Source organism: Nonomuraea angiospora (assembly GCF_014873145.1).
Classification (GTDB): Bacteria; Actinomycetota; Actinomycetes; order Streptosporangiales; family Streptosporangiaceae; genus Nonomuraea; species Nonomuraea angiospora.
The window spans coordinates 7,885,508-7,941,946 of sequence record NZ_JADBEK010000001.1; the positions used below are offsets into that span (position 1 = coordinate 7,885,508).

Here is a 56,439-nt window from a genome sequence, read left to right on the forward strand (position 1 = left end):
GCGGGTGACTGACCGTTTCGAGTGGTGGACGGTTTCGCAGCTGAGATCGGCGGCCGAGCTTGTCGTACCGATGGGCTTGGCCGCGCTGATGGAGCTCCTGCTGCCGGGGGATCTTCCAGGTCAGCCCGTCACGCTGCCGTGGCATTTGCCGGCTGCGGGTGCGGCGGCAACGCCTGGATGACGGCTGACCCCTGCATTACGCAAGATCATTAGTATTGGGGACCGCGGGTTTCGCGGTGGTGAGGCGTTGCCGTTCCTCCCTGACGATCCGGTCGGCCAGCTTTTCGTCGGAGATGTCGACGGCGTCGGGGGTTGACTCGGCGAGGTGGCTGCGTCTGGCGTAGGCGTCGAACAACTTGGCCTTACCGTGCATGATCTCTATCAGGCGTTCGTCCATGCTGTCGGGTGTGAGCAGGCGGTGTACCTGCACGCGCCGTACTTGCCCCATGCGGTGCGCGCGGGCCACGGCTTGGCTTTCCAAAGTCGGCTTGACCTGGGGCTCACAGATGATCACGACGGATGCCGCCTGGAGGTTGAGCCCTACCCCGCCCGTCTGGATCTGCGCGAGCAGCACCGCGTGACCTTGAGCCGCCGTGAACGCGTCGACCACCTCCTGGCGGCGTCCCGGTTCCAGGTCGCCGCTGAGTGGCCCATGAACCGGAGAATCGATGGCGTGGCCGACGGCGGCGAGCACGTCGCGGAAGTAGGAGAACACGACGACCTTGAGCTCGGCGTGAGCCGCCTTGTCGACCAGCTCGCGCAGCCGTTCCAGCTTGGCGGACTCCTCGGGTACCGCGTAGGCCGCGCGGCGCATCGCCATGAACTTGCCCGACTTCACCGCGTCCCGGTAAGCGGCGGCGTCGGCCGAGCTGAATTCCTCCCACTCGTCCATATGGACCAGATCGGGCAGCTCCGTGACCACGTCCTTCTGGTTGCGTCGCAGGTAGACGGGCGCGACGGCGCGGCGGAACTCCTGTGCCCGATCGGTCGTCTCACCCAGCTCGACCTGGCCGAACAACCCGGGCTGGAGGTGGTCCACGAGGGCGCGGAACTCCTCTAGGCGGTTTTCCATCGGTGTGCCGGTCATGAACAGCACCGTGCCGACCTCCTGGCACCATCTGGCGACGGCCTTGGAGCGGCGGGTCTGCGGGTTCTTCACGTAGTGCGCCTCGTCGACGACGAGCATCCCCACCTGTGGCACGGTGTTCAACGTGTGAAGCGCGTCGAACGTGGTGACCGCGACTCCGCCGCGTTCGAGCCACGCGACGTGGGCCAAGGGGCGCTCGTCGCCATGGAGCCGATAGGCCTTGAGGGAACTGCGGGTTTCGATCTCGCGCAGCCAGTTGATCAGCACGCTGGCCGGGCAGACCACCAGAGAATGCGTCGTGCCCCGCGCATGCAAGTGTGCCAGAGCGGCGATCGCCTGGATCGTCTTGCCCAGGCCCATGTCGTCACCGAGGATCACCCGGCGCTGGGCGAGCGCGAACCGGGCGCCGAACGCCTGGTAGCCGCGCAGCGAGACCCGCCGCAGGGTGTCGTCGAGCTCTTGCCCTCTGACCCGCTCAGCCAGATCGTCGGGCAGGAAGCCCTCGGCGGCGGCCCGATCCGACGGCGCCAGGGCCGAGAGCTCCGCCAGCAGGTTGTAGTAGTCGGCCGCGCGGATTTCGAAATCGATCCACGCCAGCGTCCCATCCGGCGACGGGCGCAGCAGGTCCGTGGTGGCCTGGGTGATGAGCAGCCTTGTCTCGGTCTCATCGGCGAGCAGGCCGGCGATCTGCTCCGCGGCCTGCGCCGCGCGGGTGCGGCGGCGGCTTCCGGACAGGATCCTGCGTAACCAGCCGCTGATGGGGCGGGCCTGGGGGATCAACTCGTTCAGCCGCCGTACGACCGCCCCGGCCGTGCGGCGGGCGCGCGGCAGTTCGGGCCCGACGGCGACCAGCCGGTACAGCGCGACGAGCAGCCGGGTGGTTTCGGCATCCCGGTTGTCGACGTCGATGTGGGCAGTGCAGGACTGCCTCGTGGCTCGCGCAATGCTCTCGGCTGCTCGTTGCGCCTGCCATCGGGTCTGCTGCCCGACCCCGGGCAGTTTCTGCAGCTCGTACGGCGTCGCCTCCAGCACGCTGAGCACAGTGGTGTAGCCGGCCTCCTGCAGCGCTCCGATCCGCAGCCGGCCACCAGCGACGTCCTTCAGCCGAGACACCGGCATGGCGCCGAGTTCCGCCCTGGCTTGCCGCCCGCGGAGCGGTTCAAGGGCGGCACGGACGTCTGCGACCGCTCGTTCGTGTTCGGCGACCAGGTCTCGCGCGTCGCTCAGCAGCCGCCGTGCGCGCCCTAACAGGCCCCGGACATCCCTGGCAGACGGTGATCCCATAGGCCCGAAAGTATCTCCCAAGCCTGGCCATGCTCTTCAGGGAAGGTACGCAGTGTCGTGCAGGCGCCGTAGACCTCGTCGCCGGCGACGAAATCCAAGCACACGCCGTCGGACCAGGCGTCGGCGGGCAGATCGCTGGCCGGCTCGCCCTTGGTGGCGAACCTTGGCTCCAAGGGCAGGCCGGTGGTTGATCGCCTTAACAGGGCGCTGATCTGCTCGGCGGGAATCCATTGCCGCGAGCCGATCAGCATGCGCCCCGCGCCGGCGCGGATGTAGCCCAGGTGGACGAGGTTGATGCCGTTGTCGATGCTGCCCACGCAGTCCATGTGCTGACGCTTGATGCCGGCCGTGGCTGTGCCCCTATTCTCCTGACCGGGCTCATCCAACGATCCCACGCTCAGACTGGTCGGCTGAGCAGCGGGTCCAGGTGGGAGACGGCGGAGCGGCGGATGGCGCTCATCGCTCCCACGGTGTCCCAGCCGGCGCTGGGTGGCATCAGGGCTGGACTGGCCCACCTGGTCAGCGATCGTCCAGCCGTTGCGTTTGGGCAGGCCGGCCATCACCGCGCGGACGTACTTGGTGGCCAGTGCATTCGCCGCCTGGAATGCTCTCTGTCCCAGCCCGCACGACTCCCTCTGGACAACTCACACATCCACCTGATCGACTTCGTCAATCTGATCGCAGCGAGCCGAGAAATGACCTGACGAGCCCATGACCCTCATTACCCTGCGGCAAGCCGCCGTCCGTTTCGAGCTCTCCCACGACGCTCTACGGAGAATCGCGGCGGCTGGTCTGCTCCCTGAGGCCGGTCAACACGGCGACAAGCTCGTCATCTCTACGGACGTGGCGCAACGAATACGAGCTCGTTCCGCTGTAGCGCTACATCACCTCCTGCCAACGACAACGGGCACCGCCACGATGGCAGTATTGCGCGTCGACGCGGCGAAGCCCGTCCCGAATGAAGATCGGCCCTTCATCGGCTTTCACGCCGAACTGACACCTGAAGACCTGCTAGAGGCGCTGCGCGGATGGTGGGTGGGCAGGCCGGAAAAGATCGCCCAGGCTGGCATTCTCCCGGTGACGCTCGGCGGCTTCGTCGTCGCCGTACTGACGGGGCTTAGCAGCTGGGACACGAAACTGACCGACAATGGCCGGATCCGCCATCGTTTCGACGCGAGACTCGCCGGCTACATCAGCGACCTCAGCACGCCTATCAACATGATCACGATCGGCACAGCCGACGACCTGCGGATCGCCGAGCTCCTTCTCGGCAAGCGACTCACATCCACGGCCGGCGGCCCGATCGCCTACGTGACCGTAGCCGCTCATCAACCAGCATCCGGGATGAGCGGCCACTGATCCCATGGCAGCCTGACGCGCCGGTGCAGCCAGCCTGCGTCAAGGCTCTCAAGGAGCTCTCACAGCGCTACGGCTTCCCGATCGGCAGGAGCGGAGCGAGCGTGCAGGGAACGGTTGAGGCTGTAGCTGTACTTTCAGCTGTACAAGATCGAAAAGGCCATTTCCCGGTCATGGGAAGTGGCCTTTGACCCAGAGTGGAGCAGCAGTCCGCGAGTGACCGTGAGTACTCCCTGTTGCCCACCCTTAATGGCCCGCTAATGGCCCGGCGATCACGCGTTGCACTGCCACCAAGAGCGGTGCGACCCTGACGGGCATGTACGACACTCCTCCGAAGCGAGCGCTTTTCACTGTGGGATCGCTCAGGGGGGACATCGCCCGGCGCAGGATCGAACTCGCCCTGGCCGAAGACGAGCCTGAAGGCGGCGGTGGACGATGACCGGGGACAGCGCGGGATGGTCGTTCGCCTCCGCGAGGGGACCGGCCCGATTCGCCGCCGCTGAACATCGCCGCTCCCCCGAAGCGGAGCATGCGATGGGAGCCCACGCCACGCTATGCGGCATCCCAGCAAAACAGATCGTGGCCTACCGGCACCACTTCAGGATCAGCGGTGCCCGAGCTTGCCCGCGCTGCAGCGAACGGGCTGCGGCCGCGCCCACCGTTACCTGCGGGCAAGAGCGCCTGCATGACAAGGTCCTGACCGCCGTACCCAGCCCGTTGCGGACCCGGCTCCTCAACGCACTGCGGAACGGCGCCCCGATCGCCATCTGGATCAACGGGCCGGCGGACGGAGTCGCCGTTTATGCACACCTCGACCACATCACCGACGGCGCCGAAGCCGTGAAGGACCTGCTCGCCACCCATGACCCCATCGGCGTCGCACGAGTCGCCCAGCCCTCCGGCGAATTCATCGTCCTGCTGCCGCAGCACACGGACCCGGTCATCGCCTGGGCCAACCGGCCTGTCACATGGTGGCGCACCTTGGTGCGTGGAGTGACATCTGTTGCCAGCGCGATTGTCGGGAAGACCGCAGCGGGCACCAAACAGTGATCAATGGGTCTTCCTCCGGGGCATGGACGCGGCGGGCTTGCCCCGCCATGGGCTCGCTTGTGCACGGTCCACGTAGGCCAGCCGACTGACCACCGACTGCCCGGAGCAGGTCGCGCGGCTGATGGCGGACTACCTGGCTTCAGGGCCCGAATCTCCATGATCCCCGGCACACCGGGAACACCCTCGCGGCTCGATCCAGCTCGAGCCCTGGCGGACCTCAAGGCCCGTACGGGGGCATGACGGCAACCGAGCACCACTGGCCCGGATCGAGAGCATGATTCGTCATGACCGCGTTCGGCCTTGGTCCTCCACCAGGGCGGCGAAACCGTCGAGATGGCGGGCGAGCCCGTATTCAAACAGACCGTTCAGGTCCGACGCCGTTTCCTCCGGAATCGCGGCCAGCAGAGGAAATCGTCCGCTGTCGAGGAGTTCGTCAGTTCGCTTGCGCTGTGCCACCCACCATCGGTCGAGCGTCACACCGGTCTCCTGCTCCGCTTCGACCTCATCCGCCATGGACAGAGCAACGGTGAGGACCAGTGCGTGCAGCGTGAGCGCCTCTTGGATCCGGATCTCCATAGGCAGCCCGAGCCCGTCGAGTGCGCGCAGGGTCCACTCGGTGTGCTCCATCATGTTGGGCACGAGCGACGGGCGAGTGAACGAGATGGCCCTGGGCAGCCAGAGGTGTCGCCGGCACAGCTCCCATTGCCTGCGGGAGATCAGTTCGAGCTTGGCACGCCACCCCTCCGGCCCAGGGATGGGCAGATCCGTCTCGCTGAAGGTCTCGTCGACCATCTGCGTCACCAGTTCGTCTTTGTTCGCCACATGCCGGTACAGGGACATCGGACCGACGTCGAGCTCGGCCGCCAGGCGTCGCATGGAGACGGCGTCGAGTCCCTCGGCGTCGGCGATGGCGATGGCGGTACGGAGAACCTGCTTCCGGTTCAGCTTGGTGATTCCGCCCTGTCGCGGCTTCAGTGGCGTGCTCGGGCCGGTCGGCTGCGGCCGGCTCGCGCGTGCGCTGACCACGGTGCCGGAACCGACCTTCGCCTCGACGAGCCCCTCGTCGCGGAGCGTCGCCATCACCTTGGTCGCGGTGGCGACCGCGACGCCCCATCGCTGGGCGATCTGCCGGATGGACGGCATCCGCTCGCCGGACCGCAGGTCGCCGGTCAGGATCCGGGCACGGATCTCCGCGACGATCCGCCGGTATGGCGGATCCGGTCGCTGAGGTGATGACGCCATGGGAGCCCCCGATTCGTCGGTGAGGTCGCTACTTACGAGATGGTGTACTAGTTCACTCACTACAGTACTAGTTCACTTTATCAGCCTTAATAGCACGATAATCCGGCTTTTATCTGGCGGCTCGCTACTCTGTACGCATGACACTTGATACACCGTACGCATCGATGTGGCAGGCAGGTGCCGCATGAGCCGGTCGGGGGACCCGATGTCCATCTCCTTCGCCGAAGTGCGGTCGTGGCACCGACCGTTGATGATCATGGTGGCGGCGATGTCCGCGCTCGTGGTCGTCGCGATCTTCGGCCTCCTCGCAGACGGTCGCGAGCTCATGCAGCAGTCGATCTGGGTGAAGCCGTTGAAGTTCGGGGTGTCGTTCGTCATCCATGGCGCGACGCTCGCCTGGTTGTTGCCGAAGCTTCGCAAGGCAAGGCGCACGATGTGGACTCTCGGGACACTCCTGGCCGTCGCCGGGCTGGTCGACGTCGGTTTCATCGCGGTGCAGGCCGCTCGCGGCACCTACAGCCACTTCAACACCGGCACGGACGCGTTCAACGAGATCGGGCAGGTGGTCTTCTCCGCGGGCGTGGTCGCGTTGTTCGCGGCGAACCTGCTCATCGCCGTCATGCTGCTGTTCCAGCGGATGGGTGAAACGGCACTCACCTGGGTACTGCGTGCCGGGATCGGGCTGGCCGTCATGGGCATGGGGTTGGCGTCCTTCATGGTCGGAACGGCCATGAGGAAGCCCCGGATGGTCGAGGATGCCTATGGCAACCCGGTCCCGCTGGTAGGGGGACACGGGGTGGGAGTGCCCGACGGCGACGGCATGCCGATCACGAACTGGAGCATCGTGGGTGGCGACCTGCGCGTTCCGCACTTCATCAGCCTGCACTCCATCCAGGTGTTCGTGCTCGCGGTGGTGGTTCTCACCGCCCTCGCGGCCCGGATCAGCTGGCTGCGCAGCGAACGCGTGCGCGCCCAGCTGACCGGCGTCGTCATCCTGGGCTACGCCGCGCTGTTCATCATCACGGCGTGGCAGGCGCTGCGAGGTCAGTCGCTGATCCACCCCGACACGGCCACGTGGATCGCGCTCGCGGCGTCGGTTGTCGTGACCGCGCTGCTGGCAGTTCTGGCCATCTCGGCGGCCCGCCGTAGCGAGATGGCGCCCGCCGGGCCACGGGCCCGCGCCCAACGCGACCGGCGTGCACCAGCTGTCCGGTAGCCCTCACCCAACCCAACAGGCCGAAAGACGTGGGTGGTGCCCGGCGAGATGACTTTCGGGGAGTTTTGCCGAAGCGGAAGGCTTTCGCCCCTCGGAATCAAACATCGCCAGCCGGCCGCCTGCCTCCTCGGCCAGGCGCTGGACCGGGATGGCCGTCCACAGGCTGTGCAGGACCGTCGCGCCGACGAACCCGCCGCCGCTTCAGCGCCGCCCAACCCGTCCTTGACTGCTTCGCGGACGGCCGGCAGGTCACCGCTGGCAGTACGCCGTCGTGGGCCGCCTGATCAGCACCTGGCCGAGGCCACCCCACCGCAGTGGGCCGGCGTGCCCTGGCCGGGCCGGACGCGCTTACACCGCAGCCCTTAGCGCCATGAAAGGGCGAAGCAGGGGCGCGAGAGTCGCCCGGATGTGTCCCATCCCCAAATCGCCCTGATTCGCGCGAAAATGTTCTGGAGCTATAGAAGGCCACTTCCCGATCACGGGTAGTGGCCTTCGACCTGTAGCGGACCTTTCCGACCCGAAGACAGCTGACCGGCTGGCCGCCAAACTCGGCAAGCATCCCGGGGCTTGGTCGATCGCGGCGTACGGCGCCCCGGCCACGCCAACGGTTTCATCCACGGATTAAGGGCTATTTCTCAGGACCTTCCGGCCCGGGCACCGAAACCGACCTTGCTGAAGCTCACGACGCGGATGGTCTCGGGACCAATTGGAGCGTATGGACGTGCCCCGCAGTGAGGACGTCCTCGCCCAGGTGCATCCCAGCAGCGTCGTGGTGAGCGCGCGCGGTGGTGGAGTCGATGCTGACCAGGGACAGGTCCACCTCACCCCGCTTCGCCGCTTCCGCGATCAGGCCCTCCAGCAGGGCCTCGAAGAGGCCCGTGTCACGCCACTGCCGGAAGCGGTTGTGGACGGTCGACCAGGCACCGAACTCCTGCGGCAGCTCCCGCCACTGTCCGCCGGTCTTGAACCGCCAGATCACACCCTCGAACTGCTGCCGTAACCGCTCGGGATGCGGGCCGTACTTGCCGATCGGCAGCGAATCCCACAGATTGATCAGGACTCGGTAGGCACCCCACTCGGTCGGCTCCTGCGTCACCGAGAATTGATCAAGGGTCCGGACCTCGCAGTGCCTGATCCGTCCGGTCTCCGGCGCTGGTTGCCCTCGTGGGCACCGGTGGAGCTTGCCTACTGTGTCCGTGTGAGTGACGTGACGAGCGGGCGTACGGGACGGGTGGTCGTGCTGGTGCTGCCCGAGGTGAACCTGTTGGATCTCGGCGGCCCGGTCCAGGTCTTCTGTGCGGCAGCCCACTTGGGCGGCTGCTACCGGCTGGAGTACGTCGCCGAGACCGGTGGGGTGCGCTCGGCGCAGGGGCTGGAGCTCGCTGGGCTCCAGGCGCTCGCGGCGACGCAGGCGGGACCGGGTGATCTGGTGCTGGTACCGGGGCCACGACTGACCGGATCCGACCGACTGGTGTCGAGCGCCGCAGTGCGATGGCTGCGGGATGCCTATGACGCGGGGGCGCGGGTGGCATCGGTGTGCAGCGGCGCCGCGGCCCTGGGAGAGGCGGGGCTGCTGGATGGCCGGGCGTGCACGACGCACTGGTCGCTGACCGGAGCGATGCGCGAGCGGTATCCGGCAGCCCGGGTCCGCGAGGCGGCCCTGTACGTCCACGACGGGCGCATCAGTACCAGCGCCGGCATCTCCTCCGGGATCGACCTTGCACTGTCCCTCGTCGAACGCGACCACGGCCCGGAACTGGCCGCCGCCGTCGCCCGTGAGCTGGTGCTCTATCTACGGCGGGACGGCGATGCTGCCCAGATCAGCCCATTCCTGCGCTACCGCGACCATGTGCAGCCCGCCGTGCACCGGGTGCAGGACCACCTGGCTCAGAACCTGGATGCCCCGCACTCCCTCGACGAGCTCGCCGCCGTTGCCCATCTGTCGCCGCGTGGTCTGACGCGGGCCTTCACCACGGCCACCGGGATCACTCCGCTGGCCTACCAGCGCCGGCTGCGCCTGGAACGGGCCCGTGCGCTGCTGACGGACACCGACCTGACGGTGGAGACGGTCGCTGCCCGTTGCGGCTTCCGTGACGCACGGCAGTTGCGCCGCCTGGTCACCGAGAGCTTCGGCATTCCGCCGTCCCGACTCCGCACGCAGTTGCGCCCCGCCGGCTGAAACGCCCGCCGGGAACGGCTCCTGACGCCTTCCCTCGGCCACTTCCCTTTCTTGTTCTCCCCATGGGGGCGGTTGCGTGTGCCGCACCGCCATCGATCGACCGTTTTATGGAGGTATGTCGTGTCAAGATTGAAGAGGGGGCGGGGGGTGGTCCGCCGTACGGGCTGGGTGCTCATGGGCACGGCGCTGTCGGTGGCGTCGTTCGCCGGGATCGCCTTCGCGGGGGTGAGCACGTCGATGGCGGACAGTTTCGCCCCCGCACCGACCGCATCGGACGCGCGTGCGTGGCCGACCGCGCGGGCCGTGCCGACCGGCCGGATCACGGTGGCCGTGGTGGTCAGCAACGAGGGGGCTGTGGCCACCGACGTGATGGCGCCGTACCGGGTGTTCGCCGAGTCGGAGAAGTTCTTCGTCTACACCGTGGCAGCCGAGCGCCGCGTCTCCCCGCTGTCCGGCGGAGCCCATCTCCTGCCCGACCACACGTTGGCCGAGGTGGGCAGGGGAGTGATCCCTGAGCCCGATGTGGTGGTCGTGCCCGCGGTGACCGAACCGGCCGACGCCAAGGAGGCGCGACTGCGGGACTGGATCGTGGAGCGGCACCGCAAGGGCGCGCGTGTTCTGGGAGTATGCGCGGGCTCGGAGCTGCTGGCGGCCTCCGGCCTGCTGGACGGCCGGGACGCGACCTCCTTCTGGTCCAACATCGGCTCCCTGAAGCGCAATTACCCCCGGGTGCACTGGAAGGGCGGCCAGCGGTATGTGGAGGACGGCCGGGTCACCACCACCGCCGGCGTCACCTCCGGTACGGTCGGAGCCCTACGGGTCGTGGAGGAACTGGCAGGCAACGGCGAAGCCGCCCGAATCGGGAAGGGCCTGTCGTATCCGGGCTGGACTCTGGACGGGCCGACCACGATCCCGGCCAACCACCTCACACTCGGCGACCTGCCGTACGCGCTGAACGCCGCGTTCCCCTGGCTGCGCTCCACGGTGGGGATCGGCCTGGTCGACGGCGTCGATGAGATCGACGCCGCAGCCGCCTTCGAAGCGTACGGCGGGGTGTCCTTCAGCGCACGTACGGTGGTCCTCGGCAGCCGTGGCACAGTCACCACTCGTCACGGCCTCGTCCTGATCGCCCAGCCGACAGGTTCCAGCTCCCACGGAGTGGACCGCTTCGTGGTGCCGGGCGTCGCGGATGTGTCGGCCGTCGACACGTCGCTGCGCACCTGGGTGCACCGCAACAAGCTGGCCGTCGAACTGCCCGGCGGGGGACGGCATGCCGGTGAGTTCGGCTTTGATCCGGTCCTGCGTGACCTCGCCCGCCACAGCGACCGCTCCACGGCCCTGGTCACGGCGAAGTTCTCGGAGTACCCCTCCGCCCACCTGACGCTCACCGGGGCGGCCTGGCCCTGGCGGTCGACCCTGCTGGCCGTCGCGGCGGCCGCGGTCAGCGTCGGTGCGGGGTTCCTTCCGACGGCGATCCGGCGGGCTGTGCGGCGCCTGCGGGCGGCATGACAGCGCGTCGCACCCCGCGGGGTGCTCTCCCAGCCCACAGCCCCTTACCGGCCCGAACCCGACACCATTGATCACAACTCCGGACAGGCCCTAGTTAGTTCGGTTACCCCGCCGCGAAGCATCAGACGGTCGGCGCTGCAAGGCTAAGTAGCCTGCTGGTGTGAATCTTGTGCAGCGTGCCGTTGGCGCGGTCGTCGGCTCGGCTGTGGGTGACGCGCTGGGTGCTCCCTTCGAGTTCGGCCCGGCGGGCGCCTTCTCCTCCCGCTTTCCGGTACCGGGTGCCGGTGGCGAGATGAGCGGAGGCGGCGGCTGGGACGCCGGCGAGGCCACCGACGATACGCAGATGGCCGTCCATGTAGCCGAGTCGTTGCTGGAACGTGGCGGTTTGGACCCGCCGGATATCTTCGCCCGCTTCCAGCGATGGGCGGCCGATCAGCCGAAAGACATCGGACTGCAGACCGAAGACGTACTGACCCGCGGTCTGCCTTGGGATCAGGCCGCCGCCGCCCACTACCGGAGCAGCCACCGAGCCGCGGGTAACGGCGCGCTAATGCGCGCCACTGCGTCGGCGGTGTACTTCGCCCGCGAGGGACGGCAGGCCACCATGGACGCCGCTCGGCACATCGCCGCCCTCACCCACGGTGACTCGGCGGCATGGGAAGGCACCGCGATCTTTCACGACCTGATACGTGTCGCCCTGGACGGCGCGGACCCCTTGGACCAGCTCTCCCAGACTCTCACCGCTGTTCACCCCGACCATCGTCAACGCTACGCCACCGTCCTCGCCCGCAGCTGGTATCCCGGCCAGGCCACCGAATTCAACGGCGCCGTCTGGCCCTGTCTCGGCTCAGCCGTATGGGCACTGCGCACCACCCGCAGCTATGAGGGCGCCATCCGCGCCGCGATCGACCTGGGCGGCGACACCGACACCGTCGCCGCGGTCACCGGCGGACTGGCCGGAGCCGTGTACGGACCGGAAGCGATTCCAACCAATTGGACCGAGGCCTTACACGTTCCGCTACCCGGAAGCGGCGGCCGAACCCTGCGTCTGCCCCAGCTGATCGACCTCGCTCGTGATCTCGTAGAGCGTCCGACTCCAGACTGACGCCGGATCCCGGCTGACAGAGCGCAATGACCGTGCGCTTCTCAGGTGCAGCAATCACCCTGCTGCCCAGCTGCTACCGGGGGCGCCAGTCGATCGTTCGTGGTGCCCTCCGGAGTACGTGATGACGATCATCATGCGGTCTCGCGAGGCTGAGAGCCGGAGCGCTTCCTCGAAACACTGGTGTGCCTCGCCGTGCGAGCTGCGTGAGAGCCCATCAAGAAGACGATCGAGGCTTCTCGGAATCCCCGAACTCCAACGGACGAGGCAGGCGTGCGGAGAGTCCACGTCCACGCCATCCGCAAGACTCGCGCCCTTGCTCGTCGCCCTCGACGTCCACCCGCGGGTGGCCATGCAGATCCTTCGCCACTCACAGATCGCGGCGACCACGAACATCTACAGCGAAGTCTCCTCAGAGGAGACACGCAAGGCGCTTAAACGCTTGGGCGGCACCTCGGTTTCTAGCCTTGGTGGCCAGCCAGTCCGGCCGGGGGAAATCCGGTCGACAGGCAAGCCACAGTGCACTGTGATGGTCCAGCCCCCGCCGCACGGAGCGGACCGATCGCAGGAGGTGCTCTTGGCAACCGTGAGAACCGCGGACACCCGCCCCACGATCAATGCCTCACTGGTCAGGAGGCTGGTCGATACGCAGTTCCCACAGTGGGCCGCGTTGCCCCTGGAGTTGCTCGATCCGGCCGGGTCGGACCATGTGATCTACCGGCTGGGCGAACAGCTGTCCGTCCGGCTGCCCCGCCACGACGGCGCCATCGGACAGGCCGAGAAGGAACTTGAGTGGCTGCCCCGGCTCGCCCCGCGACTGCCCCTGGCCATCCCGGTACCGGTGGGAGTGGGTGAGCCCGACTTCGGCTATCCGTGGCGGTGGGCGGTGTCCCGCTGGTTGGAGGGCGAGGTGGCGACCGTCGAGGCGCTGGCCGACTCGTCCGCGGCCGCCGTCCAACTGGCGGAGTTCCTGGCCGCCCTGCAGCAGTTCAAGTCCGAGGACGTTCAAACGATGAAGGCCCGCGAGGACCTCGCTGACCAGCCGTTGGCGGGCCGGGACCGCGCGACGCGGGCCGCCATCGCAAAGGTCGGCGACGTGTTCGACACCACTGCCATGACCGAACTGTGGAACGCGGTCCTGAGCGCCCCCGGATGGGATCGTCCTCCGGTCTGGTTCCACGGCGACTTCCACACCGGCAATCTGCTGACCGTCGGTGGCCGTCTCAGCGCGGTCATCGACTTCGGCGGGCTCGGCATCGGCGATCCGGCCTGTGATCTGATCATCGCCTACACGCTGATGTCGGCCGACAGCCGGGCCGCCTTCCGCGCCGCGCTCGATGTGGACGACGCCACCTGGACCCGGGGTCGCGGCTGGGCCCTTGCCACCGGTCTGAACGCCTACACCACCTATGCCGCCGTCAACCCGAGGGTCGCCGCGCAGACCACCCGTCAGATCACCGAGGCCCTCATCGGCTAGATCAGACTTCGGTGGAAGGCGGAGCCCTAGCATGTACTCTGCAGCCGTACAAGATCGAAAAGGCCGCTTCCCGATCACGGGGAGTGGCCTTTGACCTGGGGTGGAGCCTAGGAGATTCGAACTCCTGACTTCCTGCTTGCAAACGGGAGCCAGTCACCACGCCGAGCGGTCTTTCTCCTGGTCAAATGGCAGATGCCGACTGGTGGTGGGTGCTCGTGTAAGACATCGTTGCTGTACTCCGCTGCTGTACAGCACTTCAATCGTTACGCAGGAGGCGGCACGTACTGGCTGCCCTGTCCGCCGACTGTGTAGATGGCAGGAGTGCCATCAGCTGGCGAATCCTTGGCGTCGTAGGTGCTCGATCGCATCGGGCTGAGTTCGCGTCCACTGCGTACAGACCGCCCAATGTACCGGGGTTCCGTCCTTCTCTTCGAGCAGCACGTCATGGTTACCAACTCCCCCGCATGCTCCCGCTTCCCCGTGCGCGCTGCACCGGCCAACGGCCCCGTCCGTGTCGTTGGGGAATCGGTTCGGGTCGTGGTCCCGAAAGATCTTGACGATGGTGGACTCCATCTATCTACGGTCCGCCGGGTGATGCTGTCCGTCAACGGGCTGAGTGATCACGACCGTCCCGCCTTCAGACGGGCCGATCATCCCGCTCGGCTGATCGAGACCGTGGTTAGGAACGCGTGAATGGCAGCCGGGGTACGTCCGTGTGCGGGGACGTTGCTGTCAACGCTGCGGTCACCTCGTCGCCCCGTAAGCTGTGCACGAAGCCAAGCACCTTTCTGGGCCGGTTAGTCCGGCTCGATAACCCACACATCGATCGTTGCCCCTGGGAACTCGCCCGCCTCTGGAAGGCGCTTGACAGCCTCGATGCGGTCGACTCTGTCATCGGCGGGCTGTGGTGTCCCACGCCATGCCCGTGCGCCGAAGATGCCCTCCATCGCATCGAGCGTGGGCTTGATGAGGTTATCCAGATCCCAGACCTCGTTCGCATTGCGGGCCGCGGCAAGCCGGAACTCCAAACGAACGGCGAAACGCGCGGCTTGAGGCTCCACTCCGCTCGCAGCGATGGCCAATCGAACAGCATCTTTCCAAGGCTTTTCGTGGGCGGTGGCGAAGGTAGCAGGCCGACCGGTCACCTGAATCGTCACCACATGGCGATCCGTCATGCGCTCTAGGATCGCACGCCGCCTGCGCGGGCGGAGATGACTCGAACCACCTGCTAATCCGTAGCCAGTTCGAGATCGTCCACGGAGATCTACCGCTGTCGGAAGTGCCTGCTAAGCGCCTTCTCCGCCTTGATCATCTTCCAGGGCCGTACGCCGGTGTCCGGAGGCGTTGTTAGCGTCGTCGTTAGCAAGATCCGCTGCTGGTGGCTTCCCCGTGGTGGTGGCATGACACCGACCAAGAGCCGATGACCTGTCCGAAGAGACTCGTCAGTCGTCGAAGCTGGCGATCCATTCATTGATGAACTTCGACGCCTCCTCGGCGGTGACGACATCTCTCCTGGGGGCGGCCCCGAGGCTATCGGCGAGCAGTTCTGGCGATACGGGTTCCCCAGTGACGACCAGGTAGCACGATAGGCCCTCACTCATTTGACGTGACATCGAGGAGACGAACGCGTCGCGGCGGTACCTGTTGCAGAGCAGCAGCAGGTTCTGCTGTTCCAGCTCTGTTCTCAGCTGTCGCAGGGCGTCTTCGAAGTCGATCGACGAGTGAACTCTGATCGGCGAAGCGCTGGCGCGAGTCAGTCGGAGCTCGTACGTCTCGCCATCGGTCTGCGTTGTCACCTGGCAGGGCAGAAGGGATTCGTCCGCCAAGTTGACCAATTCGAGGTCGTGCATGCTCACCTCGGCACGTAGTGGGGGTTCGGAATCCAGACGTCGTCAGCGCTTCCGTACTTGCCTGGTTTCCAGGCTCCTCTGATCTGCGATGGATCGATCCGCTTGAACACGACCTCCTGCTCGCCTCTGAGGTGCTTGAAGCCGGGGCCGTACTTTACTTCCATGCCGTTTCCGCGGTCATCGATCTCAAAGATGTATCCCTTGTGTCCGACAGCGAACCCCCTGGCAACGTTCTTGCTCTTCGAGGCGGCGATCAGGCCGTTCTCGCCGGAGAGGTGCTGTTCGATGCTCATGTCCGGGTCGCGAGCGGTCATACCGTTCTCGAAGATTCCCTCCAGTGTCCGACCGTCCCCCCGGAACAGCGGTGGCACCTCCTTCCCCTTAAGTTCGAAGCGCTCCCCGAAGCGTGACAGCGTGGCCGTCGGCTTGGGCTTGATCACGCTCTTGGCCGCCTTGCCCAGGGCCCCGATGGCCTTGGCGGTGCCTGAGGCAGCGCCGCTGGAGCCGGCCGTTGTGACGGCTGCCACGATGTCCGGGAGGAGACGGCCGAATGCCCGCTCGGGGTTGGAAGCCCAGGTATCCCAGTCCAGCGCCGACTTGGCGAACTCGGCCGGGTTCTGAATGCCGTAGAGCAGGCTTTGGCCCAGGTCGTTGACGCTGCGTTGCCAGCCCATGAAGTCGACGACCGCCCGGGCGGGAGAGTAGTCGACCACCATCTTGCCCAAGCCGGTCACGCTCTCCACCGCGCCCTTGACCGTTTCCGTCATCGGGTTGCCGGAGGTCAGGTTCGGGTCGAAGGCGTCCTGGATCTGCTGGCCGATGCGGTCCCAGAAGCCGCCTGTCGTGGGCAGGACCGCTCCCGGAGCGAACATCGAGTCGTCGACCGAGATCGGCGGCTTGCCAGCGCCGAACAGCTCCGGCTTGTCCAGCTCCATGCGTTCCAGAAGCAGCAACCGCTTATTGATCTCCGGGCCCTGGGTTCCAGCCCACGCCGCTACCTGACGCACCGTGTCGGCCGAGGCGGTCGACAGCCAGGCTCCGCGCAGTAAGTTCCATAACTCCTCGCCGATGGAGTCCAGCGACGATTCAGCCTGGCGCAGTGCGTCCTTCAGGCTGCGGACTCCCTCGGGGACCATGCCCTCCAACTGGCCCATGGGCCTAGCCGGGAGTGTCGGCCGGCGTACGGGCCAACAACGCCCGCAGTTCGTCTACCACACCGGCGCACGCCCCGATCAAAGCTTGGCGCTGAGAGGTCAGCTCGCCAGCGAAGCGCTGAGCGGCCCGGCCGGTCCAGACGTTCAGCGCCATGAGCTGAATCGCGCGGTCGAGACCGGGGCTGGCTTGATCGGTGAGTTGCTCGGCTCGGCGTAAGGCCTGTTCCACTTGCTCCCGGGTCATACGCAACTCCTTCGGATGCACGATCAAGCTCCGGACCGGGGGTGTAAGGCTATTGGACAGCGCTTCACTTAACGCAGCAACCGAATCGCCGGGATTGGTCTGAAGTGCCAGATATGCGAAGCCCTGCTTTACGAGAGTGGTAGGAACTTAGCCTGATCGAATGGCCTGAGCTGGTCACTTAATCTTCGCAGCGCGTAATCCGCACAGGATCACCCCGTGCGCATCCCCAATCCGATCGTGAGAGCAACCCTGTCATCCGATGGCAACACAGGTTGAATGTGTAGTGTCTTCAAGTCGTGACGGATAGCGCTCGGTGCGATACCACCGTGGTGTGCGGTACGGGTAGAGGGGCGGGTACACGCCCGCAGAGCAGGAGCGGCGCGGGCGTCTACGGCTGCAGGCGGCCGAGTGGTTCGAGGCCGGAGAATCGATCAAGACGGTCGCCACACGGTTACGGGTCCACGAGCGGTCGGTAACCCGCTGGCGCAAGTCCTGGCACGAGGGCGGGACGCAAGCACTGCTGTCCAAGGGGCCGGTGTCGAAGGAGAAGCTGTCGGCCCAGCAGTGGGAGCGGCTGGAGACCGGGCTGCGGCGCGGCCCCCCGGCCTGGGGGATACGACGAGAACCAGTGCTGGACCCTGGCACGGGTCAAGACGCTGATCGGCCGGCTGTTCCACATCGGCTACACCATCGAGGGAGTGGGCAAGCTGCTGCATCGCCACGGCTGGTCGGTCCAGGTCCCGGCGCGGCGGGCCTTGGAGCAGGATAAGGAGGCCATCGCCGCCTGGAAGGAGCAGGTGTGGCCGGTGGTGAAAGCACCGCGGCGGGCCTGGGCGCCTACGTGTGTTTCGAGGACGAGGCCGGACAAGGGCTGAGGCCGCCGAAGGGACGCACCTGGGCGCCGGTCGGGGACAGGCCGGTGGTGACGGTACGCGGCAAGGGCTCCGGCCGGGTCAACATGGCCGGTGTTGTGGCCTACCGGGACGGTGAGCGGCCGCACCTGTTCTACCGGCTGCATGTCTACTGCGGCCGCAAGGGCGAGCCCAAGTCGTTCTCTTGGATGGACTACTGGGACCTGATCGTGGCCGTCCACCAGCACCTGGACGCGCCACTGGTCTGGTGCTGGGACAACCTGAATGTGCACCTGGTCGGCCAGCTTGTCGAGTTCGCCGCTCAGCCCGCCGATGGGCTGCGCATCGTCCAGTTACGGCTTACGCGCCCGAGTTGAACCCGGTCGAGGGCGTCTGGGCTCTACTTCGCAGGGCCCTGGCCAACTTCGCCGTCGCCGACCTGCCTGGACTCGTCCGGATCGTCAAACGCAAGCTGAAGAAGATCCAGTACCGGCCTCATCTGCTCACCGGCTGCCTGGCCCAGACGGGGCTCTTCATCGACACCCCGGCAAACCTATGACCGACTCTACGAATTCAACCTGTGAAGCGAACCATGGCCGCAGGTCCTTCAAGCCGAGGACTGGAAGCCGCGCGGCGGCTTGTTCGATGTTGTCGGAGTCACGTTCGCCTCATCTGTGCCGCCTTGTCGTCATCGTCATAACTTCAGTACCAATGGGTGGTTGTGTTTATATTTTGGCCTGGCCGAAATGGTCCATCTAGAGTACTTAATCAAGATGCCTTGCATTTGGTACGCAGTGCATACACAACACTTCGTTGTGTAATGTTGGTACACGTCAAGACCTATTGCGCTTCATTGGTAGATCTAGAGGGAAACATGGGATAGTCTGCAGGGCTCTGTTGATCAGAATTCAGGCGTACAGGTAGGGCGCAGGATGAGCACGTACATCGAGGAACTGGCGCAGCGGTCGCCGAACTTCGGGTTCTTGCTGCCGCATGAGCCGATGCTTGTTCTGGACGGCGTGTCTGCGGAGTCGCATGTCTACACCGACCCTGACGCCGCGATGTATAAGGCTCGGCGCTTCACGGAGATTCTCGCTAAGTTACTGGTCCGGCTCACCAACACTACGGTTCAGCATGACGACCAGAAGGGGCGCATCTACGCGCTGAGCAGGGTAGGGGTTCTGGTTCCGCAGATCCGTCAGGCTTTCGACCAGGTACGAAGCTCCGGAAACCGGGCCGTTCATACCCACTACGGGGACGTCCGCGCCGCGCTTAATTGCGTCAAGGTCTGCTTCGAACTGGGAGTTTGGTTCCATCGGGCGCTGAGTCCTAACGACGGGCGCACGTTCGCATTCGTCCCCCCGGCCGATCCAGACACGGCCCAGGCGGCGAGCGCGGCCGAGCAGGCCCAGCTCGACCAACTCCGCGCCGAACTGGCCGCACATCGCGAGCGGCTCGCGGAAGCACTGGTCACACGGGATGAGAAGGCCACCCTGTTGGAGGCCGAAGCACGGGCGCGTGCCGAGGCTCAGCGCGCTCTAGAGCAGGCAACCGCGGACCGTGACCGGCTGCAGGCTCTCGTCGAGCAGTTGGACACGCGCCTGGCCGAGATGGAGTCGGCGTTCACCGGGAGCCTCAAGAAGATCAAGAAGCCGTCTGCGGTCGAGCGGGACAACCTCATCGCAAGGGCGGTCCATGCTGCCCGGCTGCCTCGAACCGAGAAGGAAGTACGCGAGGAAGTCGATCAAATGCTCGCCACATCCGGCTGGCTGGTGCAAGACGCGGACAAGGTGAACCTGTACGTTGGCCAGGGCGTGGCCCTGCGCGAGGCTCACACCGCCAGTGGCCCGGCGGACTACCTGCTCTATGTCGACCGAAAGCTGGTCGGCGTGGTGGAGGCTAAGCGAGAAGGTACAGCGCTGCGCACGGTCGAGAAGCAGTCGGCCCGCTATGCCGAAGGGCTGACCGCGACCCAGCAAATGCAGGCATGGCGTATGCCGCTGCCGTTCCGTTACGAGACCACCGCAACCGAGACCCACTTCACCAACACCCTCGACCCCAACCCGCGTTCTCGCGAGGTCTTCTCCTTCCATCGGCCCGAGGCACTGGCCCGATGGATGCGTGCAGCCGAGGACGACGAAGCGGCGCCTACCCTCCGTGCCAAGCTTCACTGCGGCCTGCCAGAACTGGCCGAAAAGGGACTGCGCCCAGCACAAGTGCGCGCCGTACGGGGCCTGGAGGCGTCGCTACGGCGGAGTGAGCCACGATCACTCATCCAGATGGCGACCGGGGCGGGTAAGACCTACACCGCGGTTACCGCTTCCTACCGGCTGCTCCAGCACGCTGGAGCGTTCCGAATCCTGTTCCTGGTAGACCGGAACACCCTGGGCAAACAGGCACACAGCGAGTTCACCAACTACGTCACACCCGACGACGGCCGCAAGTTCAGTGACCTGTTCAACGTACAGCGGCTGGCCGGCGCAGACATGCTCGATTCGTCCAAGATCGTGATCTCCACGGTCCAGCGGCTATATGCCATGCTCAGGGGCAAGGACGTTCCGCCCGCCGACACCGAGGACGAAGCACTCGACTCCTACGACATCGACGAGGTGGTAGGAGTTGAGTACAACCCGAAAGTTCCGCCGGAGGCCTTCGACCTCATCATCGTGGACGAGTGCCACCGCTCCATCTACGGCCAGTGGCGCGCGGTCCTGGAGTATTTCGACGCTTTTATCGTCGGCCTGACCGCGACCCCGGTCGCACAGACCTTCGGGTTCTTCCACCAGAACTTGGTTAGCGAGTACACCTACACCGAGGCGGTGGCCGACCGCGTCAACGTCGACTTCAACGTCTACCGAATCCGTACTGAGATCGGGGAGAACGGCGCGGTAATCCCGGAGGGGATCGTGGTGCCCAAACTCGACCGCAAGACCCGGGCACAACGATACGAAGAACTGGATGATGACTACCCCTACACCGGGCGCCAGCTCGGCCGGAAGGTCGTGAGCAGGGGCCAGCTCAAGCTTGTCCTGGAGACTTTCCGTGACAGGCTGTTTACCGAGATCTTCCCACGCCAGCTCGGCCAGCCCGAGCGGACGTACGTGCCCAAGACGCTTGTCTTCGCTGTGGACGAGAACCACGCCGAGGAGATCGTCGGAATGGTCCGCCAGATCTTCGACCAGGGTAACGAGTTCTGTCAGAAGATCACGTATACGGCGAAGAATCCCGACAAGCTCATTACGGACTTCCGTAATAGCCCGGAGTTACGGATCGCCGTCACCGTCAACATGATCGCCACAGGAACCGACATCAAGCCTTTGGAATGCGTCTTCTTTCTCAACGAGGTGAAGAGCTGGGCGATGTTCGAGCAGATGAAGGGGCGCGGTGCCCGCAGCATCGACCCGAATGAGTTACATGCAGTCACCCCAGACGTCGCCTCCAAGGACCGGTTTGTGCTGGTCGATGCGGTCGGCGTCACCGATTCCGAGCGCGTGGACGCGTCCCCGCTGGAGAAGCACACCGAGAAGCAGATCAGCCTGGAGCGGCTGCTGAAGAAGGCCGGCACTGTCAGCCTGTCCCTGGAGGAGACCTCCACCCTCGCCTCACGCCTCGCCCGCCTCAACCAGCAGATCACTCCCGAGGAGCGCGCTGAGCTGGAACGCCTCGCCGGGCAGCCGATGACTGAGGTGGTGCGGAGCCTGTCCCGCTGCAACGACCCCAACGTGCTGGACGAGGGCCGGCAGACCGGCAGGGGATGGGAACGCCGCCTGGTCGAGCAGGCTGTCGAACCTCTGGCCGACCCTGAGTTCCGGCAGAGGCTGCTAGACATCCGCCGCGCTCACGACATCGTGTACGACGAAGTCAACCAGGACAACTTGATCGAAGCACGAGGTGTGGATCGAGGCGAGACCGCCGAGCGCATCATCACCTCCTGGGCGGACTACGTCCGGCAGCATCGGGACGAGCTGACCGCCCTTGAGCTGGCCTACCGCAGCGGGTCGAGCGGACGCGAGGTCTATCGACAGCTCAAAGAACTCTCCTCACAGCTGGCCCGCCCGCCGTACCAGTGGACCCCCGACCGACTCTGGGAGGCGTATGAGCAGGTCGGCAAGGCCGCCGCTAGCCCGGGAGTACAGCACGGCGTGGCCGACCTTATCCAGCTCATCCGCTTCGAACTCGGCCTCATCGATGGGCAGCCCCGGTCGCACCGCCGCGTCATTGAGGAGCGATTTGCCAACTGGCGCGCCCGTCAAGAGCAGGCAGGAGTGCGCTTCACCGCTGATCAAATCTGGTGGCTGGAGCGAATCCGCGATGTGGTCGCCACCAGTGCAGCATTCGACCACAACGATTTGGACCAAGTGCCTTTCACAGAACGCGGCGGCACCGACGGTTTTCTCCACGCCTTCGGTGACGACGGTGCTGAAGCTATCCTCACCGACCTGAATCGAGACCTCACCGCATGACCGACCTACCGCCTGGCTGGGTACGAACGACGATCGGCGATGTATGTTCCGTGGTATCAGGCGCAACGCCGAAGACCACGGAGCCAAACTATTGGGATGGAAACATTCCCTGGATCACTCCTGATGATCTGTCGCGGAATCCAGCTAAAATTACCTATCACGGGCGTCGATTCCTTACTCAAGACGGGTTTGATTCCTGTTCGACGCAAATGATTCCGGCAAACGCTGTCTTGTTTAGCTCTCGAGCGCCCATTGGCTACATAACGATTTCCGGGAATGCGGTATGTACAAACCAGGGATTCAAAACTGCTGTCCCCCCAACCGGAATTGACTCGAATTATCTTTACTGGTATCTACAGTTCAAGGTGCCCGAAATTCGATCGCGAGCCAGTGGTACAACATTTAAGGAGATTTCGGCTAAGGGGTTCGCGGACACGGAAATGCTAGTTCCACCTCTTGCTGAGCAGTGGCGCATCGTCAACGCCCTCGAAGACCATCTCTCCCGTCTTGATGTGGGCCTTAGTGGGCTGGAATCCAATGTACAAAGGGTGGCGAACTGGAGATCGTCGCTCCTGGCAGCTGCCGTATCGGGAAAACTTATCGAGCCGAAATCTCCATGGAAGGTCGCATCGATCGGCGATCTGGCGAAGGTAGGGACCGGTGCGACGCCCCTTAGGTCGCGTAAAGATTACTACGATGGTGGGGATATTCCGTGGGTTACCAGTGGTCTGCTAAATGAACCATTTATAGATCAAGCTGATCAGTTCATCACGTCGGCTGCGCTGAAGGAAACTAATGTCAAGTTGTGGCCGGCCGGAGCATTGCTGGTTGCGATGTATGGAGAGGGGAAGACGCGGGGCAAGTGTGCAGAGCTCCGGATTCCGGCTACAACTAATCAGGCGTGTGCCGCTATCGTTTTTCGTGAGGAGAGTGAATGGCGACGGCCTTGGGTCAAGCTTTTCCTTCAAGCTACCTATGAAAAGAATCGGAAGCTCGCATCCGGTGGGGTCCAGCCAAATCTCAATCTTGGCCTTGTCCGTAGAATTCAAATTCCGCTTCCATCTCGCTCGGAGCAGGATGAGATTCTTGCAGAGATGGATCGTCAATTGACAATCGGAGATTCGCTGGCGGCAGTGCTGGTTCGATCTCGTCGCAGAGTCGACGTACTGAGGGCGGCTCTCCTTAGAGAGGCATTCACGGGGCGCTTGGTACCCCAGAATCCTGAAGATGAGCCAGCGTCTGTGCTGTTGGAACGGATCAAGGCGGAGCGCACGGCCATGCAGACTCCCAAACGTCGCGGTAGCCGTACCGGACCGGAAGCAGCCAGGACTAAGAGCAATAGCCGTATGAAATCCGAGAACACGCCGAGACAGGAGACGCTGTGAACGCGGCGCACACGCGGCGACTGGTCGCGAAGTTGTGGAACTACTGCGACGTCCTTCGTGATGACGGTGTCTCCACGATCGACTACGTTGAGCAGCTCACCTACCTGCTGTTCCTGAAGATGGCGCATGAGCGGGCCAACCGGAGGCTCAACCCGGATACTGCGCTCGCCGGTGTGGCGGCAAGGTGGCAGACGCTGTTCGACGCCGAGGCCCAGGACCTGGAAAAGGTCTACAGAGAGACGCTGGAGCACCTTGCCAAGCAACCAGGCACCCTCGGGGTGATCTTCCGCAAGGCGCAGAACCGGATCCAGGACCCAGCGAAACTGAAGCGGCTCATCGTGGACCTGATCGGCAAGGAGAACTGGTCCAGTCAGGGGGCCGACGTCAAGGGCGACGCCTATGAGGAGCTGCTCGCCAAGGGCGCCGAGGACGTCAAGACCGGCGCGGGCCAGTACTTCACTCCGCGTGCCCTGATCGCGGCGATGATCGACTGCGTCCAGCCGGGACCGGACGACACGGTCGCAGATCCGGCCTGCGGCACTGGCGGCTTCCTATTGGCCGCGCACGACTACATCGTCGAGCACCACGGCTTATCGCTCACGCCTGAGCAGCGCGAACGGCTCGCCTCTGGCGCGATCAGCGGGATCGAGTTGGTGGACGGCACGGCCAGACTTGCGGCGATGAACATGATCGTGCACGGGATCGGCAGGCCCAATGGAGCCTCCCTGATCGAGGTCCGCGACGCCTTAGCCGAGCCACCCGCCCGGCACCCAAGCGTGGTGCTGGCCAACCCGCCGTTCGGCAAAAAGTCCTCGATCACAGTGATCGGCGAGGATGGCCGGGCGGACAGGGAAGCGATCTCATACAACCGACAGGACTTCTGGACCACCACTACCAACAAGCAGCTCAACTTCGTCCAGCACATCGCCTCGATGCTCGCGATTCCCGGCCGAGCCGCGGTTGTCGTCCCCGACAACGTCTTGTTCGAAGGCGGAGCGGGCGAGACCGTACGCAAGCGCCTGCTCAAGCAGTTCGACGTACACACGCTACTGAGGCTGCCGACCGGCATCTTCTACGCCGGCGGGGTCAAGGCCAACGTGCTGTTCTTCGACAAGAAGGAAGCTCGGCCAGGCCAGTCCTGGACGGAGAAGCTGTGGGTCTATGACTTCCGTGTTGGCCAGCACTTCACACTCAAGCAGAGCCCGCTGCGCCGCGAGCATCTGGACGACTTCGTGAAGTGCTACCGGCCGGGCGAGCCGCGTTCAAATCGGATCGAGACAGAGCGATTCCGCCCGTTCAGCTATGAAGAGCTGATCGCTCGGGACAAGGTCAACCTCGACATCACCTGGTTGAAGGATCCGTCCCTGGAGGACGCCGATTCCTTGTTACCTCCTGAGGTAATCGCTCAGGAAGTTGTGGAAGACCTGGAGGCCGCACTCAGCGAGTTCGCCGCGATCGCTGAGGCTTTGCAGGTGGCGCGAGCGCGGTCCGCTGAGTCGTAAACCTGCCAGACCAAGGGGAGCGCATGACGCACGAAGTGGGGCTCTGGCGGATTGGCGCAACCGGCGAACCCGTTCGTGTCACCTCCAGTCCGATTCCGCTGGAATCCCAGTTGGAAACGCTGATCGCTCGGGATCCCGCGATCCTGGACGAACCGCTGATGATCATCGGACGGCAGGTCGTCACGGACTTCGGGGGGATCATCGACCTGCTCGGGATCGATGGTGACGGCGTGCTGCACGTCCTGGAGTTGAAGCGCGGTCGTACGCCCCGCGAAGTCGTGGCCCAGATCCTTGACTACGCTTCCTGGGCCAAGGACCTCAGTCACGATGACGTGCTGACCATCTACGCGGAGTCTCAGCAGGAGCCCCCCTTCGAAGTGGCGTTCTCGAACGTGTTCGGCGCCAGCCCACCGGACGAACTCAACGCCGGCCACCGGCTGACGATCGTGGCTCATGACGCCGACCCCGCCACGGAGCGCATCGTGAGTTATCTCAGTTCGTTCGCAGTTCCTGTCAACGTCGTGTTCTTCCGGTACTTCGAGGACGACGATCGCCGGTACCTGGCACGTACGTGGCTGATCGACGAGAGCAAGCCGTCGCGTGCGACCTCGGTCAAACAGCGCAGCGGCACCAAGGAGATGTGGAACGGCCAGGACTGGTATGTGGCTCTGGGTGAGGACAACGGGCACCGTAGCTGGGACGACGCCCGCAGGTATGGGTTCCTGTCCGCCGGGGGCGGCACCTGGTTCTCTCGGACGCTAATCAACCTGCCCATCGGAGCACGTGTCTTCGCCTGCATCCCCAAGACCGGCTACGTCGGCGTAGGCACAGTGATCGGCGAGGCGCGCCCGGCGAAGGAAGCAGTCCTGAAGATTGACGAGGAGGCTCAGCGCTTCCTGGACCTCGATCTGAAGGCGAGCTACCGACACGAGGGCGATGATCAGGACGAAACCCTGTCCGAATACATCGTACCCGTTAATTGGACCTACGATGTTCCTCGTGAGGAGGCCGTATGGACACGTGGAATGTTCGCTAATCAAAACAGCGCCTGCAAGCTGCGCAGCAAATTCACACTGGAGCGGCTGCTGGAGGCGTTTAACTTGGACGAGTAAACAGAAGAGTGACTGAGTCAGTGATTGGCGATACGTACTTGCTATCGGATCCCAGATCCTGTTGACCTCTCCGGAGCTTCTATCGACGCTCACTAGACGGCAGTTACAGTAGGTCGCGGGATCCCGGTTCACCTACTCGGAGTGCGACTACGCGTCCCGAGTTTCTATCTTCAGCGAGAACTAGCGCGGCTGGCCATAAAATACGCCCAGCCCGGCGATAGGCCCGAGGATCGGGTACGCATGTGGTGGGAGGATAAATGAGTGCTGGACGATATCGGTCGATATTCCACACGCGCCTTACTCCGGCAGACGCTATAGCCACTGCATCTCGTGAATGGCGCCAGTGGCTGGTGAAGAAAAGCGCGCATAAGAAGATCAATATCGAGGCATACGACGATGGCCAGGCCGTTCTAGGAGACGGCATAGTCCTCCTTCGCGACACAAGGACGGCTGGAGACGGCACACAGACCAGTAAGTGGCAGTTGCGTGAGCACAAGGACGGTGGTTACTGGCTCAGTTCCCTGATCGTGCACGCGCCGGGTAAGGTGGCGACTGCCGACGAACGCACCTGGTTCTGGCTCGATGTCGAGCATGTGCGCCCAGACCTGAGTCCGGAAGATACTCAGAGGCCTTCTCCTGCAGCGCTTCCTGGCCTTGCGCGCCAGTTGCTGGGGACGTTGGACGCTCGGGATCATTGGGCTTATCTGCGTCCGACACCTACGCTCGTTCGTCCTGATAGGCTGGACGATCTCTTAGAAGTTCTGACCGACGAACAACGGCGACTTCCCGCAATTGTCGCTTCTCCCCATGACCGTATCTCGTTCTCTGCCTGGAAATCATCAATTGATGGAGTGACCCGCTTCCTGCCGGGTCTAGCCAGCCTTTATCTTCTAGATCCGCTTACAGCGGAGGAGTTCAACCATGCTGTGGGTACCGCATACGAAGTTCGGGGAGGAGCGGTGCGGACTTATCTTCCCGACCTTGACCTCGCAGTGGAGGAGGACGCAGTTCGGCACCGATTCTTAACTGGTGCTCGAATCGAGGCTGATGCCAAGAGATCGGCGCAGTTGATCACTGCTTTGCCTCGGCAACTGGCGGCGGATGGGCGTTTGCCTGGCCCGCTAAACAAGCTGACGCGGACAACCGCGGTTTCGCCCCCGGCTAGTCCGAGACCTGTGTCGCCTCCGTCTGCGACATCATCTTCTGACTTCGCGCGCCTCATCGAAGAGAATGTGAAGCTGCTTGCAGAGAATGTCGAGTTGAATGACCTGCTCGATCTCGCCGGATACGAGGAGCAGAAGGTCCGCGAGGACGCGGCCAATCTCCAGGATGGACTCCTCGACACGGCGGCAGAGTTGGAAGTGGCAAATCAGAAGATCGCCGAACTAACAGACTTGGTTCGGACACTGCGGCGCAGGCTGACCTCTGCAGGGCGCGCAGCCGAGGCTTATCTCCCGGCCGAGGTTCCGACGGTGCTTCCGACACAGTTGCCGGAAGTGCTCGAACGGCTCGAAGAACTCGATCGTGTCGAGTTCACCGGCGAAATCGACTATGTGTGGAAATTGCAGGAGAAGGCGCAATCGTCGACGTGGGCGCAGACGGCCTGGCAGGTGCTGCTGGCTTTACAGGACTACGCTGAGGCAGTTTCTAAAGGCGAGTTCAACGGCGACTTTCGCCGCTGGTGCACAGAGCCTGTCCCCGGTGCTGCCGCTATCTCCGCGGGAAAGGTGAAGCCGGACGAATCGGATACTGTTCACACTAATGCCAGACTGAGCCGACTGCGACTGCTGCCCGTACCACCAGAGGTCGACCCATCCGGTCACGCCTACATGTGGTCCCACATCCGGATCGGTAGCGGGGCTGGGATGAGCGCCCCGAGGATGCATTACTTCGACGACGTCCGGAACACGGGCAAGATCTACATCGGCTACCTCGGTCCTCACTTGCCCGTAAAGTCGACCAACTGAAACCATCTGCTGATACACGTCCACGACCAGCCAAACAAGCCCAGTGTGCGTGGGTAGATTTGGAAGTTCGCAACACCAAGGAGACCAGAACTCGGCGGTGTGGAACCGTAGTTACTCGTTGGCAAGTGGATCCGGAGCGCAGGGCCGCCAGGCCCGAGCACCGGAAGCCGCGCGGCAGCCGATCGCCCCAGCCCGAGATGTGAGTACCCAAGTGAGCGATCGTCACGACCTGATTTTGGGATTCCTGGGAGGCTTCTGGGGCGCGGGGCGGTGCGTGCCCGGACCGGCCGAAGAGCCGCAGCCGGGCACGCTTGCCGGCATCGCGCCCGGCGGGCCGCGCAGCGGGCCGCCCTTGATGACGTACAGATAATTGGCTTTCTGATCTCGGGGCTGACCTGTGTCCTGTCCCGGGACATGCTTGACACGTCGATCCCAAGACATCGGTGACAGGTGCTGTTTTCGGCCAGTCTGGCGTGCGTCGTTGCGACGTCGCGCGTCGGGAGGCCGGGATTGGCCCTGGTGGATATGTCGGTTGTTGAGCAGCGGTATCGGGCTGTGCTGGCGGTGCTGGCCGGCGCTTCGGTGACCGAGGTCGCCCGAGAGGTCGGGGTGGCGCGGCAGACGTTGTCGGGCTGGGTGTCGCGCTATCGGGAGTCGGGTCTGGGTGGGCTGGTGGATCGCTCGCGGCGGCCGCATTCGTCTCCATCGCAGATGCGGGCGGAGGTGGAGGTGCTGGTGTGTGAGTTGCGGCGGCAGCATCCACGGTGGGGTCCGGTCCGGTTGGCGCATGAGGTCGGCCGTCGGGGTGTGGATCCACCGCCGTCGCGGATGGGGGTGTATCGGGCGCTGGTGCGTCATGGGCTGATCGAGCCGGGGGCGGGGCGGCGTAAGCGGGTCTTCCGTCGCTGGCAGCGTGAAGCGCCGATGGAGTTATGGCAGATGGACATCGTCGGCGGCGTGTTCTTAGCCGACGGGCGCGAGGTCAAGGTGGTGACCGGCGTTGACGACCACTCGCGGTATTGCGTGATTGCCAAGGCGGTGGTGCGGGCCACCGGCCGGGCGGTCTGCCTGGCCTTTGTCGAGGCGTTGCGGGCGTTCGGGGCGCCGGGTGAGGTGCTGACGGACAATGGCAAGCAGTTCACCGCGCGGTTCGGGCATGGCGGTGAGGTGCTGTTCGACCGGATCTGCCGGGACAACGGCATCGTGCACCGGCTCACCCAGCCGCGCTCACCCACCACCACGGGCAAGGTGGAGCGTTTTCACCAGAGCATGCGCCGCGAGCTGCTGGATGACGCCGGCCCGTTCGAGGACCTGGCCGCGTTCCAGGCCGCGCTGGACGCCTGGGTCGTGCATTACAACACCGCCAGACCGCACCAGAGTCTGGACATGGCCGTCCCTGCCGACCGGTTCACGCCGGTGAGTGAGGCCGAGCGGGAGCTTCTGCCGCTGCGCCTGCCGACCATCCTGAGCGCCCAATCGGATGCGATGCCTGCCGCAGACGATGCAGCTGCCGACGCCGCTGCTGCGGCGCCGAAGCGCCGGGAAAGCAGCAACGAGGACACGCAGGTGGCCAGGCGGCCGACGACACCGGCGGCGTCGTGGTCGGGTGGGCCGATCGAGTTCGACCGGGTGGTGCCGGCCAGTGGCAACCTGGGGGTGGCGGGCAAGCAGTTCTGGCTCGGTCCGGCCCGCGCTGGTCAGGTGATCACTTTCTGGGCGGATGTGAACGTGATTCATCTGCTGGTCGGCGGGGTGCGGCTAAAAAGCCTGCGCTTGCACCTGTCCACCAACGACCTGGCCCGTCTGTTCGCCGGCGGTGGCCGCCCGGCGGGGCCGTCGCCGCTGCCGCAGGCCGAGAACGACGCCGTGGTGGAAGTGGAGCGGACGGTCAACAAGTACGGCCTGGTCAGCCTGGCCGGTCGCTATCTGCTGGCTGCCGAGATTCTGGGCGGGCGCCGGGTCACCATCCGGATCGAGGAGAAGACGCTGATGTTCCTCGACCCCGACACCCGGCAGCTGCTGCGGGTCCGGCCAAACCCGCTGATCTGGGCCAAATGCCTGCAGTTGCGCGGTGCTCGTCCGGCTGGGCCGCCGCCGGTGCCGGAACGGTCGCCGGTCACGGTGCAGCGGCGCGCGAACTCCTTCGGCGTGATCATGGTTACCCGGCAGACCGTCTCCCTGGGCCGGCTGTATGTCGGCCGGGTCGTCACCGTGCACGTCAGTGACACCACGTTGACCATCGATCTGGACGAGGGGCCGCGCACGGTGCACCGCACCACCGACCTTCCGGTCCGCAACGTCAAAGCGCATCGGCCGTACAAGGTCGACCATGTTTCCTAGATCACCTGTCGCTCATGTCGTGGGACAGAAACGTCAGGCATCTCATGGGACTAGACATCTCGGGGCTGACCGGACTCCAGCGGCGGGACCTCGACCTCGACGCCAGAACGGTTCGTATCGAACGCCAGCTGATCCAGATCACCGGCAAGGGCCTCGTCTTCACCGAGCCGAAGTCACACGCGGGCAGGCGAACTGTCGTCATCCCGGACCTGTATCATCGATGAGCTTCGCGCCCACGTGAAGGACTTCACCCAGGACGGACCGGAAGGCTTGATCTTCGCTGGACCCGACAACGGGGCGCTCCGCAACACCAACTTCAACCGCCGCGTCTGGGTCAAGGCGCTCGACGACGCGGGCGTGTCGAAGATTCACTTCCACGATCTGCGGCACACCGGCAACACCCTGGCCGCCAGCACGGGCGCGTCCACCCGAGAGCTGATGACCCGCATGGGACACTCCAGCACCCGGGCCGCGCTCATCTACCAGCACTCCACCGACGAGCGCCAGCGCGAAGTGGCGCGCAAGCTTGACGCCCTCGCACGCGGCGCACTGGCCAAGAAGCCATCGGGCACGTAACGGGCACGGCCCCAAAACCAGCCCCCGCAAAGATCGAAAGCCCAGGCGGTTGACCTGGGCTTTCATATGAGTGGAGCCTAGGAGATTCGAACTCCTGACTTCCTGCTTGCAAAGCAGGCGCTCTGCCAACTGAGCTAAGGCCCCTTCGACGAAGATAGCTTACCGGGCGGACGAAGCTACCTGCGTCGTACCAAGGTCATCGCTCAGTACCAAACCAGGGAAGTCGGCGATCGAGTCAAGGATGTGGGTCGCGCCGCCCTTCAGCAGGCGCTCCCGGCTGTGGACCCCGGTCATCACCCCCGCCACGATCGACGCGCCCGCGCGCCGGCCACAGAGCATGTCGCTTTCCGAGTCGCCGATGACGGCCACCTGGCGGACGTCCTCCGCACCCAGGCGTAGCACCGCGTGCAGGACCATGTCCGGCCAGGGGCGGCCGCGGCCGCCGGCGTCTTCGGGGGAGATGGCCAGGTCGATCTTGTCGTGCCAGCCGAGGACGCTCAGGATGCGGCTCAGCGTGGTGCGGCTGAAGCCGGTGATCAGGGCGAGCTTGATGCCGGTGCCGCGGAGTTTGTCGAGGACCTCCAGGACTCCGGGCACGGGGACGAGACCCGCCCGCTCCAGAGTGCCCTCGTAGGAGCGCTCGAACGTCAGGTTCGCCGCTTGCGCCTGGGCCTCGTTTCCGGGGAAGATCCCACGGAAGACATCGATCTTGGGGCAGCCCCGGGACCGGTGCACGTGAACCATGGCACGCGCGTACGCTCCGGTCCCGGGCACTATGCCCTGGGTCGCGATCGCCTCGGCGAAGGCGCGCTCGACCATGGCGATGTCACCGACTGTGGTGCCTGCCAGGTCCAGGCACACCAGCTTGATGGGGACGACGTCACTCATCGCCTCGCCGGTCGGTTAGTTCTCGCTGCCGGTCGCCTCGGTCCAGAGATCGAGCTCTGCGCGGTCGGCCTGCACCTTACGCCAGATCAGCAACCCCCCGAGGGCGATCAGCGCCAGAACGAGCAGCTTCTTCACGGTGTGACCCCACTTCTTCGACGGCCTCACCTGCCGGGGTGAGACCCAACGGTTGACATGCAGCCTAGCAAGGGATGGCTGCGCTCCCTGTGTTGCGCACAGACCGGATGCGCGGAATGTGTGGAGAACGAGTGGTCAGCCCCAGGTGAGGCGCGTTAACCCCATCCCCCACGACATCTCGGATTCCTCTCCGTGTCCATCCCCCTCCATTCCGGGGGCCACCCGTCAGGCAACAGCTCGATCATGCCAAATATCGCGCCCGGTCGCGCATGACTTCGAACTGGACATACCCCTAGAGGGTATATTACGTTCCTCGGCGTTCCCGGAAGATACCCCCTGGGGGTAACAGGAAAGGAAGGGGTCACGTCATGGCTGACGAAAGACGCTGGTGGGCGCTCCTCGTGCTCGCAGCGGCACAGTTCATGGTGATCATGGATACCTCCATCATCGGCGTCGCGCTCCCCGACATGCAGCGCGACTTAGGCTTCTCCGACGGCGGGCTGCAGTGGGTGTTCAACGCCTACGTGGTCGCCTTCGGCGGGTTGTTGCTGCTCGGCGGGCGGCTGGCCGACCTGTTCGGGGCGCGCAGGGTGTTCGTCACGGGGTGGGCGGTCCTGATCGCCGGATCCGTGGTCGCCGCCGCTGCCACCACCGCCTGGGTCGAGGTGGCCGGGCGTGCCGTGCAGGGCATCGGCGGGGCGCTGATCGCGCCCGCCGCCATGGCGCTGCTCATGATGCTCTTCGGCCACAACGCCCGTGAGCTGGGCAAGGCCATGGCACTGTACGGCGCCGCCGCCCCGGCGGGTGGCACCGCGGGCGTGTTCCTCGGTGGTGTGATCACCGAGTATCTGAGCTGGCCGTGGGTCTTCATCATCTACGTCCCGATCGGCCTGGCCACCCTGGCGGCCACCAGGCTGCTGCCCGCCGTGCGCGGCAAGCGTGGATCGGTCGACCTCGTGGGCGCCGCGTCCGTCACCGCGGGCATCGCGCTCGTCGTGTACGCCATCGTCGCCGCGAACTGGCCGGCCGGACTCGGTGGCGCGGCGCTGCTCGCCCTGTTCCTGGTCGTGCAGCGTACGGTCAGAGAGCCGCTCATGCCCCTGGCCATCTGGCGCACGCCCGGCCTGGCGGCCTCCAACCTGGCCATGGCCCTGCTCGGCGCGGCCTGGATCCCCATGTGGTACTTCCTCAACCTCTACCTGCAGCAGGTCCTCGGGTACGGCGCGTTCGCCAGCGGCGCCGCGCTGCTGCCGATGACCGTGGCGATCATGATCTTCATGATCGGCATCACCGCCAGGCTGCTGGGCAGGTTCGGGGCCAAGCCGCTCATCGTGGTCGGGCTGGCGGTGCTGGCGGCCGGGGTGGCCGGGCTCGGGTTCACCGGCGAGTTCGCCACGAACGTGCTCCCCGCGAGCCTGATCGCCGCGGTCGGCATGTCCCTGGCGTACATCCCGGCGATGATGTCGGCCATGTCGGGCGCCCGCCCGGAGGAGGCGGGGCTCGCCTCCGGCATCGTCAACACGACCTACCAGGTCGGCTCGGCGCTGGGCCTGGCCGTCATGACCGCGCTGGCCACCTCCCAGGAGCAGCTCGGCTTCCAGGCCGCCTTCACGGGCGCCGCGGTGGTGGCCGTCCTGGGCGCGGCGCTCACGGCCGCTCTCATGCGCAGGCCGGCCGTACGCGAGAGCGAGCCTGTGGGCTGAATCTCAAAAACCCTTCTAGATACCCTAGGGGGGTAGGGTGTTAGAGTACGAAAAGGAGACGTCATGAGCACCACCACCTACATCGTCAAGGGCATGACCTGCGGTCACTGCGTGAGCTCGGTGAAGGAAGAGGTCAGCGAGGTCGCGGGGATCACCTCCGTGGAGGTGGACCTGGCCGGCGGCCTGCTGACGGTCAACAGCGAAGGCCCCGTCGACCGGGCGGAGATCGCCGCCGCGGTCGAGGAGGCCGGATACGAGCTGGCGGGCCAGGCGTGAACGCCACCGCCAAGCTCGGCGCCTACGTCCTGGGGCTGGCCGTCGTCTTCGGCGGCGCCCTGGGCGTGGGCCAGGTGATCGGCCCGACGGCGGCCCCGGCGCAGCAGGTCGAGGACCACGCCGCGATGGCCCCGCAAGGCGAGCACGAACAGACGAAGAACGATACCCCTAGGGGGCTTCAAGTGTCCGAGAACGGCTACACCCTCAACCCGTTGACCACCGTCAAGGCCGGCGTGCCGACCGATTTCCGTTTCACGGTGACCGGGCCCGATGGCAGGCCGGTGACCGACTACCAGGTCCAGCATGACAAGAAGCTGCATTTCATCGTGGTGTCGCGGGATCTGGGGAGCTTCCAGCACCTGCACCCGGTCCAGGACGGGGACGGGGCGTGGTCGGTGCGGCTGACCTTGGCGGATCCGGGCGCCTATCGGGCGTTCGCGGACTTCGCGCCGGTGGGTGGCGGTAACCTGACGCTGGGTACGGATCTGCTGGTGGCGGGGGATTACGCGCCGCAGCCCCTTCCTCAGGTGGCCCGTACGGCGACGGTGGACGGTTACACGGTCTCCCTGGCGGGTGATCTCGTGCCGGGGCAGGCGAGCAAGTTGACGTTGAGCGTGAGCAAGGACGGCAGGCCGGTGACCGACCTGCAGCCGTATCTGGGGGCGTACGGGCATCTGGTGGCGTTGCGGGCCGGGGATCTGGCCTACCTGCACGTGCATCCGGAGGAGAGCGTCAAGGCGGGGCCGGAGATCACCTTCTACGCGGAGGTGCCCAGCGGCGGCGACTACCGGTTGTTCCTCGACTTCCAGCATGACGGCAAGGTCCGCACCGCGGACTTCACCGCCCGGGCGAGTGGTGTGGGACCGGCCCAGCCGGGCACCAGCGGTCATGGGCACTGAATCAGGAAAAGGAGGGGTGATGACTTCCCTGACCCAGGACAGATCTGTCGAGCTGTCGATCGGTGGAATGACCTGCGCGTCGTGCGCGAACCGGATCGAGCGCAAGCTGAACAAGCTCGAGGGCGTGAGCGCGACGGTGAACTACGCGACGGAGAAGGCGAAGGTCACCTTCCCGGAGGGCGTGGACCCGAAGCAACTGATCAGCGAGGTGGAGAAGGCCGGCTACACCGCCGCGCTGCCGGCTCCCCCGGCCCCGAGCGAAGCACCTCCCGAGGACGACGAGCTGAAGCCGCTGCGGCAACGGCTGATCACCGCTGTGGTGCTGAGCGTGCCGGTGGTCGCGATGGCGATGATCCCGGCGTTGCAGTTCACGAACTGGCAGTGGCTGTCGCTGGTGCTGGCGGCGCCGGTGGTCGTGTACGCGGGCTGGCCCTTCCACAAGGCGGCCTGGACCAACCTGCGGCACGGCGCGGCGACGATGGACACGCTGATCTCGGTCGGCACGCTGGCCGCTTTCGGCTGGTCGCTGTGGGCGCTGTTCTTCGGCAGCGCGGGCACGCCGGGCATGACGCACCCGTTCTCCTTCGCCATCGAGCGCACCGACGGCTCCGGCAACATCTATCTGGAGACCGCGGCGGCGGTGACCGCGTTCATCCTGGCCGGCCGCTACTTCGAGTCCCGCTCCAAGCGGCGTGCGGGGGCGGCGTTGCGGGCGCTGCTGGAGCTGGGCGCCAAGGAGGTGGAGCTGGCCGACGGCCGGCGCATCCCCACCGACCAGCTCAAGGTCGGCGACACCTTCGTGGTGCGGCCCGGCGAGAAGATCGCCACCGACGGCGTCATCCTCGAAGGCAGCTCGGCGGTGGACGCCTCGATGCTGACCGGCGAGTCGGTGCCGGTGGAGGTACGGCCGGGAGACGCGGTCACGGGGGCGACGGTGAACGCGGGCGGCCGCCTGATCGTCCGCGCCACGCGGGTGGGCGCGGACACGCAGCTGGCGCAGATGGCCAAGCTGGTGGAGGAGGCGCAGACCGGTAAGGCGGCGGTGCAGCGGCTGGCCGACCGGATCTCGGGGATCTTCGTGCCGATCGTGATCGCGCTCGCGGTCGGGACGCTGGGGTTCTGGCTCGGCAGCGGGAGCGGGGTGGCGGCGGCGTTCACGGCGGCGGTGGCGGTGCTGATCATCGCCTGCCCGTGCGCGCTGGGTCTGGCCACGCCGACCGCGTTGCTGGTGGGCACCGGCCGGGGCGCTCAGCTCGGCATTCTGATCAAGGGGCCGGAGGTGCTGGAGTCCACCCGGAAGGTGGACACGGTCGTGCTGGACAAGACCGGCACGGTCACCGAGGGCAAGATGACCCTGGTCGCGGTGCACCTGGCCGAGGGGCAGGACCGGGAGGAGGTGCTGCGGCTGGCCGGTGCGCTGGAGCACGCCTCGGAGCATCCGATCGCCCAGGCCATCGCCCGCGCGGCCCAGTCGGACGCGATGGTGGAGGATTTCGCCAACGTGGAAGGGCTGGGCGTGCAGGGGATCGTGGACGGCCACGCGGTGCTGGTCGGCCGGCCCAAGCTGCTGGCGGAATGGTCCCAGCACCTGCCCGTCGAGTTGGAGCGCAAGCTGGCCGAAGAGCAGGCCAAGGGCCGCACCGCGGTCGCGGTCGGCTGGGACGGACAGGCGCGGGCGGTGCTGGTGGTGGCCGACGTCATCAAGCCGACCAGCCGGCAGGCGATCGAGCAGCTCAGGGCGCTCGGTCTGCGGCCGGTGCTGCTGACCGGCGACAACGAGGCGGTGGCGCGGACGGTGGCGGCCGAGGTGGGCATCGATGAGGTGATCGCCGAGGTGCTGCCCGCCGACAAGGTCGAGGTGGTCAAGAAGCTGCAGGCCGAGGGCAGGGTCGTGGCCATGGTGGGCGACGGGGTCAACGACGCCGCCGCGCTCGCGCAGGCCGATCTGGGGCTGGCGATGGGCACCGGCACGGACGCCGCGATCGAGGCCTCGGACCTGACCCTGGTCCGCGGCGATCTGCGGGTGGCCGCCGACGCGCTCCGGCTGTCCCGCCGCACGCTCAAGACGATCAAGGGGAACCTGTTCTGGGCGTTCGCCTACAACGTGGCCGCGTTGCCGCTGGCCGCGCTGGGCCTGCTCAACCCGATGATCGCGGGCGCGGCGATGGCGTTCTCAAGCGTGTTCGTGGTGAGCAACAGCCTGCGGCTGCGCCGCTTCAAGTGACCGCTGCCCCCATCGGACGGCCGGCGCCATCGAGGCGCCGGCCGCCGCGAACGCCGCGCCGAGCAGGAGCCAGCCGAGCGTGCCGCCGCCGAGCACCAGCGTGGTGAGCACGACGGGCCCGAGCATCCTGGCCACGGCCACGCCGGTGCCGAAGAAGCCCTGGTACTGGCCCTGCCTGTGGTCGGGGGCGAGCCCGAAGCTGATCTCCCAGGACCCGGAGGCCAGCAGCATCTCGCTGAGGACCTGCAGGCCGGCCGCCACGAGCAGGAACAGCCACCCGTACGGGCTCAGCGCGAACACCGCGCAGGCCGCGAACATCACCAAACCCGCGTACCGCACCGACCGGGCGGCGGACGGCAGGCCCTTCACCCGCCGGGCCACCCGCACCTGGAAGAGCAGCACGGTGATGGTGTTGAGCACCAGCAGGACCGAGACCATCCAGGTGGGCGCGCTCGTACGTGCGGCGATCCAGAGCGGCACGATCAGGCTGAGCAGCGGCATGTAGAAGAGCATCACCGCGTTGATCAGCGTGATCAGCGCGTACGGCCGGTCTCTGAGCACCGCCAGCCGGGGGCCGGGCGCGGCCGGCGAGACCCGTACGGGAGGCAGCTTGAGCAGCAGCCCGGCGGCGATCAGGAAGCTCACGGCGTCGAGCGCGAACACAGCCAGATAGGCCGGCCGCGTGCCGAGGTGCAGGGCGAGCCCGCCCAGGGCGGCGCCGACGGCCAGGCCGCCGTTGAGCGTGGACTGCAGGACCGCCCGCACGACCGTGCGCTCCTCAGGGGCGATCAGCCCGGCGAGCAGGGCCTGGCGGGCGGCGGACAGGCCCGTCTGCGCCGTCCCGTACAGGCAGGCCACCAGCAAGAAGAGCGCGAACGAGCGGACGAACAGGAACGAGGCGACCGCCGTGGCGGTCGTGAGCGCGAGCAGGACGGCGACGCCGCGCGGCCCGCGCCGGTCGGCCAGGTGGCCGAGCGGGACGCCGGCCACCATGCCGACGGCCCAGCCGAGGGTGAGGCCGAGGCCGATCTCGGTGGCCGACAGGCCGACGATCCTGGTGAAGTAGAACGCTGAGGTGACGAGGTAGACGCCGTCGCCGATGGAGTTCGCGAGCTGGGCCTGAGCCAGGATGCGCCGGGGTGCCATAGCCTCATCCTCGATCCCCCATTGTCCCGATATAAGCTCCAATTTCCGGCAAAGTGATTGGGCCAAGTTGGACGTTCACATCAGCCTCGAAGGTCGCGGTGACCTGGCCGCACAGGTCTACCGGCAGCTGCTCGACGCCATTCTCGACGGCCGGCTCAGATCGGGCGAGCGGCTGCCCCCGACCCGGGAGCTGGCGCGCAGGCTGGAGATCTCCAGGAACACGGTCGCCGTGGCCTACGACCGCCTGGTCGCCGACGGGTTCCTGGTGGGAAGGGCGGGGGCGGGCACGTTCGTGTCGGGGGAGCCGGTGCGCGGCAGGGCGGCCCCGAAGGGCGTCGTGCGGCCGAGGGCGTTCTGGCAGGGGATCGAGGCCCCGCGGGCCGTTCGGGGTGCCCGGTACGACTTCCGCGTCGGCATGCCGGACCCGCGCCTGTTCCCCATGGAGACGTGGCGCCGGCTGGTGGCCCGCGAGCTGCGGGTGAGCGCCGCCGCGTACAGCAGCCCATCCGGATATGAGCCGCTAAGAGCGGCTATTTCACGTCATATAGGAATCAGCCGCTCGGTCCACGCCGGCCCCGACGACGTGCTGATCACGAACGGCGCTCAGCAGGCGCTCGACCTCATCGGCCGCGTCCTGATCGAGCCGGGCGCCTGCGTGGCCGTCGAGGAGCCCGGCTACCCGCCCGCCCGCCTGCTGTTCCGCTCGCTCGGCGCCCGCGTGGCCGGGGTGCCGGTGGACGCGGAGGGCATCGACGTCGGGGCCATCCCCGGCGCCGCCCGCATCGTGTACGTCACCCCTTCGCACCAGTTCCCCCTGGGCACGCCCATGTCGCCGGCCCGCCGCGCCGCCCTGCTGGCCTGGGCCGAGCGCCGCAGGGCGGTGGTGATCGAGGACGACTATGACAGCGAGTTCCGCTTCGGCGAGCGCCCGCTCGAACCCCTCCAGAGCCTCGACCGCGCGGGCCGCGTCATCTACGTGGGCTCCTTCTCCAAGACCCTGCTCCCCATGCTCAGGCTCGGCTTCCTCGTCGCCCCGGCCTCGCTGGCCCCGGCGCTGAGCGCGGCCAAGCAGCTGTCCGACTGGCACAGCGACGTGCCCGCGCAGGCCGCCCTGGCCCGCTTCATCGACGAGGGGCTCCTGTCCAGGCACATCAGGAAGGCGACCCGCGAGTACGCCGCCAGGCACGCCATGATCGCCGAAACGCTGGCGGGCGACGAGCGGCTGCGCCTGGTCCCGTCCAGCGCCGGCCTGCACCTGTGTGCCCGGCTGGCCCCTGGCGTGGAGGTACGCGCCGCGCCGGATCTGGCGGTGGAGCCGCTGGAGGCGTACTGCGGGGAGAGCCCGGCCCAGCCCGGCGTGGTCCTCGGCTACGGCGGCATCACCCGGGACGACATCCCCGAAGGGCTCAGGCGCCTACGGATGGCGGCGGCTCCAGAACCGGCGGGCCCGCTCCCCTGACAGCTCAGGGTCGTCGGGCGGCGCCGGCTGCTGCACGATCACGACCGTGGTCCGCGCGTGGCGGGCGCAGTACATGCTGGTCGAGGGCAGGAAGATGCGGCTGAGCAGCCCGCGCCGGCTCCGCCCCAGCACCAGCAGGTCGCCCTCGCGGGCCAGGTCGACGAGGTGGTAGCCGGGATCGCCGACCCGGCCGACCACCGCCGTTCTGATGTCGTCGGGCACGCCGCCCGCGACGTCGTCGAACACGCCGGCGATCACCTCGCTGCAGCGCGCCTCCTCGCCGGCTCGCAGCGCGTGCTGGACGGGCAGAGCCTCGGGGAATGGGTGGACGGGCGCGCGGCTGACGTGTACGGCGACCAGGGCCATCCGGTGCAGCCTGGCCGCACCGATGGCCCAGGCAAGCGCCCAGCGCGAGGCCGGGGACTCGTCCACCCCTACGATCAGCCTCGCACCGCCGGGCAGTTCCTGTTCCACGGTGCCTCCTGTTAAGAAGTACGACCATAGTGCGCCCGCCGGTCTGTTACCGGGAGGTGGCACTTTTCGAACTATGGAGTCCCCCCGCGAACCCCGGCGTAGCATGCGGGGGTGGAACGAGGGTGGGTGCGACCACGTCCCGCCCTCGACCGGCGGTTGGACGGGGCGCTGACGTACAGGCTCACCTCGCTCGTCGCAACTACAGGCTACGGGAAGTCCACCGCCCTGGCCGGGTGGAGCCAGGCCGTCGGCGCGGTGCTGCACCGGCTCGGGCCCGCTGATCGTGATCTTCCCACGCTGGCGGGGGCGGTGGCATCGGCTCTGTCGGAGCGGGTGGCCGGACTGCCCGCCGACCTGGTGACCGCCGCGGACGCGCCGCTCGGTCCCGACGCCGACGAGCTGTCCAGGGCGGCGGCGCTGGCGGGCGCGCTGGCCGAGGCGCTGGCCAGGCGGCTGCGGCGCGGCCTCGCGCTGGTCTTCGACGGCATCGACGCCATCGCGGGCGCCCCGGGCCCCGTGCGTTACGTGGAGACGCTGGTCCGCGTCGCACCCAGGCACCTGCACCTGGTCACCGCGTCGCGGGCGCCGCTGCCGTTCCCGACCGCCCGGCTGCGCCAGGACCACGAGGTGCTAGACCTCGACGCGACCGATCTCGCGCTCACCCCGGACGAGACGGCCGCCTGGGCGCGCGACCGGCTGGGCGAGCAGGGCGCGGCCGTCGCCGCCACGCTCCACGACGCCTGCGGCGGCTGGCCCGCAGCCGTGCAGGCCGCGCTCGACGCGCTGGCCCGCGAGGATCCGTCCGGCTGGCCGCGCACGGCCGCCGGGCTGGCAGCCAACTCCGACACGCTCGAACGCCTCACGCTGGCCGCGTTCAAGGACCTGCCGCCGGCGATGCGCGAGCTGCTGCGGGCCGCCACCGTCCTGCCCGTGCTGACCGCCGGGCTGGCCGCCACGCTCGGCGCGCCGCCCGACACGCTCGACTCGCTCACCAGCCGCGGCCTCTTCCTGGAGGCCGGTCAGGACGGCCATCGCCTGACCTTGACCAGCCGCCACGTGCTGGCCAAGCACGCGCCGCTCGACCGGCACGAGGCCCACGACGTGGCGGCGGTCGCCTCCCGCTGGTACGTCGAGCACGACCAGCCCGAGCTGGCCCTGCGGGCCGCCGTCGCGACCGAGCACCCGGGCCTGGCGGCCGCGCTCCTCGACTCGTACGGCCTGCGCCTGGCCGAGCGCGGGGACGTGGTAGCGGCGCTGGAGCTGCTGCCCGAGGCCGCCAGGAACGCGCCCACCATGATCAAGCTGGCCGGCGTCGCCGAGCAGAACCGCGGCCAGTGGACCCGCGCCCGCGACCTGCTCGCCCAGGCCGCCGAGGGCCCGGCGTTCGACGCGTTCGTGGCCAGGCGGCTCGGCCTCATCGACCACCTGCGCGGCGACCTCGACGCGGCCCTGGCCGCGTACGCCAGGGGATACGAGTACGGCCTGCCGCCCGCCGAAGCCGCCATGTGCGCCGCGTCCATGGCGTCGGTGCTCTGGCTGAAGGGCGACCGGGCGGGCTGTGCCGAGCTCGCCGACAAGGCGCTCGAGCAGGCCAGCGGCCTGGGCGACCCGAGCGCGCTGGCCATGGCCAACACGGTCCTGGCCATGCTCGCCGCGCTCGACGGAGACCGCCGCGCCAACGACGCCCACTACCTGCGCGCCCTGGACTACGCCGAACGCGCGGGCGACATCGTCCAGCTCATCCGTATTCATGCCAACCGGGCCTCCCGCCACCTGGACGAGGGCGCCTACGCCGAGGCGCTGGCCGAGACGGAGATCGGGGGCCGGCTGTCCGACCTGGTGTCGTTCGCCCCCTATGCCGCCCTCAACGTCTCCAACCGCGCCAAGGCCCTGATCGGCCTCGGCCGCCTGGAGGAGGCGGCCACCGAGGCCGCCGACGCGGTGGCCAGGTGGGAGGCGATGGGCTCCCGCCTGGTCGGCACCGGCCTGAACCGGCTCGCCGAGATCAACGTCCTGCGCGGCGAGCGCAGGACGGCGGCGGCGATCTACCGCCGGGTCATCGCCGACTCGGCTCCGTCGGGCGAGGTGCAGTCGCTGTCCAACGCGCTCAACGGCCTCGCCGAGCTGCTGGCCGACGACGACCCGGCCGAGGCCGCGCGCGTCGCCGAGCAGGCGCTCGAACACACCGAAGGCATCGCGGGGGTGACCGCCAGGGTCGTGGCCGCCCGCGTCGCGCTGGCGGGCGGGCGGCACGACGAGGCCAGGGCGCTGCTCGACGAGACCGAACCCGTCGCGGCGAGCCGCAGGGACCACGCCGCGCGGGCCGCCATCGCCGAGCTGCGGGCCGAGCTGGACGGCGACCCGCGGGCGGCCGACGAGGCCGTGCGCACGTGGACGATGCTCGGCGACCCGGTGGGGCAGGCCAGGGCCGAGCTGGTCAGGGCGGCCCTGGCCGACCCGGCGACCGGCGGCGAGCTGGCGGCCGGGGTGCGCGAGCGCATGCACGCCATCGGCTGCCGGGCGCTCGACGACCGGATCGACGCCCTGATCGCCCGCGCCGCCCCCGCGCCGGGCGCGAGGGTGATCGTCGAGACCATGGGAACGTTCCGGGTGCTGCGGGGCGGCATACCGGTCCCGCGGACGGCCTGGCAGTCGCGCAAGGCGCGCGACCTGCTGAAGATCCTCGTGAGCCGGAGGGGGAGCGGGATCGGCAGGGAGCGGCTGGTCGAGATCCTCTGGCCGGATCAGGAGGGCGAGGCGGTCGGGCTGCGCCGGCTGAACGTCATGGTGTCCACGCTGCGCGCGGTGCTGGATCCGGAGCACGAAAGGCCGGCGGACGAGATCGTGGTCTCGGACGAGGGCGCGTTACGACTTGATCTGTCCAATGTGGACGTCGATGTCGAGAAATTTCTGGATCTGGTGGCTCAGGCCGTACGGCTGGACCAGGCAGGACGTACGGCCGAGGCGCTGGAGCGGTGGACGGCGGCCGAGAGCGTGTACGGCGGGGAGTTCTGCGAGGAGGACCCGTACGCGGACTGGGCCGTGGGGCTGCGCGAGCAGGCCCGGCTGGCCTACACGCAGGCGGCGGCCAGGCTCGCGGCGGCGCGGGCGGGCGAGCGGCGCTACGACGAGTCCGCCCGCTACTGGCTGCGGCTGCTGGAGCGCGACCGCTACGACGAGCGCGCCCACCTGGGCCTGGTGCGGGTGCTCGACCTGGCCGGCCGCCGCGGCGACGCCCGCAGGCGCTACCACCTCTACGCCGAACGCATGCGCGAGCTGGAGGTCGAGCCCGCCCCGTACCCCACCTGAACCAGACCTGAACCGCCCGGCGAGATGGTTTCCAGATGAGAACGGTCATCGTCCGGCTGGTCGAGCCCGAGCAATCCGGCGGCCAGCTCCGCGGGCTGCTCGAAGAGGTGGGGGGCGAGCCGGTGCCGTTCAGCGGCACGGAAGCCCTTCTCGACCTGCTGCGCTCCGCCGCCGGACTCAACACAAACCCTGCCTGAACCTCCGTCGCGACGATGGTTGTCGAGAGGAGGCGCGATGAGCGAGCAGGGGAGCGGTTGGCCGTTCGTCGGGCGAGGGGGGCCGCTCACGACCGTGCGGGCGGCGCTGCGGTCGGGAGCGGGCGTGATGATCGCCGGTGAGGCCGGGGTCGGGAAGAGCAGACTGGCGGCGGAGGCGCTGGCCGGGTTACCGGGGTTCGCGATGGTGCGCGCGCTCGGCACGGAGACCGCGTCGATGATCCCGTTCGGGGCGTTCGCGCACGTGCTGACGGGGCCGCCGGAGGGCGGCGAGAACCTGCTGAGCTGGGCCGCCCGCCACCTGCGCGAGCGCGCGGCGCACGGCGAGCTCCTGGTCAGCGTGGACGACGCGCACCGGCTGGACCCGGCCTCGGCGGCGCTGGTGCACTACCTGGCGGACAGCGGTGCGGCGCGCGTCCTGGTGACGGTGCGGTCCGGGGAGCCGCAGCCGGCTCCGGTGGCCGCGCTGTGGAAGGACGAGCTGCTCGACAGGATCGAGCTGCCGCCGCTGACGAGGGCCGAGGTCGGGCAGGTGCTCGCGGGCGCGCTCGGCGGCGAGGTGGCCGCGGAGACCGTACGGCACCTCGCGCGGGTCAGCGAGGGGAACGTGCTCTACCTGCGCGAGGTCGTGCAGGCGGGGCGCAACACGGGCTGCCTGGCCGAGCGGGACGGGCAGTGGCGCTGGCGGGGCGAGCTGTCCATGACGACCAGGCTGCGCGAGCTGGTGGGCGACCGGATCGGCCACCTCGACGAGGACGAGCGCGAGGTGCTGGAGCTGGTGGCGTTCGGGGAGCCGCTGGGCACGGAGCTGCTGGTGTCGCTGACCTCGGCCCGGGCGGTCGAGCGGGTCGAGGACCGCGGCCTGGTCGTGGCCGTCAGCGAGGGCAGACGCGAGCAGTTGCGGCTCGGCCACCCTCTCTACGGCGAGGTCGTCCGCGGCGGCTGCGGCACGCTCCGGACGCGCCGGCGGCTGCGGATGCTGGCCGAGGCGCTGGAGGCCAGCGGGCTGCGGCGGCGCGAGGACGAGCTGCGCGCGGCCGTGTGGCGGCTGGACTCCGGCTCGGTCACGGCCCCCGAGATGCTGGTGTCGGCCGCCCGGCTGGCGTGGGGCAGGCAGGATCCCCACCTGGCCGAACGCCTGGCCAAGGCCGCGATCGACGCCGGTGGGGGCGTGGCCGCGGTCGCGGTGCTGGGCGAGGTGCTCATGGTGCTGGGCGACGCGGACGCGGCGCTGGCGGCGCTGCGGCGGGCCGCGCGCGACGCGGTCACCGAGGCCGACCGCGCCCAGCACTCCTTCAGCCTGGGGATCAACCTGGCGTGGGCGGGCGCGGACGCCGAGGCGTGCGAGGTGCTCGACCTGGCCGCCGCGACGCTGACCGAGCCGGGCTGGCTGCAGGAGGCGCACGTCTACCGCGCCGTGACGGACTGCTTCGCCGGGCGGCTGACCGGGGCGGCGCGCTCGCTGGCGCGGTCCCGTTCGTACGGGCCGATGTCGCGTCGGGCCGACGCGCACGCGGCGTCCATGGAGGCGTGGGTCGCGGCGTACTCCGGGCGTACCAGGGAGAGTCTCGCCATCGCCGCGCGCACGCTGGAGAGCGTGGACAGCTGGCGGGACGAGGCGCCGCACGCGCTGCCGAGCTTCCTGGACGCGCTCTGCGCCGCCCAGACGTTCGCGGGCCTGCTGGAGGCGGCGGACCGGTCGGCGGAGCAGGGGATGGAGCTGCCGGCCGCCGAGCTGTCGGTGTCGGGGTTCGCGGCATATCGGGCGATGGTCGGCCGGTTGCGCGGGGACGTCGCGGGGGCGCTGCGCTGGTGCCGGGACGACCTGGCCAGGATGCCCGGGCGGGAGCCCTACCTGGGGCGGGTGCTGGCCGAGCAGGCGCACGCGCTGGCGCTGCTGGGCCGCACCGAGCAGGCTCGGGAGGTGCTGGCGGAGGCCGGCGCGTCGGCGTCGAGATGGGCCTTCACCCGCCAGCACGTGCTGCAGGCCGAGGTGTGGGTGGCGGCCTGCGGCGGCGAGCTCGACGAGGCGGTACGGCTGTGCCTCGCGGCGGCGGACCACGCCGAGCGGCACGAGCTGCACGCCGGCCTGATGTTCGCGCTGCACGACCTGGTACGGCTCGGCGCCCCCGACCAGTTCGCCAGGCTGGCCGGCCGGGTGGACGGCCTGCTGGCCGCGCTCCTGGCCAGGCACGCCCGCGCGATCGGCGACCCGGCCGAGCTCCGGGCGGTGGCCGGGGAGTTCGAACGGCTCGGGATGCTTCTGTACGCGGCCGAGGCCACGGCCCAGGAGGCGGCGGCGTACCGGGACGCGGGCCGCGGCACCCTGGCCAAGGGCGCGCAGACCAGGGCGTGGGCGCTGGCCAGGCGCTGCCCGGGCGTGTCGACCCCGGCGCTGGTGGAGCTGGCCACGCCCGAGCTGACGCCGCGCCAGCGGGAGATCCTCCAGCTCGCCGCCGCCGGGCTGACCAACCGGCAGATCGCCGATCGGCTCATGCTGTCGACCCGTACGGCCGCCAATCACCTGCAGGCGGCCTACGACAAGCTGGGCGTGAACGACCGCACCCAGGTGGGCCGCCTGCTGGCGGCCCTTTAAATCAGTTTCAGCAGGCCGTCGTACAGCGCCCGCCGCTCGTCCTCGGCCAGCACCTGGTACGGCCGCGCGGCCCGCAGGTTGGTCTCCGCCTCGATCCGCGCGCGGACGGGCCCGTCCCGCAGGCCGACGATCTCGGCCGCGGACAGGCCCGCCGCCTGCCAGGCCCAGGCGTGGGCGTCGGCCCGGTGGTAGCGGAGGACGGCGAGCCGGTTGAACAGGAGCAGGCCCGGCCCGCTCCCCTCGGGCTCGTAGGGAGGTGCGACGAGTTCGAGCGCGCCGCCCGGCAGCCGCTCGGCCCGGTCGAGCACCCTGCCGGCCAGGTCGGCCAGCCTGGGCAGGTCCTGCCCTGCCCAGCTCCGCGCGGCGGCGGCGCCGTGCGCCTCGTACAGCTTCCGGATGAACGCCAGCCCCGAGGCCGTCGCCCTCAGCGCCCCGTCGCCGTCCTCGGCCAGGGTGCCTTCGCTCAGGTGCTCCCGGATCCCGGCCTCTCGCTCGGCCGCGTCGCGGTAGCGGTAGATCTTGCCCAGGCCGGGGCGGGTCAGCGGGCGCAGCGGCAACACGAACCTCAGGTCGTACAGCAGTCCCGGGCTCACGCCGGCGGTCTCGGCCAGCGCGGTGATCGCTCTGCGGGCGGAGGCGTGCACCGTGACCTGGGCCGCGTCGATGACGGGGGCGATCGCCGCCGCATACTCAGATATTTCCCGAATTTCCGGCATTAGCTGTCATTATGCCCGCGGTCGTGGTGCCGCAGAATGATCGCATGACGGAGGCTGTCCAGACCGAGCCCATGCCGCCCGCCGTGCGGGCCGCCAGGCTCATCATGATCCTCGACGTGGCCCTCAGCCTCATTGGGATCGCCATCATGATCCGCATCGGGACCGTCGTCTTCAGCACTGGGTACGTCCTGCTGCTTCTGTTCGCCGTCGCGACCACCGTGCTCATGGGCTGGCTGGTCTTCCGCTGGTCGTCGCGGAAGAAGGCGGTGCGCTGGAGCGCCGTCGCCCTCGAAGCGGTCCTTGGTGGCGGTGGTTTGATCATCAGAGCGGCCCAGGGCGACCTCAGGTGGACCACACTGCTCGGGCTTCTCATCCCGCTGGCGGTGGTCGTCCTGCTGCTGACCCAGGCGGCGGGCCGCTGGTTCGACCGCTGAGCCCGGTGTCGCGCGTTCCGGCGATCAGGCGGGTGTGGTTCGCTGATCGCCGGTGCACGGCACCACGATCCGGCTCTTAGCCCTTGCTCCAGATCGCCGCGATGGTGCTGCCCTCGGTGTCCAGGACCTCGGGGCGGTAGCCCAGCGCCTTCAGCTCGGTGGCCTTGAGCGTGTAGGTCAGCTTGGACAGGTTCAGGTACTCCTTCAGGCCGGTCGCGCTGCCCTTGCTCCACACGGTGGTGTAGAGCTTGCCGGGCTCGACGGCCATGAGGACGGGACGCAGCCCTGCCTTGGTCTTGGCCAGGAGCTCCTTGCCACGCTGCTCGACCGTCTGGCCGGTGGTCACCTGGACGGTGCCGGTCGCGGCCCCGGCGACCCAGACGGCCGCGTAGAGCGGCTTCTCGACCGTGCCGTACACGTCCAGCGAGGCGACGCTGAAGCCGGCGGCCGAGAGCTGGGCGTTGACGGACGCGAAGACGTCCTTGGTCATGTTGAGCTTGGACTGGACCTTCTCGGTCGTCTTCTCGAAGACCGCCGCGAAGATGGCGCCGGGGCCCGACCCCGTGCCGGTGATCATGGTCGGCACGAAGCCGCTCTTCGCCTGCTCGGTGATGCGCGTCGGCAGGTCGGTCGCCGACAGGCCCTGCAGGACACTCACCTTGCGGGTGGCGTCCTTGATCCAGACGGACGTGTACTGCGGGTTGGCGGCGTTGGTCACGCTCAACGCCTCGGGAACGTAGCCGGTGCCGAGCAGCTGCTTGACCTTCTTGAGCTGCTCGGTCGGGTTGAGGCTATCGAGGGAGAGCCAGTCCAGCACCGGAAGGTTCTGGACGCTCTGGGTGGTCTCGGTGGACTGCTGGGCGCTCGCCGGGGTCGCGATGGCCAGCAGGGGAGCGACTGTCGCCGCCACAGCCGCAGTGATGGCGACGGTCCTCGGGGTCCTCATGATCCTCCTCGGGTAAAGGGTGTCCGTTTCTGGACAGTGAGTGACCATAACAAAGGATGAGCGAGAGTTCACCAGGTGTGACCAGAAACGCCGCAATCTGCGTCAGAAAGCTGGGGGCCCAGATGTCAGGAGGCCTGTCAACTTGGGGACGGCCGGTGGGCCGTCCTTGTGCAGGTCCAGTACGGTGCCACGCATGAATGCGGGCATCTTCGGGCAAGCCGCCGGCCTGTTCGCCGTCACCAACATCGACGACATCGTCATCCTGGCGCTCTTCTTCGCCCAGGGGTCCGGGCACCTGCGGATCGTCCTCGGGCAGTACATCGGCTTCGCCGGGATCCTCGTGGTCGCCGTCGCGGCCGCCTTCGGGGCCACGTTCCTGCCCGAGTCCGCCGTCCCGTACCTCGGCCTGCTCCCCCTCGCCCTCGGCCTCAAGGCGGCCTGGCAGGTGTGGCGCGACCGCGCCGGCGGCGACGAGGACGACCCGCCCGCGCGGAGCGGCGGGCCGAAGGCGCTGGAGGTCGCCGCGGTCACCTTCGCCAACGGCGGCGACAACATCGGGGTCTACGTCCCCGTCTTCGCCACGTCCGGCACCTCGGGCATGACCGTGTACGTGATCGTCTTCCTGGTCCTGGTCGCCGTCTGGTGCCTGGCCGGGAGGTTCTTCGCCACCCGCCCGCTGATCGCCAGGGCGCTCAGCCGATGGGGGCACATCCTGCTGCCCGTCGTCCTGATCGGGCTCGGCGTGGTCATCCTCGTGGAGGGCGGCGCCTTCGGCCTCTGAAGTCCGCCCAGAGCTCTCTGAAGTCCGCCCAGAGCTCTCCGAAGTCCGCCGAGAGCTGAAGATCGCCTGCCCTGGCGGCCCCCGTGGCTACGCTCGCACCATGACATCGACCTGGGAGCCCACGGCGGCGGGAGTGCTGCGGCTGCCCTCGGGCCGGCTCGTGCGCGGCCGGGGGCTGCGGCATCCGCTCCCCGAGGGGCCGCTGCCCACGTTCGCCCTCTACCTGCTGGGCCGCCGGCCCCCGGCCGTCGACTGGGAGCACCGGTGGGTGCGCTGGCCCGACTTCTGGCTGCCCTCCGACCGGGGCGCGGCCGCCGAGGCGTTCCGCCAGGCGTGGGCCCGCGCAGAGTCCGAGCGCGTCGAGGTCGCCTGCGGCGGCGGCCGGGGCCGCACCGGCACGGCCCTGGCCTGCCTGGCCGTGCTCGACGGGGTGCCCGGCGACCGGGCCGTCGCCTACGTGCGCGAGCACTACGACTCGCACGCCGTCGAGACGCCCTGGCAACGCCGCTTCGTCGCCCTATTCGACCGTTCTTAGGATCTGCTCGATCGAGGTGGTGCGGGCGCGCAGCTCGGCCAGGTCGGCGGCCGTCCGCTGCTGGGCGTCCATGGTGTTCTCGGCGAGCTGCTCGAAGCGGCGCACGAGCTGCCGCAGGTCGTCCGCCCGAAGGGCGTCGAGCTTGGCCTTGCGCATCTCGAACATCCCGACGGCGAAAAGGGCGATCAGGAAGCCGACCACGAGCAGCACCCCTAACGAGAAGATCGCCGCGGGCCAAGAATCGATCATCAGGAGTGCTCCTTGGGTCCAGGACCCTTCCCCGGGTCCGGCCTGGTGAGTGTCCTGGCCGCCTCGGCCAGCGCCGACGCGGTCAGGTGCAGGCTGAAGTCCGTGACTTCGTAGTACTTCATGGCCTTGCCGTCGTCGGACAGCTCCAGGGTGCCGACGATCAGCCCGGCCGCCTCGAGCCGTTGCAGGTGCATGTGGAGGAGCGGGCGGCTCACCCCGATCTCGCGGGCCAGGTGACTGACGTAGTCGCGCCCGTCCGCCAGCACCGCCATGATGCGCAGCCGCAGCGGGTTGGCCAGCGCCGCGAAGATCTCGACCAGGTCGTCACCCGTCGGCCCCGGCACCGTCATGGCTTCCCGTCACGTGTAATGTTTTCCTTACACGTGAGCCTAGCACTCAGGTGGCGGTCCGGGAAAGCTCGGGGCTGGGGGTCCCCGCGCGTTCCTGCCGGGACGGCGACCGGGCGCCGAGCGCCAGTCCCAGAGCCAGGCAGACCAGCGGGATCGCCGGGATCACGTACCGCACGTCGTAGGCCGCCAGGAACGGCGGCGAGGCGACCAGCGCGAGCGCCGTGACCCCGGGCAGCAGCGCGTCCCACCGCCGCCGCACGATCGCCGTCGCCAGCGCGCCGACCAGGGCCAGCATGAGCAGCGGGAACGGCACGTACCCAAAGCGCTGGTACGCCCGCAGCCACCCCGCGAAAGGCTCCACGACCCGGGTGGCGGCCGGTCCGGCCTCGTACGACTCGGCGATGCCGCGTACCGACTCGCTCAAGGGGCGCTCGGCGGAGGGGAACTTGTACGGCGTCTTCTCGTCCACCGCCGTGCGCTCCCAGCGCAGCAGCTGCGTGAGGTCGGTCGCGACCGCCGCGGCGTACTCGCCGGGCTGGGCGAGGATGGCCGCCCTGGCGAACTCCCCGGCGAGCTGGTTGCGATGGGCCGTCCCCGGCACCTTGAGCAGGGGGGAGAAGCTCTCCCACAGCCAGTACGGCGGGTACGGGCGCTGCTCCACCGGCATGTTCGGGCAGAGCACCGCCAGCCGCTCCGGAGGCTTGATCACCGAGCAGTCGGCGAAGCTCATGGTCCTGGACCACAGGAAGTTCCCGTCCGCCTCGGTCAGCGCGAACTTCCCCTTCTCCACCTTCGCCCAGGTGGCGTACGCGCCCAGCGGGATCGCGCCCGCCACCAGCAGCGCCACGAGCGGGCGCCAGCCGTACCGCCTGATCAGCAGGTAGGCGGCCGTGAGGATCAGCAGCGGCAGGCCGACCGTCCTGGTGATCCCGGCCAGGCCGAGCAGCAGGCCGCCGACGGCGGCGGTGGCGGGGGTGACGCGCCAGACCACGAGCAGGATCGCGACCGTGACCAGCACGACGAAGACCGCGTCCGCCATGATCATGTGTTCGAGCAGCACCAGGAACTCGTCGTACAGCAGCGGGGTGACCAGCAGGGCGGCGCCCCAGCCCGGCAGGCCGCGCCGCCTCAGCAGCGCGTAGACCGCCACGGCCAGCGCCAGCATCAGCAGGTGCTGCAGGACCGTCACCAGCGTGAGGCTGTGCGCGGGGCGCAGCAGCGCCAGCAGCAACGAGTATCCGGAGGGCCTGGTGGTGCCGGGGGTCAGCTCCTCGCGCAGGAAGGCGAACGAGTCGCCGTAGAAGAGGATCGACGGAGGGTATCCGAGCACGGCGAGCGCCCGCAGCGCGATCGCGGGCAGCAGGGCGATGACCAGGGCGCGATGTGCCAAGGTGGATCCGCTTCCTCGTGTGTCGGGGCCCCCACAATAGTGGGTGAACCGGACATCACCCTGGCCTGATGGGTCAGTTCTGCTCAGGCAGGGGATCCACGAGGATCGCCGGGTCCAGATTGCGCAGGATGCCGGGGCGGTCGGTGAGGATCGGCCACTGGGTGGCCCGCGCGCATAAGATCACGTGACCCGCCGTGATGTCGCTCGATCCGTCGAGGATCTCGGCGATGTCGGGCACCTTTCCCGCGGTGAGGTCGTCGACCTGCACGGCGGAGCTGCTGATCAGATCGAAGAGTTCGACTTTCGTGGCGAGCGGGACGATCGAATAGACGAGGGTGAGAGCGGTCGCGGGAATGCACAACCCGCCGCCCCGATAAAGAGCCAATGCCGCGATGCTGCGAGAATGATTCGTTTTCGCGACCGCTATGTCGACGAGCGCCCCCACATCGAGAACGCGCCCAGGAAGCATGGTCAATCCTCTTGATTCCGATGCAGGCCGAGCCTGAGCATCACGTCGTCCGAAATCCGGTCCACCTTAAGAGCGTCGGCCGCCCTGTCGAGGTCGTCGCACTGCAGGTTCCAGCGTTGGATCAAGATGGTCGCGTGCGTCATGTTGCCCACTTCGCGCTCCACCGCGGCGCGAATCACATCGGAAATCATACGGCCATCGGAGCGTGCTTTTTGATGAACCGCATCAAGTGTCGCCTTGTCTAAATTTACGATGATTGATGCTGTTTCCCCGGATTGTGTCTTGGGTTCTGCGGAAAGGCGGGGAGCCGACATCGGCCACGACGGTGGTGCGGGGGTGTCAGGGGCCTTGTCGTTGTCCGCGGAATTCCGCCGTGATGGAATGGGGATCGCCATACGCACGACGGTAGTCCCATAACGCCGCCGCCGATAGTCACCCATCGAGATCGGGTGGTCACAAGGGCCTCCGGAGGAGTCACATGCACCGCGTCACGGCGAAAGACGGCACGTCCATCGCGTTCGACCGGCTGGGCGTCGGCCCCGCGATCGTCCTGGTCGGTGGCGCCGCGGTCGACCGCTCGGCCAACGCGCGGCTCGCGCACGAGCTGGCGGAGCGGTTCACCGTCTACAACTACGACCGGCGCGGCCGGGGCGGCAGCGAGGACACCCTCCCTTACGAGGTCGACCGTGAGATCGAGGACATCGCCGCGCTCATCGCCGAGGCGGGCGGGGCGGCGCACCTGTTCGGGATGTCGTCGGGCGGCGCGCTCGCGCTCGAAGCCGCCGCCGCGGGGCTGCCGATCGCGAGACTGGCCGTGTACGAGGTGCCCTACGACCTGGCGCCGGACGGGCCGCGGCGCTCGCGGGAGTACGCCGACCGGCTCCGTGCGCTGCTGGCCGAGGGCCGCCGCGGCGAGGCGTTCGCGCTGTTCATGGTGACGGCGGGCGCCACCGAGGAGATGGTGAAGCAGGCCCGCGAGTCGCCGATGTGGCCGAGCCTGGAGGCCATCGCGCCCACGCTCGCCTACGACGCCGCCTGCCTGGGCGACGGCCGCCCGCCCGCCGACCGCCTGTCCGGCATCGCCTGCCCCACGCTGGTGGCCACGGGCGGGGCCGGCGCCGACTCCTTCGTGGGCGGGGGCGGCGACTTCTTCGCCCGGGCCGCCGACGCGATCGCGGAGCTCGTTCCGGGCGCCGTTCGCGAGACCATCGAGGGCCAGGCGCACCTGGTGGACCCCAAGGCGCTGGCCCCGGTGCTCACCCGCTTCCTCGGACAGTAGACCCAGCACTACTGACCGGCCCGCCCACCTGCGGATACCGTCAGAAAGTGCTCAACCGGACCGCGCTTGAGGCGCTCACGCAGCGGCCGCTGCCGTTCCTGGGCTCCGCGTGGCCCTGGCGGTGCGCGGCGTACCTGCTGGCCGCCGCCGTCCCGGGTGCGGCCGTCGGGGCCGCGGTGTTCGCCACGATCCCGCTCGGCGTGGTCGCGGCCCCGGTCGTGCTGGTGCTGTGCCTGCCGCTCGTCGCCTGGTTCGAGCGGCGCAGGCTGCGGCTGGTGGACGGCGTGCCGCTGCCCGAGGTGGCCGGTGGGCGCGGGCGGGAGGCCGGATTGGCCGTCGTCACGGTGCTCGCGCTGTGGTGGATCGATCTGGTCATGCTGGGGTTCACGGTGGGCGGGCCGGTGGTCCTGATGCTCTCGCCGGTCGTGCAGCCCGAGGCGGAGCCCGGGGTCGCCGCCGCGGGCTCCGTGGCGGGCGTGCTGCTGCTGCCCGTCGCCGCGTACACGATCACCGCCTGGGGCGGGGCCCGGGGGGCGATGGTACGCGCGATGCTCGCGCCGCAGGGCTCCGAGCTGAACGAGGTGCTGCGGTCACGGGCGCGGCTGGTGGACGCGTTCGAGACGGAGCGCCGCAGGATCGAGCGGGACCTGCACGACGGCGCGCAGCAGCGGCTGGTCTCCCTGTCGATGGCGCTCGGCCTGGCCCGGCTGGACCTGCCGGACGACTCGCCCGCGGGCCGGATGGTCGGCCAGGCCCACGAGGAGGCCAAGCGGGCGCTCGCCGAGCTGCGCGAGCTGATCAGGGGCGTGCACTCGCAGGTGCTCACCGAGCGCGGGCTGGGCGCGGCGGTACGCGACGTGGCCGGGCGCTCCCCCGTGCCGGTGGACGTGGACGTGGAGCTGGCCGGCCGGCTGCCCGCGCCCGTGGAGGTGACCGCGTACTACGTGGTCAGCGAGGCCCTCGCGAACCTGGCCAAGCACAGCCGGGCCACCCGCGCCGCCGTCACCGGGCGGGTCGAGGGCGGCACGCTGGTCGTGGAGGTGCGCGACGACGGCGTGGGCGGGGCCGACCCGGCCAAGGGCACGGGGCTGACCGGGCTGGCCGACCGGCTGGCCGTGGTGGACGGGAGGCTGTCCCTGTCCAGCCCGATCGGCGGTCCGACCCTGATGAGAGCGGAGATCCCGTGCGCGTAGTGATCGCGGAGGACGCCGTCCTGCTGCGGGAGGGCCTGGTCGGGCTGCTCGAACGCTTCGGCCACACCGTGGCCGCCGCGGTCGGCGACGCGCCCGCCCTGCTCGCCGCCGTCGCCGAGCACCGCCCCGACGCCGTGGTGACCGACGTGCGCATGCCGCCCGGCTTCGCCGACGAGGGGCTGCGGGCGGCCCTGGAGCTGCGCGAGCGGCATCCGGACCTGGCCGTCCTGGTGCTCAGCCAGTACGTCGAGCAGACCTACGCGGCCGAGCTGCTGGAGCCGGGCAATGGCGCCGGGATCGGCTACCTGCTGAAGGACCGCATCGGCGACGTACGCGAGTTCGTCGACGCGCTCGACCGGGTGGCCGCCGGCGGCACGGTCGTGGACCCGGAGGTGGTCCGCCAGCTGCTCAGGCGGCGCCGCGACCCGCTGGCCCGGCTCACCCCGCGCGAGCAGGAGGTCCTCGGCCTGATCGCCGAGGGACGGACGAACGCGTCGATCGCCAAGGAGCTGTTCGTCACCGAGGCGGCCGTGGCCAAGCACATCGCGAACATCTTCGCCAAGCTCGACCTCCCGCCCGCCGCGGATGGGCACAGAAGGGTGCTGGCGGTGCTCGAATACCTCAAATGACGCGGCTTGAAAGTAGGGTTCGTTGGCATGAATGAGCAGTGGCAGGAGGTCGGCGACCGGGTCTATGTCCGGCGCCACAAGTCGTACGACATGAACGTGGGTCTGGTCGTGGGCGACGGGCACTGCCTGGTCCTCGACACGCGTAGCTCACACAGGGAGGCCGCCGACCTGGTCGAGGCGGTCAGGACCATCACCGCCGGCCCGTGGACGGTCGTCAACAGCCACTCCCACTTCGACCACTACTTCGGCAACGCGATCTTCCGCCCCGCCGAGATCTGGGGCCACGTCAGGTGCGCCGAGGAGATCGAGCAGTACGGCGAGCAGCAGCGCGCCGTAATGATCAAGGGGAACCCCGAGCGGCGTGAGGAGTTCGAGGAGATCACGATCGTGCCGCCGGACCACACGTTCACGAGCGCGGCCAGCCTCGACATCGGCGGGCGGATCGTGCATCTGCAGCATTTCGGGCTCGGGCACAGCAGCAACGACGTGGTCCTGCACGTGCCGGACGCGGGCGTGGTGTTCGCGGGCGACCTGGTGGAGGAGGGGGCGCCGCCGGCGTTCAGCGACTCGTACCCGCTCGACTGGCCGCTCACCATGACGGCGATGCTGGACGAGCTGCCCGAGCAGGTGATCGTGCCGGGGCACGGCGCGGTCGTGGACCGGGCGTTCGCGCAGGCGCAGCAGGCCGAGCTGGCCCTCGTGGCCGAGCTGGCCAGGCAGGCCCACGTGGAGGGCCTGCGCGACCTGATCAAGCTCTTCCCCTATCCGGAGGACGTGACCAGGCAAGCGATCGAGAGGGCCTTCCTGCAGCTGGATGTCTGAGCTATATTGCAAAGTGCAATATGGGGGGAGGCATCATGGCGCAACGCCACAGCTTGGTCGGCCTGACCGTGCTGGCCCTGCTCACCGTGCGCCCGAGCCACCCGTACGAGCTGCACCGGTTCATCCTCGACACGCACAAGGACTACATCACCGGCCTGCCGCGCAGCCTCTACCACGCGGTGGAGCGGCTGGCCAAGGACGAGCTGATCGTCCCCTCGAAGACCGACCGCGAGGGCCGCAGGCCGGAGCGCACGGTCTACGAGATCACCGCCGAGGGCCGTCAGGAGCTGGTCACCCGGCTGCGGCAGCTTCTGGAGAAACCCGATCCCGACCGGCGGGCCTTCGTCGCGGCCGTCTCGCTCATGGGCTGCCTGCC

At 68.0% G+C, this 56,439-nt stretch carries 54 protein-coding genes, 1 tRNA gene and 2 pseudogenes (2 of these 57 only partly in view); 37 read left to right on the forward strand and 20 right to left on the reverse strand.

The window, feature by feature from the left end:
* On the forward strand, window positions 1–181 hold the 3' end of the coding sequence (locus H4W80_RS35980) for an NUDIX hydrolase (RefSeq protein ID WP_192789137.1). It extends 347 nt beyond the left edge of the window; 181 of the gene's 528 nt are visible here — the last part of the coding sequence; its start codon lies off the left edge, out of view; the stop codon is at window positions 179–181.
* Window positions 182–196: 15 nt separating this feature from the next.
* On the opposite strand, the gene H4W80_RS35985 is transcribed toward H4W80_RS35980, so the two are convergent.
* Both H4W80_RS35985 and H4W80_RS35990 read right to left on the reverse strand, forming a co-directional pair.
* Window positions 197–2,206 carry a DEAD/DEAH box helicase gene (locus H4W80_RS35985; protein ID WP_225963847.1) on the reverse strand — a complete coding sequence of 670 codons (2,010 nt, stop codon included), beginning with the start codon at window positions 2,204–2,206 and terminating at the stop codon, window positions 197–199.
* A gap of 125 nt (window positions 2,207–2,331) precedes the next feature.
* Window positions 2,332–2,931: a transposase gene (locus H4W80_RS35990; protein ID WP_225965631.1), complete on the reverse strand. Its 600-nt coding sequence runs from the start codon at window positions 2,929–2,931 to the stop codon at window positions 2,332–2,334.
* On the opposite strand from H4W80_RS35990, the gene H4W80_RS35995 reads away from it, so the two are divergent.
* The 3 genes from H4W80_RS35995 to H4W80_RS36005 all read left to right on the forward strand — a co-directional run bounded on the left by H4W80_RS35995 (window position 2,821) and on the right by H4W80_RS36005 (window position 4,777).
* The gene (locus H4W80_RS35995) at window positions 2,821–3,075 is read left to right on the forward strand and encodes a hypothetical protein (protein ID WP_192789140.1); all 255 of its coding nucleotides are present in this window, start codon (window positions 2,821–2,823) and stop codon (window positions 3,073–3,075) included. The genes H4W80_RS35990 and H4W80_RS35995 overlap by 111 nt on opposite strands.
* Window positions 3,076–3,298: 223 nt before the next feature.
* Window positions 3,299–3,730: a hypothetical protein gene (locus tag H4W80_RS36000; protein ID WP_225963848.1), complete on the forward strand. Its 432-nt coding sequence runs from the start codon at window positions 3,299–3,301 to the stop codon at window positions 3,728–3,730.
* Window positions 3,731–4,162: 432 nt separating this feature from the next.
* Window positions 4,163–4,777, forward strand: a complete 615-nt coding sequence (locus tag H4W80_RS36005) for a hypothetical protein (RefSeq protein WP_192789141.1) — start codon at window positions 4,163–4,165, stop codon at window positions 4,775–4,777.
* Between the two features lie 282 nt (window positions 4,778–5,059).
* Here H4W80_RS36005 and H4W80_RS36010 read toward each other — a convergent pair whose 3' ends face one another.
* Window positions 5,060–6,019: a GntR family transcriptional regulator gene (locus H4W80_RS36010; RefSeq protein WP_192789142.1), complete on the reverse strand. Its 960-nt coding sequence runs from the start codon at window positions 6,017–6,019 to the stop codon at window positions 5,060–5,062.
* Window positions 6,020–6,269: 250 nt separating this feature from the next.
* On the opposite strand from H4W80_RS36010, the gene H4W80_RS36015 reads away from it, so the two are divergent.
* The gene (locus H4W80_RS36015; protein WP_192789143.1) at window positions 6,270–7,235 is read left to right on the forward strand and encodes a hypothetical protein; all 966 of its coding nucleotides are present in this window, start codon (window positions 6,270–6,272) and stop codon (window positions 7,233–7,235) included.
* 727 nt (window positions 7,236–7,962) lie between these two features.
* On the opposite strand, the pseudogene H4W80_RS36020 reads toward H4W80_RS36015, so the two are convergent.
* Window positions 7,963–8,292, reverse strand: a pseudogene (locus H4W80_RS36020) (transposase); the annotation flags it as partial.
* A gap of 141 nt (window positions 8,293–8,433) precedes the next feature.
* Between H4W80_RS36020 and H4W80_RS36025 the strand changes: the two are divergent.
* The 4 genes from H4W80_RS36025 to H4W80_RS36040 all read left to right on the forward strand — a co-directional run bounded on the left by H4W80_RS36025 (window position 8,434) and on the right by H4W80_RS36040 (window position 13,502).
* A complete protein-coding gene (locus tag H4W80_RS36025) occupies window positions 8,434–9,414 on the forward strand; it encodes a GlxA family transcriptional regulator (RefSeq protein WP_318787222.1) in 981 nt (326 codons plus the stop codon).
* A 120-nt stretch (window positions 9,415–9,534) separates the two neighbouring features.
* Window positions 9,535–10,923: a DJ-1/PfpI family protein gene (locus H4W80_RS36030; protein ID WP_192789145.1), complete on the forward strand. Its 1,389-nt coding sequence runs from the start codon at window positions 9,535–9,537 to the stop codon at window positions 10,921–10,923.
* Between the two features lie 160 nt (window positions 10,924–11,083).
* Window positions 11,084–12,028, forward strand: a complete 945-nt coding sequence (locus H4W80_RS36035) for an ADP-ribosylglycohydrolase family protein (protein WP_192789146.1) — start codon at window positions 11,084–11,086, stop codon at window positions 12,026–12,028.
* A 313-nt stretch (window positions 12,029–12,341) separates the two neighbouring features.
* Window positions 12,342–13,502: an aminoglycoside phosphotransferase family protein gene (locus tag H4W80_RS36040; protein WP_225963849.1), complete on the forward strand. Its 1,161-nt coding sequence runs from the start codon at window positions 12,342–12,344 to the stop codon at window positions 13,500–13,502.
* Window positions 13,503–14,299: 797 nt separating this feature from the next.
* Here the strand turns inward: H4W80_RS36040 and H4W80_RS36045 are convergent.
* From H4W80_RS36045 to H4W80_RS36060, 4 genes are all read right to left on the reverse strand, one after another.
* Window positions 14,300–14,677 carry a RusA family crossover junction endodeoxyribonuclease gene (locus tag H4W80_RS36045; protein ID WP_192789147.1) on the reverse strand — a complete coding sequence of 126 codons (378 nt, stop codon included), beginning with the start codon at window positions 14,675–14,677 and terminating at the stop codon, window positions 14,300–14,302.
* Between the two features lie 267 nt (window positions 14,678–14,944).
* Entirely contained in the window at window positions 14,945–15,352 is a 408-nt protein-coding gene (locus H4W80_RS36050; RefSeq protein ID WP_192789148.1) for a hypothetical protein, read from the reverse strand.
* A gap of 2 nt (window positions 15,353–15,354) precedes the next feature.
* Window positions 15,355–16,506: a scabin-related ADP-ribosyltransferase gene (locus H4W80_RS36055; RefSeq protein ID WP_192789149.1), complete on the reverse strand. Its 1,152-nt coding sequence runs from the start codon at window positions 16,504–16,506 to the stop codon at window positions 15,355–15,357.
* Between the two features lie 4 nt (window positions 16,507–16,510).
* A complete protein-coding gene (locus tag H4W80_RS36060; protein ID WP_192789150.1) occupies window positions 16,511–16,750 on the reverse strand; it encodes a hypothetical protein in 240 nt (79 codons plus the stop codon).
* A 430-nt stretch (window positions 16,751–17,180) separates the two neighbouring features.
* Between H4W80_RS36060 and H4W80_RS64715 the strand changes: the two genes are divergently transcribed.
* The 12 genes and pseudogenes from H4W80_RS64715 (at window position 17,181) to H4W80_RS36110 (ending at window position 30,946) form a co-directional block, all read left to right on the forward strand.
* Complete coding sequence (locus tag H4W80_RS64715; RefSeq protein WP_420540609.1) at window positions 17,181–17,519, forward strand: helix-turn-helix domain-containing protein; 339 nt, start codon at window positions 17,181–17,183, stop codon at window positions 17,517–17,519.
* Window positions 17,428–17,625 carry a helix-turn-helix domain-containing protein gene (locus H4W80_RS64720; RefSeq protein ID WP_378526856.1) on the forward strand — a complete coding sequence of 66 codons (198 nt, stop codon included), beginning with the start codon at window positions 17,428–17,430 and terminating at the stop codon, window positions 17,623–17,625. Before H4W80_RS64715 ends, H4W80_RS64720 begins: the two co-directional genes overlap by 92 nt.
* A complete protein-coding gene (locus H4W80_RS36070) occupies window positions 17,550–17,978 on the forward strand; it encodes a transposase (RefSeq protein WP_225963850.1) in 429 nt (142 codons plus the stop codon). Before H4W80_RS64720 ends, H4W80_RS36070 begins: the two co-directional genes overlap by 76 nt.
* A complete protein-coding gene (locus H4W80_RS61485) occupies window positions 17,975–18,160 on the forward strand; it encodes a hypothetical protein (RefSeq protein WP_225963851.1) in 186 nt (61 codons plus the stop codon). Before H4W80_RS36070 ends, H4W80_RS61485 begins: the two co-directional genes overlap by 4 nt.
* A 373-nt stretch (window positions 18,161–18,533) precedes the next feature.
* On the forward strand, window positions 18,534–22,064 hold the full coding sequence (locus H4W80_RS36075; protein WP_192789151.1) for a type I restriction endonuclease subunit R: 3,531 nt from the start codon (window positions 18,534–18,536) through the stop codon (window positions 22,062–22,064).
* Window positions 22,061–23,449, forward strand: a complete 1,389-nt coding sequence (locus tag H4W80_RS36080) for a restriction endonuclease subunit S (protein ID WP_192789152.1) — start codon at window positions 22,061–22,063, stop codon at window positions 23,447–23,449. The genes H4W80_RS36075 and H4W80_RS36080 overlap by 4 nt, the downstream gene beginning before the upstream one ends.
* The gene (locus H4W80_RS36085) at window positions 23,446–24,951 is read left to right on the forward strand and encodes a class I SAM-dependent DNA methyltransferase (RefSeq protein WP_192789153.1); all 1,506 of its coding nucleotides are present in this window, start codon (window positions 23,446–23,448) and stop codon (window positions 24,949–24,951) included. The genes H4W80_RS36080 and H4W80_RS36085 overlap by 4 nt, the downstream gene beginning before the upstream one ends.
* Window positions 24,952–24,974: 23 nt before the next feature.
* Window positions 24,975–26,063, forward strand: a complete 1,089-nt coding sequence (locus tag H4W80_RS36090) for an endonuclease NucS domain-containing protein (protein ID WP_192789154.1) — start codon at window positions 24,975–24,977, stop codon at window positions 26,061–26,063.
* A 257-nt stretch (window positions 26,064–26,320) separates the two neighbouring features.
* A complete protein-coding gene (locus H4W80_RS36095) occupies window positions 26,321–28,030 on the forward strand; it encodes a hypothetical protein (RefSeq protein WP_225963852.1) in 1,710 nt (569 codons plus the stop codon).
* A 525-nt stretch (window positions 28,031–28,555) separates the two neighbouring features.
* Window positions 28,556–29,923, forward strand: a pseudogene (locus H4W80_RS64725) (IS481 family transposase); the annotation flags it as partial.
* A 491-nt stretch (window positions 29,924–30,414) separates the two neighbouring features.
* Window positions 30,415–30,594, forward strand: a complete 180-nt coding sequence (locus H4W80_RS36105; RefSeq protein WP_192789157.1) for a site-specific integrase — start codon at window positions 30,415–30,417, stop codon at window positions 30,592–30,594.
* Between the two features lie 13 nt (window positions 30,595–30,607).
* A complete protein-coding gene (locus H4W80_RS36110; protein WP_318787223.1) occupies window positions 30,608–30,946 on the forward strand; it encodes a tyrosine-type recombinase/integrase in 339 nt (112 codons plus the stop codon).
* A gap of 71 nt (window positions 30,947–31,017) precedes the next feature.
* Here H4W80_RS36110 and H4W80_RS36115 read toward each other — a convergent pair.
* The 3 genes from H4W80_RS36115 to H4W80_RS61495 all read right to left on the reverse strand — a co-directional run bounded on the left by H4W80_RS36115 (window position 31,018) and on the right by H4W80_RS61495 (window position 31,969).
* Window positions 31,018–31,090: transfer RNA gene (locus H4W80_RS36115), tRNA-Ala, on the reverse strand.
* A gap of 15 nt (window positions 31,091–31,105) precedes the next feature.
* Entirely contained in the window at window positions 31,106–31,834 is a 729-nt protein-coding gene (locus H4W80_RS36120; RefSeq protein WP_192789158.1) for an HAD-IA family hydrolase, read from the reverse strand.
* Window positions 31,835–31,849: 15 nt separating this feature from the next.
* Complete coding sequence (locus H4W80_RS61495; protein ID WP_020542320.1) at window positions 31,850–31,969, reverse strand: DLW-39 family protein; 120 nt, start codon at window positions 31,967–31,969, stop codon at window positions 31,850–31,852.
* A gap of 368 nt (window positions 31,970–32,337) precedes the next feature.
* Here H4W80_RS61495 and H4W80_RS36125 point away from each other — a divergent pair, with 368 nt between their 5' ends.
* The 4 genes from H4W80_RS36125 (at window position 32,338) to H4W80_RS36140 (ending at window position 37,071) form a co-directional block, all read left to right on the forward strand.
* A complete protein-coding gene (locus tag H4W80_RS36125; RefSeq protein WP_192789159.1) occupies window positions 32,338–33,672 on the forward strand; it encodes an MFS transporter in 1,335 nt (444 codons plus the stop codon).
* Between the two features lie 63 nt (window positions 33,673–33,735).
* Complete coding sequence (locus H4W80_RS36130; protein WP_192789160.1) at window positions 33,736–33,948, forward strand: heavy-metal-associated domain-containing protein; 213 nt, start codon at window positions 33,736–33,738, stop codon at window positions 33,946–33,948.
* Complete coding sequence (locus H4W80_RS36135; protein WP_192789161.1) at window positions 33,945–34,847, forward strand: hypothetical protein; 903 nt, start codon at window positions 33,945–33,947, stop codon at window positions 34,845–34,847. The genes H4W80_RS36130 and H4W80_RS36135 overlap by 4 nt, the downstream gene beginning before the upstream one ends.
* A gap of 19 nt (window positions 34,848–34,866) precedes the next feature.
* Entirely contained in the window at window positions 34,867–37,071 is a 2,205-nt protein-coding gene (locus H4W80_RS36140; RefSeq protein ID WP_192789162.1) for a heavy metal translocating P-type ATPase, read from the forward strand.
* On the opposite strand, the gene H4W80_RS36145 is transcribed toward H4W80_RS36140, so the two are convergent.
* The gene (locus tag H4W80_RS36145) at window positions 37,021–38,217 is read right to left on the reverse strand and encodes an MFS transporter (RefSeq protein WP_192789163.1); all 1,197 of its coding nucleotides are present in this window, start codon (window positions 38,215–38,217) and stop codon (window positions 37,021–37,023) included. The two genes, H4W80_RS36140 and H4W80_RS36145, sit on opposite strands and share 51 nt — an antisense overlap.
* Window positions 38,218–38,284: 67 nt before the next feature.
* Between H4W80_RS36145 and pdxR the strand changes: the two genes are divergently transcribed.
* On the forward strand, window positions 38,285–39,676 hold the full coding sequence (gene pdxR, locus H4W80_RS36150) for a MocR-like pyridoxine biosynthesis transcription factor PdxR (protein WP_192789164.1): 1,392 nt from the start codon (window positions 38,285–38,287) through the stop codon (window positions 39,674–39,676).
* Here pdxR and H4W80_RS36155 read toward each other — a convergent pair.
* Window positions 39,632–40,150 (reverse strand): universal stress protein, encoded by a 519-nt coding sequence (locus tag H4W80_RS36155; protein ID WP_318787224.1) that lies wholly within the window; start codon window positions 40,148–40,150, stop codon window positions 39,632–39,634. The two genes, pdxR and H4W80_RS36155, sit on opposite strands and share 45 nt — an antisense overlap.
* A 126-nt stretch (window positions 40,151–40,276) precedes the next feature.
* On the opposite strand from H4W80_RS36155, the gene H4W80_RS63925 reads away from it, so the two are divergent.
* The 3 genes from H4W80_RS63925 to H4W80_RS36170 are packed head-to-tail and all read left to right on the forward strand — an operon-like array spanning window position 40,277 to window position 46,270.
* Entirely contained in the window at window positions 40,277–43,459 is a 3,183-nt protein-coding gene (locus H4W80_RS63925; protein ID WP_192789166.1) for an AfsR/SARP family transcriptional regulator, read from the forward strand.
* Between the two features lie 35 nt (window positions 43,460–43,494).
* Window positions 43,495–43,656 (forward strand): hypothetical protein, encoded by a 162-nt coding sequence (locus H4W80_RS36165; RefSeq protein WP_192789167.1) that lies wholly within the window; start codon window positions 43,495–43,497, stop codon window positions 43,654–43,656.
* 37 nt (window positions 43,657–43,693) lie between these two features.
* Entirely contained in the window at window positions 43,694–46,270 is a 2,577-nt protein-coding gene (locus tag H4W80_RS36170) for a helix-turn-helix transcriptional regulator (RefSeq protein WP_192789168.1), read from the forward strand.
* Here the strand turns inward: H4W80_RS36170 and H4W80_RS36175 are convergent.
* Window positions 46,267–46,986: a hypothetical protein gene (locus tag H4W80_RS36175; RefSeq protein WP_192789169.1), complete on the reverse strand. Its 720-nt coding sequence runs from the start codon at window positions 46,984–46,986 to the stop codon at window positions 46,267–46,269. The genes H4W80_RS36170 and H4W80_RS36175 overlap by 4 nt on opposite strands.
* Window positions 46,987–47,030: 44 nt before the next feature.
* Here H4W80_RS36175 and H4W80_RS36180 point away from each other — a divergent pair, with 44 nt between their 5' ends.
* Window positions 47,031–47,420, forward strand: coding sequence for a hypothetical protein (locus tag H4W80_RS36180; protein ID WP_192789170.1), 390 nt, complete (start codon window positions 47,031–47,033; stop codon window positions 47,418–47,420).
* 76 nt (window positions 47,421–47,496) lie between these two features.
* Here the strand turns inward: H4W80_RS36180 and H4W80_RS36185 are convergent, their stop codons facing one another.
* Window positions 47,497–48,366 carry a hypothetical protein gene (locus H4W80_RS36185; RefSeq protein ID WP_192789171.1) on the reverse strand — a complete coding sequence of 290 codons (870 nt, stop codon included), beginning with the start codon at window positions 48,364–48,366 and terminating at the stop codon, window positions 47,497–47,499.
* A 193-nt stretch (window positions 48,367–48,559) separates the two neighbouring features.
* Here H4W80_RS36185 and H4W80_RS36190 point away from each other — a divergent pair, with 193 nt between their 5' ends.
* Both H4W80_RS36190 and H4W80_RS36195 read left to right on the forward strand, forming a co-directional pair.
* A complete protein-coding gene (locus tag H4W80_RS36190; protein ID WP_192789172.1) occupies window positions 48,560–49,147 on the forward strand; it encodes a cadmium resistance transporter in 588 nt (195 codons plus the stop codon).
* A gap of 100 nt (window positions 49,148–49,247) precedes the next feature.
* Window positions 49,248–49,682 (forward strand): protein-tyrosine phosphatase family protein, encoded by a 435-nt coding sequence (locus H4W80_RS36195; RefSeq protein WP_192789173.1) that lies wholly within the window; start codon window positions 49,248–49,250, stop codon window positions 49,680–49,682.
* On the opposite strand, the gene H4W80_RS36200 is transcribed toward H4W80_RS36195, so the two are convergent.
* The 5 genes from H4W80_RS36200 to H4W80_RS36220 form a co-directional block, all read right to left on the reverse strand.
* A complete protein-coding gene (locus H4W80_RS36200; protein WP_192789174.1) occupies window positions 49,665–49,931 on the reverse strand; it encodes a hypothetical protein in 267 nt (88 codons plus the stop codon). The two genes, H4W80_RS36195 and H4W80_RS36200, sit on opposite strands and share 18 nt — an antisense overlap.
* Window positions 49,931–50,281, reverse strand: coding sequence for an ArsR/SmtB family transcription factor (locus H4W80_RS36205; protein ID WP_192789175.1), 351 nt, complete (start codon window positions 50,279–50,281; stop codon window positions 49,931–49,933). The genes H4W80_RS36200 and H4W80_RS36205 overlap by 1 nt, the downstream gene beginning before the upstream one ends.
* Window positions 50,282–50,327: 46 nt before the next feature.
* A complete protein-coding gene (locus H4W80_RS36210) occupies window positions 50,328–51,671 on the reverse strand; it encodes a hypothetical protein (protein ID WP_192789176.1) in 1,344 nt (447 codons plus the stop codon).
* Between the two features lie 73 nt (window positions 51,672–51,744).
* Entirely contained in the window at window positions 51,745–52,140 is a 396-nt protein-coding gene (locus tag H4W80_RS36215; RefSeq protein ID WP_192789177.1) for a hypothetical protein, read from the reverse strand.
* Window positions 52,141–52,142: 2 nt separating this feature from the next.
* Window positions 52,143–52,535, reverse strand: coding sequence for a hypothetical protein (locus H4W80_RS36220; RefSeq protein ID WP_192789178.1), 393 nt, complete (start codon window positions 52,533–52,535; stop codon window positions 52,143–52,145).
* A gap of 83 nt (window positions 52,536–52,618) precedes the next feature.
* Between H4W80_RS36220 and H4W80_RS36225 the strand changes: the two genes are divergently transcribed.
* The 5 genes in view from H4W80_RS36225 to H4W80_RS36245 are tightly spaced (at most 47 nt apart) and all read left to right on the forward strand, a layout consistent with a single transcriptional unit that may run on beyond the window.
* Window positions 52,619–53,419 (forward strand): alpha/beta fold hydrolase, encoded by an 801-nt coding sequence (locus H4W80_RS36225; protein WP_192789179.1) that lies wholly within the window; start codon window positions 52,619–52,621, stop codon window positions 53,417–53,419.
* Window positions 53,420–53,466: 47 nt separating this feature from the next.
* On the forward strand, window positions 53,467–54,612 hold the full coding sequence (locus tag H4W80_RS36230; RefSeq protein ID WP_192789180.1) for a sensor histidine kinase: 1,146 nt from the start codon (window positions 53,467–53,469) through the stop codon (window positions 54,610–54,612).
* Complete coding sequence (locus tag H4W80_RS36235) at window positions 54,603–55,241, forward strand: response regulator (protein WP_192789181.1); 639 nt, start codon at window positions 54,603–54,605, stop codon at window positions 55,239–55,241. The genes H4W80_RS36230 and H4W80_RS36235 overlap by 10 nt, the downstream gene beginning before the upstream one ends.
* 27 nt (window positions 55,242–55,268) lie before the next feature.
* Complete coding sequence (locus tag H4W80_RS36240) at window positions 55,269–56,063, forward strand: MBL fold metallo-hydrolase (protein ID WP_192789182.1); 795 nt, start codon at window positions 55,269–55,271, stop codon at window positions 56,061–56,063.
* A 35-nt stretch (window positions 56,064–56,098) separates the two neighbouring features.
* On the forward strand, window positions 56,099–56,439 hold the 5' portion of the coding sequence (locus H4W80_RS36245; RefSeq protein ID WP_192789183.1) for a PadR family transcriptional regulator. It continues 232 nt past the right edge of the window; only the first 341 of its 573 coding nucleotides appear in the window; it begins with the start codon at window positions 56,099–56,101; the stop codon falls past the right edge of the window.

Excerpts from the sequence above, each read along its gene's own strand:
- H4W80_RS35985 (WP_225963847.1), bottom strand. The coding sequence starts at position 2,206 with ATGCCGGTGTCTCGGCTGAAGGACGTCGCTGGTGGCCGGCTGCGGATC.
- H4W80_RS35995 (WP_192789140.1), top strand. The coding sequence starts at position 2,821 with ATGGCGCTCATCGCTCCCACGGTGTCCCAGCCGGCGCTGGGTGGCATC.
- H4W80_RS35990 (WP_225965631.1), bottom strand. The coding sequence starts at position 2,931 with ATGGCCGGCCTGCCCAAACGCAACGGCTGGACGATCGCTGACCAGGTG.
- H4W80_RS36005 (WP_192789141.1), top strand. The coding sequence starts at position 4,163 with ATGACCGGGGACAGCGCGGGATGGTCGTTCGCCTCCGCGAGGGGACCG.
- H4W80_RS36010 (WP_192789142.1), bottom strand. The coding sequence starts at position 6,019 with ATGGCGTCATCACCTCAGCGACCGGATCCGCCATACCGGCGGATCGTC.
- H4W80_RS36015 (WP_192789143.1), top strand. The coding sequence starts at position 6,270 with ATGATCATGGTGGCGGCGATGTCCGCGCTCGTGGTCGTCGCGATCTTC.
- H4W80_RS36045 (WP_192789147.1), bottom strand. The coding sequence starts at position 14,677 with ATGACGGATCGCCATGTGGTGACGATTCAGGTGACCGGTCGGCCTGCT.
- H4W80_RS36050 (WP_192789148.1), bottom strand. The coding sequence starts at position 15,352 with ATGCACGACCTCGAATTGGTCAACTTGGCGGACGAATCCCTTCTGCCC.
- H4W80_RS36055 (WP_192789149.1), bottom strand. The coding sequence starts at position 16,506 with ATGGGCCAGTTGGAGGGCATGGTCCCCGAGGGAGTCCGCAGCCTGAAG.
- H4W80_RS36060 (WP_192789150.1), bottom strand. The coding sequence starts at position 16,750 with ATGACCCGGGAGCAAGTGGAACAGGCCTTACGCCGAGCCGAGCAACTC.
- H4W80_RS36075 (WP_192789151.1), top strand. The coding sequence starts at position 18,534 with ATGAGCACGTACATCGAGGAACTGGCGCAGCGGTCGCCGAACTTCGGG.
- H4W80_RS36080 (WP_192789152.1), top strand. The coding sequence starts at position 22,061 with ATGACCGACCTACCGCCTGGCTGGGTACGAACGACGATCGGCGATGTA.
- H4W80_RS36090 (WP_192789154.1), top strand. The coding sequence starts at position 24,975 with ATGACGCACGAAGTGGGGCTCTGGCGGATTGGCGCAACCGGCGAACCC.
- H4W80_RS36095 (WP_225963852.1), top strand. The coding sequence starts at position 26,321 with ATGAGTGCTGGACGATATCGGTCGATATTCCACACGCGCCTTACTCCG.
- H4W80_RS36105 (WP_192789157.1), top strand. The coding sequence starts at position 30,415 with ATGGGACTAGACATCTCGGGGCTGACCGGACTCCAGCGGCGGGACCTC.
- H4W80_RS36120 (WP_192789158.1), bottom strand. The coding sequence starts at position 31,834 with ATGAGTGACGTCGTCCCCATCAAGCTGGTGTGCCTGGACCTGGCAGGC.
- H4W80_RS36125 (WP_192789159.1), top strand. The coding sequence starts at position 32,338 with ATGGCTGACGAAAGACGCTGGTGGGCGCTCCTCGTGCTCGCAGCGGCA.
- H4W80_RS36130 (WP_192789160.1), top strand. The coding sequence starts at position 33,736 with ATGAGCACCACCACCTACATCGTCAAGGGCATGACCTGCGGTCACTGC.
- H4W80_RS36140 (WP_192789162.1), top strand. The coding sequence starts at position 34,867 with ATGACTTCCCTGACCCAGGACAGATCTGTCGAGCTGTCGATCGGTGGA.
- H4W80_RS36145 (WP_192789163.1), bottom strand. The coding sequence starts at position 38,217 with ATGGCACCCCGGCGCATCCTGGCTCAGGCCCAGCTCGCGAACTCCATC.
- H4W80_RS36165 (WP_192789167.1), top strand. The coding sequence starts at position 43,495 with ATGAGAACGGTCATCGTCCGGCTGGTCGAGCCCGAGCAATCCGGCGGC.
- H4W80_RS36170 (WP_192789168.1), top strand. The coding sequence starts at position 43,694 with ATGAGCGAGCAGGGGAGCGGTTGGCCGTTCGTCGGGCGAGGGGGGCCG.
- H4W80_RS36175 (WP_192789169.1), bottom strand. The coding sequence starts at position 46,986 with ATGCCGGAAATTCGGGAAATATCTGAGTATGCGGCGGCGATCGCCCCC.
- H4W80_RS36180 (WP_192789170.1), top strand. The coding sequence starts at position 47,031 with ATGACGGAGGCTGTCCAGACCGAGCCCATGCCGCCCGCCGTGCGGGCC.
- H4W80_RS36185 (WP_192789171.1), bottom strand. The coding sequence starts at position 48,366 with ATGAGGACCCCGAGGACCGTCGCCATCACTGCGGCTGTGGCGGCGACA.
- H4W80_RS36190 (WP_192789172.1), top strand. The coding sequence starts at position 48,560 with ATGAATGCGGGCATCTTCGGGCAAGCCGCCGGCCTGTTCGCCGTCACC.
- H4W80_RS36195 (WP_192789173.1), top strand. The coding sequence starts at position 49,248 with ATGACATCGACCTGGGAGCCCACGGCGGCGGGAGTGCTGCGGCTGCCC.
- H4W80_RS36200 (WP_192789174.1), bottom strand. The coding sequence starts at position 49,931 with ATGATCGATTCTTGGCCCGCGGCGATCTTCTCGTTAGGGGTGCTGCTC.
- H4W80_RS36205 (WP_192789175.1), bottom strand. The coding sequence starts at position 50,281 with ATGACGGTGCCGGGGCCGACGGGTGACGACCTGGTCGAGATCTTCGCG.
- H4W80_RS36215 (WP_192789177.1), bottom strand. The coding sequence starts at position 52,140 with ATGCTTCCTGGGCGCGTTCTCGATGTGGGGGCGCTCGTCGACATAGCG.
- H4W80_RS36220 (WP_192789178.1), bottom strand. The coding sequence starts at position 52,535 with ATGGCGATCCCCATTCCATCACGGCGGAATTCCGCGGACAACGACAAG.
- H4W80_RS36225 (WP_192789179.1), top strand. The coding sequence starts at position 52,619 with ATGCACCGCGTCACGGCGAAAGACGGCACGTCCATCGCGTTCGACCGG.
- H4W80_RS36240 (WP_192789182.1), top strand. The coding sequence starts at position 55,269 with ATGAATGAGCAGTGGCAGGAGGTCGGCGACCGGGTCTATGTCCGGCGC.